At 65.7% G+C, this 53568-nt stretch carries 56 protein-coding genes (2 of these 56 cut by a window edge); 31 read left to right on the top strand and 25 right to left on the bottom strand.

Translation table 11 applies throughout. The features are described from left to right. Nucleotides 1–595, top strand: the 3' portion of a protein-coding gene (locus IB275_RS07210) for a trimeric intracellular cation channel family protein (RefSeq protein WP_138212538.1). Its footprint begins 32 nt before the window's first position; only the last 595 of its 627 coding nucleotides appear in the window; its start codon lies off the left edge, out of view; it ends in the stop codon at nt 593–595. Here the strand turns inward: IB275_RS07210 and IB275_RS07205 are convergent, their stop codons facing one another. Then, nucleotides 596–1144: a hypothetical protein gene (locus IB275_RS07205; RefSeq protein WP_192289586.1), complete on the bottom strand. Its 549-nt coding sequence runs from the start codon at nt 1142–1144 to the stop codon at nt 596–598. A 122-nt stretch (nt 1145–1266) separates the two neighbouring features. Here IB275_RS07205 and IB275_RS07200 point away from each other — a divergent pair, with 122 nt between their 5' ends. From IB275_RS07200 to IB275_RS07185, 4 genes are all read left to right on the top strand, one after another. After that, a complete protein-coding gene (locus IB275_RS07200; RefSeq protein WP_081517731.1) occupies nt 1267–1752 on the top strand; it encodes an LEA/WHy family protein in 486 nt (161 codons plus the stop codon). A gap of 8 nt (nt 1753–1760) precedes the next feature. Next, nucleotides 1761–1961 carry an SEC-C metal-binding domain-containing protein gene (locus tag IB275_RS07195; RefSeq protein ID WP_045209858.1) on the top strand — a complete coding sequence of 67 codons (201 nt, stop codon included), beginning with the start codon at nt 1761–1763 and terminating at the stop codon, nt 1959–1961. Nucleotides 1962–2131: 170 nt separating this feature from the next. Continuing rightward, the gene (locus IB275_RS07190; RefSeq protein WP_192289588.1) at nt 2132–4672 is read left to right on the top strand and encodes a penicillin acylase family protein; all 2541 of its coding nucleotides are present in this window, start codon (nt 2132–2134) and stop codon (nt 4670–4672) included. 197 nt (nt 4673–4869) lie between these two features. Further along, a complete protein-coding gene (locus tag IB275_RS07185; RefSeq protein ID WP_192289590.1) occupies nt 4870–5427 on the top strand; it encodes an AAA family ATPase in 558 nt (185 codons plus the stop codon). Here IB275_RS07185 and IB275_RS07180 read toward each other — a convergent pair. The 4 genes from IB275_RS07180 to apbC form a co-directional block, all read right to left on the bottom strand. Beyond that, a complete protein-coding gene (locus IB275_RS07180; protein WP_081517728.1) occupies nt 5401–5991 on the bottom strand; it encodes a hypothetical protein in 591 nt (196 codons plus the stop codon). The two genes, IB275_RS07185 and IB275_RS07180, sit on opposite strands and share 27 nt — an antisense overlap. Nucleotides 5992–6015: 24 nt before the next feature. Next, a complete protein-coding gene (gene dcd / locus IB275_RS07175) occupies nt 6016–6582 on the bottom strand; it encodes a dCTP deaminase (RefSeq protein WP_017521037.1) in 567 nt (188 codons plus the stop codon). A 96-nt stretch (nt 6583–6678) separates the two neighbouring features. Further along, on the bottom strand, nt 6679–7293 hold the full coding sequence (locus IB275_RS07170; RefSeq protein ID WP_192289592.1) for a hypothetical protein: 615 nt from the start codon (nt 7291–7293) through the stop codon (nt 6679–6681). A gap of 15 nt (nt 7294–7308) precedes the next feature. After that, nucleotides 7309–8400 carry an iron-sulfur cluster carrier protein ApbC gene (gene apbC / locus IB275_RS07165; RefSeq protein WP_192289593.1) on the bottom strand — a complete coding sequence of 364 codons (1092 nt, stop codon included), beginning with the start codon at nt 8398–8400 and terminating at the stop codon, nt 7309–7311. A gap of 217 nt (nt 8401–8617) precedes the next feature. On the opposite strand from apbC, the gene metG reads away from it, so the two are divergent. The 5 genes from metG to IB275_RS07140 are packed head-to-tail and all read left to right on the top strand — an operon-like array spanning nt 8618 to nt 13325. Then, nucleotides 8618–10651, top strand: a complete 2034-nt coding sequence (metG, locus tag IB275_RS07160) for a methionine--tRNA ligase (RefSeq protein ID WP_192289595.1) — start codon at nt 8618–8620, stop codon at nt 10649–10651. Nucleotides 10652–10686: 35 nt separating this feature from the next. Further along, nucleotides 10687–11484, top strand: coding sequence for a DUF4349 domain-containing protein (locus IB275_RS07155; RefSeq protein WP_412547973.1), 798 nt, complete (start codon nt 10687–10689; stop codon nt 11482–11484). Continuing rightward, nucleotides 11481–11801, top strand: a complete 321-nt coding sequence (locus IB275_RS07150) for a hypothetical protein (protein WP_151186187.1) — start codon at nt 11481–11483, stop codon at nt 11799–11801. Before IB275_RS07155 ends, IB275_RS07150 begins: the two co-directional genes overlap by 4 nt. Continuing rightward, nucleotides 11801–12916 (top strand): glutathionylspermidine synthase family protein, encoded by a 1116-nt coding sequence (locus tag IB275_RS07145; RefSeq protein ID WP_192289599.1) that lies wholly within the window; start codon nt 11801–11803, stop codon nt 12914–12916. Before IB275_RS07150 ends, IB275_RS07145 begins: the two co-directional genes overlap by 1 nt. Nucleotides 12917–12926: 10 nt before the next feature. Continuing rightward, nucleotides 12927–13325, top strand: coding sequence for a DUF350 domain-containing protein (locus IB275_RS07140; RefSeq protein ID WP_192289601.1), 399 nt, complete (start codon nt 12927–12929; stop codon nt 13323–13325). Here the strand turns inward: IB275_RS07140 and IB275_RS07135 are convergent. Then, on the bottom strand, nt 13319–13849 hold the full coding sequence (locus IB275_RS07135) for a hypothetical protein (RefSeq protein ID WP_192289604.1): 531 nt from the start codon (nt 13847–13849) through the stop codon (nt 13319–13321). The genes IB275_RS07140 and IB275_RS07135 overlap by 7 nt on opposite strands. Before the next feature lie 208 nt (nt 13850–14057). On the opposite strand from IB275_RS07135, the gene rsxA reads away from it, so the two are divergent. The 8 genes from rsxA to IB275_RS07095 all read left to right on the top strand — a co-directional run bounded on the left by rsxA (nt 14058) and on the right by IB275_RS07095 (nt 20814). Further along, nucleotides 14058–14642, top strand: a complete 585-nt coding sequence (rsxA, locus tag IB275_RS07130) for an electron transport complex subunit RsxA (RefSeq protein WP_192289605.1) — start codon at nt 14058–14060, stop codon at nt 14640–14642. Next, nucleotides 14639–15193 carry an electron transport complex subunit RsxB gene (rsxB, locus tag IB275_RS07125; protein WP_192289607.1) on the top strand — a complete coding sequence of 185 codons (555 nt, stop codon included), beginning with the start codon at nt 14639–14641 and terminating at the stop codon, nt 15191–15193. The genes rsxA and rsxB overlap by 4 nt, the downstream gene beginning before the upstream one ends. Then, nucleotides 15190–17511: an electron transport complex subunit RsxC gene (gene rsxC, locus IB275_RS07120; RefSeq protein WP_192289609.1), complete on the top strand. Its 2322-nt coding sequence runs from the start codon at nt 15190–15192 to the stop codon at nt 17509–17511. Before rsxB ends, rsxC begins: the two co-directional genes overlap by 4 nt. Next, the gene (locus IB275_RS07115; protein ID WP_192289611.1) at nt 17511–18551 is read left to right on the top strand and encodes an RnfABCDGE type electron transport complex subunit D; all 1041 of its coding nucleotides are present in this window, start codon (nt 17511–17513) and stop codon (nt 18549–18551) included. The genes rsxC and IB275_RS07115 overlap by 1 nt, the downstream gene beginning before the upstream one ends. Further along, nucleotides 18548–19183, top strand: a complete 636-nt coding sequence (rsxG, locus tag IB275_RS07110) for an electron transport complex subunit RsxG (RefSeq protein ID WP_192289613.1) — start codon at nt 18548–18550, stop codon at nt 19181–19183. Before IB275_RS07115 ends, rsxG begins: the two co-directional genes overlap by 4 nt. Continuing rightward, the gene (locus IB275_RS07105) at nt 19176–19889 is read left to right on the top strand and encodes an electron transport complex subunit E (protein WP_192289615.1); all 714 of its coding nucleotides are present in this window, start codon (nt 19176–19178) and stop codon (nt 19887–19889) included. The genes rsxG and IB275_RS07105 overlap by 8 nt, the downstream gene beginning before the upstream one ends. Next, nucleotides 19886–20524, top strand: a complete 639-nt coding sequence (gene nth / locus IB275_RS07100) for an endonuclease III (protein ID WP_192289617.1) — start codon at nt 19886–19888, stop codon at nt 20522–20524. Before IB275_RS07105 ends, nth begins: the two co-directional genes overlap by 4 nt. Nucleotides 20525–20631: 107 nt before the next feature. Continuing rightward, the gene (locus IB275_RS07095) at nt 20632–20814 is read left to right on the top strand and encodes a PA3496 family putative envelope integrity protein (RefSeq protein ID WP_138212521.1); all 183 of its coding nucleotides are present in this window, start codon (nt 20632–20634) and stop codon (nt 20812–20814) included. A 77-nt stretch (nt 20815–20891) separates the two neighbouring features. Here IB275_RS07095 and ppnN read toward each other — a convergent pair whose 3' ends face one another. From ppnN to IB275_RS07075, 4 genes are all read right to left on the bottom strand, one after another. Then, the gene (gene ppnN / locus IB275_RS07090; RefSeq protein ID WP_192289619.1) at nt 20892–22283 is read right to left on the bottom strand and encodes a nucleotide 5'-monophosphate nucleosidase PpnN; all 1392 of its coding nucleotides are present in this window, start codon (nt 22281–22283) and stop codon (nt 20892–20894) included. Between the two features lie 299 nt (nt 22284–22582). Further along, complete coding sequence (gene gloA / locus IB275_RS07085; protein ID WP_045209838.1) at nt 22583–22975, bottom strand: lactoylglutathione lyase; 393 nt, start codon at nt 22973–22975, stop codon at nt 22583–22585. 95 nt (nt 22976–23070) lie between these two features. Continuing rightward, on the bottom strand, nt 23071–24288 hold the full coding sequence (locus IB275_RS07080; RefSeq protein ID WP_151186177.1) for an argininosuccinate synthase: 1218 nt from the start codon (nt 24286–24288) through the stop codon (nt 23071–23073). Nucleotides 24289–24420: 132 nt separating this feature from the next. Continuing rightward, entirely contained in the window at nt 24421–25419 is a 999-nt protein-coding gene (locus IB275_RS07075) for a flagellar protein MotY (protein ID WP_285886419.1), read from the bottom strand. A 138-nt stretch (nt 25420–25557) separates the two neighbouring features. On the opposite strand from IB275_RS07075, the gene pyrC reads away from it, so the two are divergent. Together pyrC and rnt are read left to right on the top strand one after the other, a co-directional pair. Then, nucleotides 25558–26604, top strand: coding sequence for a dihydroorotase (gene pyrC / locus IB275_RS07070; protein WP_192289623.1), 1047 nt, complete (start codon nt 25558–25560; stop codon nt 26602–26604). Then, on the top strand, nt 26601–27281 hold the full coding sequence (gene rnt, locus IB275_RS07065; RefSeq protein ID WP_037011317.1) for a ribonuclease T: 681 nt from the start codon (nt 26601–26603) through the stop codon (nt 27279–27281). The genes pyrC and rnt overlap by 4 nt, the downstream gene beginning before the upstream one ends. Before the next feature lie 60 nt (nt 27282–27341). On the opposite strand, the gene IB275_RS07060 is transcribed toward rnt, so the two are convergent. Continuing rightward, on the bottom strand, nt 27342–27944 hold the full coding sequence (locus tag IB275_RS07060) for a peroxiredoxin (RefSeq protein WP_081517709.1): 603 nt from the start codon (nt 27942–27944) through the stop codon (nt 27342–27344). Nucleotides 27945–28212: 268 nt separating this feature from the next. Between IB275_RS07060 and IB275_RS07055 the strand changes: the two genes are divergently transcribed. Beyond that, nucleotides 28213–28428, top strand: a complete 216-nt coding sequence (locus tag IB275_RS07055; RefSeq protein WP_081517708.1) for a bacterioferritin-associated ferredoxin — start codon at nt 28213–28215, stop codon at nt 28426–28428. Between the two features lie 220 nt (nt 28429–28648). Beyond that, on the top strand, nt 28649–29125 hold the full coding sequence (bfrB, locus tag IB275_RS07050) for a bacterioferritin BfrB (RefSeq protein ID WP_017521012.1): 477 nt from the start codon (nt 28649–28651) through the stop codon (nt 29123–29125). 47 nt (nt 29126–29172) lie between these two features. Here the strand turns inward: bfrB and IB275_RS07045 are convergent, their stop codons facing one another. The 3 genes from IB275_RS07045 to IB275_RS07035 form a co-directional block, all read right to left on the bottom strand. Beyond that, nucleotides 29173–30336, bottom strand: a complete 1164-nt coding sequence (locus IB275_RS07045; RefSeq protein WP_192289625.1) for an MFS transporter — start codon at nt 30334–30336, stop codon at nt 29173–29175. 64 nt (nt 30337–30400) lie between these two features. Further along, nucleotides 30401–30727: a Grx4 family monothiol glutaredoxin gene (grxD, locus tag IB275_RS07040; RefSeq protein ID WP_017521010.1), complete on the bottom strand. Its 327-nt coding sequence runs from the start codon at nt 30725–30727 to the stop codon at nt 30401–30403. A gap of 132 nt (nt 30728–30859) precedes the next feature. After that, nucleotides 30860–32953: a molybdopterin oxidoreductase family protein gene (locus tag IB275_RS07035; RefSeq protein ID WP_192289627.1), complete on the bottom strand. Its 2094-nt coding sequence runs from the start codon at nt 32951–32953 to the stop codon at nt 30860–30862. A gap of 314 nt (nt 32954–33267) precedes the next feature. Between IB275_RS07035 and argF the strand changes: the two genes are divergently transcribed. Together argF and IB275_RS07025 are read left to right on the top strand one after the other, a co-directional pair. After that, nucleotides 33268–34185: an ornithine carbamoyltransferase gene (gene argF, locus IB275_RS07030; protein WP_192289629.1), complete on the top strand. Its 918-nt coding sequence runs from the start codon at nt 33268–33270 to the stop codon at nt 34183–34185. A 16-nt stretch (nt 34186–34201) separates the two neighbouring features. Further along, nucleotides 34202–35263: an ABC transporter ATP-binding protein gene (locus IB275_RS07025; RefSeq protein ID WP_192289631.1), complete on the top strand. Its 1062-nt coding sequence runs from the start codon at nt 34202–34204 to the stop codon at nt 35261–35263. Here IB275_RS07025 and IB275_RS07020 read toward each other — a convergent pair. From IB275_RS07020 to ybaK, 3 genes are all read right to left on the bottom strand, one after another. Beyond that, on the bottom strand, nt 35260–36216 hold the full coding sequence (locus IB275_RS07020; RefSeq protein WP_192289633.1) for an electron transfer flavoprotein subunit alpha/FixB family protein: 957 nt from the start codon (nt 36214–36216) through the stop codon (nt 35260–35262). The two genes, IB275_RS07025 and IB275_RS07020, sit on opposite strands and share 4 nt — an antisense overlap. Nucleotides 36217–36311: 95 nt before the next feature. Next, nucleotides 36312–37097, bottom strand: coding sequence for a PhzF family phenazine biosynthesis protein (locus IB275_RS07015; RefSeq protein ID WP_192289635.1), 786 nt, complete (start codon nt 37095–37097; stop codon nt 36312–36314). 324 nt (nt 37098–37421) lie between these two features. After that, entirely contained in the window at nt 37422–37892 is a 471-nt protein-coding gene (gene ybaK / locus IB275_RS07010; RefSeq protein WP_192289637.1) for a Cys-tRNA(Pro) deacylase, read from the bottom strand. A 171-nt stretch (nt 37893–38063) separates the two neighbouring features. On the opposite strand from ybaK, the gene glpK reads away from it, so the two are divergent. From glpK to glpD, 3 genes are all read left to right on the top strand, one after another. After that, entirely contained in the window at nt 38064–39578 is a 1515-nt protein-coding gene (gene glpK / locus IB275_RS07005) for a glycerol kinase GlpK (protein ID WP_192289639.1), read from the top strand. Between the two features lie 154 nt (nt 39579–39732). Further along, nucleotides 39733–40488, top strand: coding sequence for a DeoR/GlpR family transcriptional regulator (locus tag IB275_RS07000; RefSeq protein WP_192289641.1), 756 nt, complete (start codon nt 39733–39735; stop codon nt 40486–40488). Nucleotides 40489–40635: 147 nt separating this feature from the next. Next, entirely contained in the window at nt 40636–42177 is a 1542-nt protein-coding gene (glpD, locus tag IB275_RS06995; RefSeq protein ID WP_192289643.1) for a glycerol-3-phosphate dehydrogenase, read from the top strand. 12 nt (nt 42178–42189) lie between these two features. Here glpD and IB275_RS06990 read toward each other — a convergent pair whose 3' ends face one another. Genes IB275_RS06990 through glnH form a run of 5 tightly spaced genes read right to left on the bottom strand, consistent with a single transcriptional unit; the run spans nt 42190 to nt 46292 of the window. Continuing rightward, nucleotides 42190–43092, bottom strand: a complete 903-nt coding sequence (locus IB275_RS06990) for a MurR/RpiR family transcriptional regulator (RefSeq protein ID WP_081517697.1) — start codon at nt 43090–43092, stop codon at nt 42190–42192. Beyond that, the gene (locus tag IB275_RS06985; protein ID WP_192289645.1) at nt 43089–44147 is read right to left on the bottom strand and encodes a C45 family autoproteolytic acyltransferase/hydrolase; all 1059 of its coding nucleotides are present in this window, start codon (nt 44145–44147) and stop codon (nt 43089–43091) included. The genes IB275_RS06990 and IB275_RS06985 overlap by 4 nt, the downstream gene beginning before the upstream one ends. Nucleotides 44148–44156: 9 nt before the next feature. Continuing rightward, nucleotides 44157–44879, bottom strand: coding sequence for a glutamine ABC transporter ATP-binding protein GlnQ (gene glnQ, locus IB275_RS06980; RefSeq protein WP_081517696.1), 723 nt, complete (start codon nt 44877–44879; stop codon nt 44157–44159). Next, the gene (glnP, locus tag IB275_RS06975; RefSeq protein WP_081517695.1) at nt 44876–45532 is read right to left on the bottom strand and encodes a glutamine ABC transporter permease GlnP; all 657 of its coding nucleotides are present in this window, start codon (nt 45530–45532) and stop codon (nt 44876–44878) included. The genes glnQ and glnP overlap by 4 nt, the downstream gene beginning before the upstream one ends. A 16-nt stretch (nt 45533–45548) precedes the next feature. Beyond that, entirely contained in the window at nt 45549–46292 is a 744-nt protein-coding gene (gene glnH, locus IB275_RS06970) for a glutamine ABC transporter substrate-binding protein GlnH (RefSeq protein WP_192289647.1), read from the bottom strand. 355 nt (nt 46293–46647) lie between these two features. On the opposite strand from glnH, the gene IB275_RS06965 reads away from it, so the two are divergent. Continuing rightward, the gene (locus IB275_RS06965; protein WP_192289649.1) at nt 46648–47976 is read left to right on the top strand and encodes an aspartate aminotransferase family protein; all 1329 of its coding nucleotides are present in this window, start codon (nt 46648–46650) and stop codon (nt 47974–47976) included. Between the two features lie 10 nt (nt 47977–47986). After that, nucleotides 47987–48550, top strand: coding sequence for a carboxymuconolactone decarboxylase family protein (locus IB275_RS06960; protein WP_192289651.1), 564 nt, complete (start codon nt 47987–47989; stop codon nt 48548–48550). 9 nt (nt 48551–48559) lie between these two features. Here the strand turns inward: IB275_RS06960 and IB275_RS06955 are convergent, their stop codons facing one another. Further along, the gene (locus IB275_RS06955; protein WP_138212505.1) at nt 48560–49570 is read right to left on the bottom strand and encodes an alpha/beta fold hydrolase; all 1011 of its coding nucleotides are present in this window, start codon (nt 49568–49570) and stop codon (nt 48560–48562) included. A gap of 194 nt (nt 49571–49764) precedes the next feature. Between IB275_RS06955 and IB275_RS06950 the strand changes: the two genes are divergently transcribed. Both IB275_RS06950 and metR read left to right on the top strand, forming a co-directional pair. Beyond that, nucleotides 49765–50208, top strand: a complete 444-nt coding sequence (locus IB275_RS06950; protein ID WP_192289652.1) for a CopD family copper resistance protein — start codon at nt 49765–49767, stop codon at nt 50206–50208. A 141-nt stretch (nt 50209–50349) separates the two neighbouring features. Next, nucleotides 50350–51270, top strand: a complete 921-nt coding sequence (gene metR / locus IB275_RS06945) for a transcriptional regulator MetR (protein WP_081517689.1) — start codon at nt 50350–50352, stop codon at nt 51268–51270. Between the two features lie 341 nt (nt 51271–51611). On the opposite strand, the gene IB275_RS06940 is transcribed toward metR, so the two are convergent. Next, on the bottom strand, nt 51612–52256 hold the full coding sequence (locus tag IB275_RS06940; RefSeq protein ID WP_192289653.1) for a glutathione S-transferase family protein: 645 nt from the start codon (nt 52254–52256) through the stop codon (nt 51612–51614). 57 nt (nt 52257–52313) lie between these two features. Continuing rightward, a protein-coding gene (locus tag IB275_RS06935) for an APC family permease (protein WP_054911245.1) crosses the window boundary here: on the bottom strand, nt 52314–53568 show its 3' portion. 68 nt of this gene lie beyond the right edge of the window; the window shows 1255 of its 1323 coding nt (coding positions 69–1323); its start codon lies off the right edge, out of view; its stop codon occupies nt 52314–52316.

Raw genomic sequence — 53568 nt, 5'->3', positions numbered from 1 at the left:
CACCGCCGAAGCCATGACCGGCGCGCTGTCCGCCGGCCGGCGGAGCATGGACCTGTTCGGCGTGGTGCTGGTGGCCTGCGTCACCGCCCTGGGTGGCGGTTCGGTACGCGACATGTTGTTGGGCCATTACCCGCTGACCTGGGTGCGCCATCCGGAGTACCTGGCACTGACGGCTGGCGCCGCGCTGTTCACCGTGTTCATCGCTCCGTTGATGCGCCACCTGCGCTCGATGTTCCTCGCGCTGGACGCCGTGGGCCTGGTGGCCTTTACCCTGATCGGTTGCCAGGTCAGCCTGGAGATGGGCCACAGCCTGCTGATCGCCGCCGTGAGCGGGGTGATCACCGGGGTGTTCGGCGGCATCCTGCGGGACATCTTCTGCAACGACGTGCCGCTGATCTTCCGCCGCGAGCTGTACGCCAGCGTGTCCTTCGCCAGCGCCTGGTGCTACCTGATCTGCCTGCAGATCGACCTGCCCAAGGAACAGGCCATGCTGATCACCCTGTTCTCCGGCTTCCTGTTCCGCATGCTGGCGATACGCTTCCGCTGGGAAATGCCCAAGTTCGTCTACAAGGACGACCCGCACCAGGGCGACTGATCAGTCCTGCAGCTTGAGGTGGCTGGTATCCGGCGCAGGCCCAGCAGGCTCGGGCCTGGCTTGGCCCATGTCGCTGCCCACCGGGGCGACGCTGAACTGGCTGAGGTCCACGCGCGGCGCCTGGGCGTCGGGCTTCTCGTCCTGCAGATCGGTGCCCACCGGAGCCAGGCCGAAGTCCGGCGCATCCACATCGGCGAAAGCGGCCATGTACTCGTCACGTGGCGCCACCTTCAGGCGCCCCTGCGACGCTGCCGGCTGTACCGGTGCGCTGACAGGCTCGGCGGGTGGCGGCGGGGCCAGCTCGATTTCCTCGATCTGCGCGTCCATGTCGACCACTTCGACGACAGCGCCGGCGCGCTCGATCACACTGCGGTACTTTTCCGCGGCCTCGGCATCGAGGTTGTTCTTGATCACCATGCGGCGACCGGAGAACAGCAGTTCGATGCGCTGTGCATCGGCCTGGAACAGCCTGGCCAGGTTGGCTTTCACCGTCTCGAGCTGAGCACCCGGGACAGTCTGTCCCGAAAAGGCAATCTCATAGCGGCTCATCTTCACTCTCCTGTGTTAACCCGCCGGTTACATTCGGCCAGTATGGTGCAGCTTCTTTTAACGTAACAACAACTTGCGGCCGAGCAGGTGCTTGGTACACTGGGGCGTCTTGAGGGGTAGACATGAATTATCAGGCGCAAATGATAAGAATTTTCAGCCTGTTCTGGCTGTTCAGCCTCGTTTCGGGCTGCGGCTGGATGTCAGGCAACTTCGAGCAACCCGACGTGAAGCTGCAGAAAGTCGACGTCGTGAAAGCTCGTTTGCTGGAGCAGGAATTCGTCCTGCATTTCCGCATCGACAACCCGAACGACTTCAGCCTTCCGGTTCGCGGCCTGGCCTACAAGGTCAAGCTGAACGATATCGACCTGGCCGAAGGCGAGTCGAATAACTGGTTCACAGTGCCCGCCAACGGCCACGAAACCTTCGAAGTGCCGGTGACCACCAACCTGTGGCGGCACATGAAGTACATCGTCAAGCTGCTGGAAGACCCGGACAAGCCGATCCGCTATCGCCTCGACGGTGAAGTGAAGACCGGCCTGCTCTTCGGACAGAGCGTGCACATCGCCCGCAATGGCGAGATAATTCCCGGCGATTTCATCCCCGAGTGAGCGTCACCATGAGCCAGGAACCCCACGTACACGGTCCGAACTGCAACCACGACCACGATCATGACCACCACCATGATCACGGCCACGTGCATGGCCCGCACTGCAACCACAGCCAGGAGCCGGCGCGTAACCCGCTCAAGGACGTGGGCCGCAACGATCCTTGCCCCTGCGGCAGCGGCAGCAAGTACAAGAAGTGCCACGGCGCCTGACCCAGGCCCCGAGCACTGCGAAGAAGGCCCGCCCAGCGCGGGCCTTCTGCTGTCCGGCCCAACTATTCGTCGGCTGCTGAAAATCCCGTCGCGCGCGGCTTGCGCAGCTATCCTCGGCTCACTAACGTAGCGCCTTTTCCGCGACCTTCTTCGTGCAGGAGCACATCCTCATGGCCCCGCGAGCCTTCCGCCGGCTTCCCAGCTTCGGCCTTGCCGCCACCCTCAGCGCCGCTGTCAGCCTCACCGGCTGCCAGGGCTGGCTCAACGACCGCTATGCAGGCAGCCTGCCACCGAGCTACGGCGTGCAGCCAATCAAGGGCCTTGCGGACAACGTGTCGATCCGCCGCAACAGCCTGGGAATGCCGCTGATCGAGACCAGCACCTTCCACGATGCGCTGTTCACCCTGGGCTACGTGCATGCCAGCGACCGCATCAGCCAGATGGTCGGCCTGCGCCTGATGGCCCAGGGACGCCTGTCGGAGATGGTCGGCCCCGGCGCCCTGGAGACCGACCGTTTCATGCGCACGGTCAACCTGAAGAAGGCCGCCGATGCGCTCTACGCCGGTTCCTCGCCACGCCTGAAGCGCTTCTTCGAGACCTACGCGCGCGGCGTCAACGCCTACCTGTACCGCTACCGCGACAAGCTGCCGATGGACCTGGCCGAGTCCGGCTACCGTCCCGAGTACTGGAAGGCCGAAGACTCCGCACTGGTCTTCAGCCTGCTGAACTTCGGGCTGGCGGTGAACCTGCAGGAGGAGATCGCCTCCCTGGTGCTCGCGCAGAAGGTCGGCGCCGACAAGCTGCCCTGGCTGACGCCGATCTACCCGGACGAAGCGCTGCCCTTCGAGGAAGCCGAGAAGCTCAAGGGCCTGCGCCTGGACGGCAGGATCGCCGGCCTCGACGCTCTCGACCGCGCCGCCGGGCAAGTCGCCTCGCTGCAGATGATGGGCGTCGCCGCCTCCAACAACTGGGCCATCGCCCCGCAGCGCACACGCAGCGGCAAGAGCATCCTGGCCAACGACACTCACCTGCCGCTGTCCATGCCTTCGGTGTGGAACTACGTGCAGATCCGCTCGCCCAAGTACAACGCCGCGGGCGTCTCCATCGCCGGCGTGCCGGGCGTGGTTGCCGGCTTCAACGGCAAGCTGGCCTGGGGCATGACCATGGTCATGGGCGACAACCAGGACCTGTTCCTCGAACAGGTGAAGCGCCAGGGCAGCAAGCTCTACTACCTCGCCGATGGCCAGTGGAAGCCCGCCATCGAGCGCAACGAGACCTTCTTCATCAAGGGCCGGAGCCCGGTCCGCGAAGTCATCTACGAGACCCGCCACGGCCCGCTGCTCAACAGCGCGCTGGGCGAGCGCAAGCACGACCTGCAACCGCTGCCGCTGTCCAGCGGCTACGGCATCGCCTACCAGAGCATCCAGGGTGAGACCGACCGCACGCTCGACGCCTTCTTCGATCTTTCCCGCGCGAAGAACGTCGAACAGGCCTTCGACGCCACCCGCGACGTGCGCGCAATGGCACTGAACATCGTGTTCGCCGACGAAAAACACATCGGCTGGCAGGTTACCGGTCGCTTCCCCAACCGCAAGGAAGGCCGCGGCCTGCTGCCCTCCCCCGGCTGGGATGGCCGCTACGACTGGGACGGCTATGCCGACCCGATCCTGCACCCGTCCGACCAGGACCCGGCGCAGGGCTGGCTGGGTACCGCCAACCACCGCAGCGTGCAGCCGGGCTACGGTGCGCAGCTGTCCAGTTCCTGGTACTACCCGGAGCGCTACGAGCGCATCGCCCAGCTCGCCGGCGGCAGCAAGAGCCACGACTACCGCAGCATGATCGCCATGCAGTACGACCAGACCACGCCGTTCGCCGGCAAGCTGCAGTCGATGCTGGATGCACCGGGCATGGCGCAGCCGCTGAAGAAAGCCATCGACGCCCTGCCCGCCGACCAGCGCGCCCGCGCCCGCGAAGCGCTGGACCGGATCATGGCCTTCGACGGCAAGCTCTCGGCCACCTCCGGTGACGCCGCGCTCTACGAAGCCTTCCTGCAGGAAAGCACCAAACAGATATTCCTCGACGAACTGGGACCGGAAGACAGCCCGTCCTGGAAGGCCTTCGTCGAGACTGCCAATCTCTCCTACTCGGCCCAGGCCGACCACCTGCTGGGCCGCGACGACAGCCCGTTCTGGGATGACACCCGCACCCCGCAGAAGGAAGACAAGCCGGCGATCCTCGCCCGCAGCCTGGCCGCCGCCACCGCCTTCTGCGAGCAGAAGCTGGGCAGCGACCGCCACGCCTGGCAGTGGGGCAAGCTGCATACCTACGAGTGGGTCAGCGACAGCACCAAGATGGCGCCCAACCTGAGCGCCGGCGACCGCGCCAGCCTGGGCGCGATCAAGGGCTACCTGGACCGCGGCCCCTACCCGGCCGGCGGCGACCACAGCACGCTGAACGTCTCGGCCTACCACTGGGGCCAGGACTTCAATACCTGGCTGATCCCGGCCATGCGCCTCGTCGTCGACTTCGGCCAGAGCGAGCCGATGATCGGCCTCAACAGCAGCGGCCAGTCCGGCAACCCGGCCAGCCCGCACTACGCCGATGGCATCGACGCCTGGCTGAAGGGCAACTACATGAGCTTCCCCTTCCAGTCGCAGAACCTGGAGAAGGTCTACGGCGTGAAACGCCTGACGCTGGTGCCGGAGAAGTGATGATCTGAAAAATATTTCCGGGGACCGGGAACTTGGCTCCCGCCCCGGAATCAGATTTGTCGACTTACTCCATGATCATATTCAGGCACCCTCTGGGTGCCTTTCTTTTTTCCCCGCTCCGCTTCCGCTGCACCTCCCTTCGCAACACCCTTCCCCGGCCGGAACTCCCTCGCATCTTTCCCACAGGAGTCATCGCCATGTCCGAATCGCTCATCGTCATCACCGGCGGCCCCGGTGCCGGCAAGAGCACGCTGCTCGACCATCTGCACCAGCATCACGGCCTGAACGCCGTCGAGGAAGGCGGGCGGGCGATCATCCGCGAACAACTGGCCCGTGGCGGCGATGCACTGCCATGGGCAAACCGGGAGGCCTTCTGCCGGGAAATGTTCGAACACGCGCTGACGACCCGCAAGCGAGCGCTCGATACGGGGGGACTGTGGCTGTTCGATCGCGGCCTGCCGGACGTGCTGGGGTACGCGCGGCTCTGCGGCCTGCCGATTCCCGAAGCACTGGAAATCGCCACATGGGAACAGCGCTACGGGCAAACCGTGTTCCTGGCGCCCGCGTGGGAAGCCATCTACCGCAACGACGCCGAACGCCGGCAGGACTTCATCGAAGCGCGGCGAACCGCGGCGATGATGGCCCAGGTGTACGAAGCGCTGGGGTATCGCGTCGTGCAGTTGCCGCTCGCGAGCCTGGAGGAACGAGCGGCCTTCGTGCTGGAAGTCCTAGGGACGGCTCATCACGCCCATTGAGGCAGCGGCAGCAGGCGGTTCGGGGATACTTACACTGAGGGAAACCACAACCTGACGGCTCTCGCCCTGGATGCCGTAGTCGTCGGAGTTGCCATAGCCCAGCCAGACTTCGCTGTTGCCACTCATGCGGACATCGGACAGCTCGTCACCGTCACCTTCGTGGCCATTGAGCCAGCCGGAAGCGGCACCGCGCTCCTGTCCCAGATGCAGCGTGCCATCCACGGCGAAGGTCAGCGGGTCCTTGCCCGGCTCGACCTGATCCAGCCAACCGAGGAACAGCGAAGGAGTGAATCGGCTGTGCAGCCAGCAGCGAACCTGCGTGAGGCGCTGGTTCTTGAACACCAGGAGCGTGGCGTTGCCGTAGAGCAGGCCCTGCTCGCCGCCGCGCATGGGCAGGCGCGCCGTGGGCTCGCCCAGGCGTTCGACGAACTGGTTCAGGGGAGCGCTGGACGGCAGACCGAGCACTTCGCCACCGGGAGTGACGTTGAGTTCGGCTGCCGCCAGATGGCCGCTGGCGCCCAGCAACAGGGCGCAAAGCAGGCCCCGCAATCCTTGCGAGGTCATGTCCGTTTTCTCTCTGAGTGGCGATCAGGCCTTGGGCAGGGTGACGCCGGTCTGGCCCTGGTACTTGCCGCCGCGATCGCGGTAGGACACTTCGCAGGCTTCGTCCGACTGCAGGAACAGCATCTGCGCCACGCCTTCGTGCGCGTAGATCTTCGCCGGCAGGTTGGTGGTGTTGGAGAACTCCAGGGTCACGTGGCCTTCCCACTCGGGTTCCAGCGGTGTCACGTTGACGATGATGCCGCAGCGCGCGTAGGTGCTCTTGCCCAGGCAGATGGTCAGCACGTCGCGCGGGATGCGGAAGTACTCGACGGTGCGGGCCAGGGCGAAGGAGTTCGGCGGGATGATGCAGACGTCGCTGTTGATGTCGACGAAGCTCTTCTCGTCGAAGTTCTTCGGATCGACCACGGCCGAGTGGATGTTGGTGAACACCTTGAACTCGGCGGCGCAGCGTACGTCGTAGCCATAGCTGGAAACACCGTAGGAAATCACCCGGCTGTCATCGGCACCGCGAATCTGGCGCTCGACGAACGGCTCGATCATGCCGTGTTCCTGAGCCATGCGGCGAATCCACTTGTCCGATTTGATGCTCATGGCGGGTGTCCTGTGCGGCGGTTGAAAAAAGAAGGCGAATCTTACCGGGGCCGACCCTTCAGGGCAAAGGGCCGGCGGTCACACGCCGGCCTTCGCTCAGGGAAGCCAGGTTGTGCGAAGTTTCCGCTGATCCACCGAGTAGCGCAGCCAGTCTTCGGCATAGCCGTCGGCGCAATCGCACTCGGCTCCGGGCACAGCCTCGCGCACCAGGCGCAGGTCGACGCCTTGCGGCGACTGGCGCAGCACCAGGCTGGCGGTTTTCAGCAGGCCTTCCACCGCACCGGGATCGCCCAGTCGCTTATCCACCACCTGCAGGGTGGCGAGGTCCAGCAGCAGCGCGTCCACTACCGGCAGGCCGGGACGGTTGTCGCGCACGAGGAGGAGCAGGCCCAGACCGTTGCCCATGTCCAGCAGTGGCACCGGGTCGCAGGCGCTCGTCGGGCTGCCGAGCAGGCCGGTGGCATGGTAGAGGGCTGGCGGCAGTGGCAGGGTCAGGCTGGAGCCGTCAGGGCGGCGCGCCTGCACGGCCATATCGTCCTCGAAGGCATCGCCTGAGGCCGAACGAAAGTCCAGGGTCACCGGCTGGCCGCCGATCACACACTGTGCCTGCCAGTTGGCGGAGTCCTCGTCGGCGCCCCAGGCCACTGAGCCGACGAGGCCCAGGCACGCCGCCAGCAGCCAGCCGGCGGCGCGTTTCGCATCCTTGCGCATGGCAGTCCCTGCGTATCAGTCGTCGCTGATGGAGATGTTCGGCATGTCCGGCGCGGCCTTCTCGCTCAGGGCGATGCGGGCGCCGACGCAGCGGGCCATTTCCTGGTAGATCATCGCCAACTGGCTTTCCGGGTCGGCAATCACGGTGGGCTTGCCGCCGTCGGCCTGCATGCGGATGGCCATGGACAGCGGCAGCGACGCCAGCAGCTCCACGCCGTACTGTGCGGCCAGCTTCTCGCCGCCGCCTTCACCGAACAGGTGCTCGGCGTGGCCGCAGTTGGAGCAGATGTGCACGGCCATGTTCTCGACCACGCCCAGCACCGGGATGTTGACCTTGCGGAACATCTCCACGCCTTTCTTCGCGTCGAGCAGGGCCAGATCCTGCGGGGTGGTGACGATCACCGAACCGGCCACCGGGACTTTCTGCGCCAGGGTCAGCTGGATGTCGCCGGTACCCGGCGGCATGTCGATGACCAGGTAATCCAGGTCGTTCCAGGCGGTCTGGGTAATCAGTTGCAGCAGCGCGCCGGAAACCATCGGGCCGCGCCACACCACCGGGGTGTTGTCGTCGGTGAGGAAGGCCATCGACATGACTTCCACGCCGTGGGCTTCCAGCGGGATGAACCACTTCTGGTCGCGGATCTTCGGCCGGGTGCCTTCGGGGATACCGAACATGATGCCCTGGCTCGGGCCATAGATGTCGGCGTCGAGGATGCCGACCTTGGCACCTTCGCGGGCCAGCGCCAGCGCGAGGTTCGCGGCGGTGGTGGACTTGCCCACGCCGCCCTTGCCGGAGGCCACGGCGATGATGTTCTTCACGTTGCTCATGCCCGGCACTTGCGCCTGAGCCTTGTGCGCGGCGATGTGGGTTTCCACCTTGACCTGGGCCGAGTCGACGCCGTCCAGCGCTTCCAGGGCCATCTGCACGGTCTGCGCCAGGCCGTTCTTGAACAGGCCGGCGGCGTAGCCCAGCTCCAGGGTCAGCGAAATGCGCCCGCCCTGGATGTCCAGCTCGCGGAGGTAGCCGGCGTCCAGCAGGTTCTGGCCGGTGTGAGGGTCGTTGATCTGGCGGAGAAGATTTTCCACCGTGGCTCGGTTGGCGCCCATGGGTACTCCCGATGAAAGACTGAGCAGAATAGGCGGGCATTCTAACAGCAGCGACAAGCTTCGGGCTGCAGGCTTCAGGAGCGGCGCATCGCATCACCTCGCTCCTGCCTGCAGCCTGCAGCCCGCGACCTGCCGCCTGTAGCCCGTTCTGGCCTGCCACAGGTCGCTTCCTATATAGTTGCTGATTCCCTCGTTTTAACCGGAACGGCCGATCATCATGTCCGAAGCCCGCAAGATCCTCGTCACCAGCGCCCTGCCCTACGCCAATGGTTCGATCCACCTGGGTCACATGCTGGAGTACATCCAGACCGACATCTGGGTGCGCTTCCAGAAGATGCGTGGCAACCAGGCGGTGTACGTGTGCGCGGACGATGCCCACGGCTCGGCCATCATGCTGCGCGCCGAGCGCGAAGGCATCACCTCCGAGCAGCTGATCGACGGCGTGCGCGCCGAGCATATGGCCGACTTCGCCGACTTCCAGGTGAACTTCGACAACTACCACTCGACCCACTCGGAAGAGAACCGCGAGCTGTCCTCGGCCATCTACCTGAAGCTGCGCGACGCCGGCCACATCGCCACCCGTCCGGTGACCCAGTACTTCGACCCGGAAAAGCAGATGTTCCTGGCCGACCGCTTCATCAAGGGCACCTGCCCGAAATGCGGCACCGCCGACCAGTACGGGGACAACTGCGAAGTCTGCGGCGCGACCTACGCCCCGACCGAGCTGAAGGACCCGAAATCGGCGATCTCCGGCGCCACCCCGGTGCTCAAGGAATCGCTGCACTACTTCTTCAAGCTGCCTGACTTCCAGGACATGCTGCAGCAGTGGACCCGCAGCGGCACCCTGCAGGACTCGGTGGCCAACAAGCTCGCCGAGTGGTTGGACTCCGGCCTGCAGGAGTGGGACATCTCCCGTGACGCGCCTTACTTCGGCTTCGAGATCCCCGACGCGCCGGGCAAGTACTTCTATGTCTGGCTGGACGCGCCGATCGGCTACATGGCCAGCTTCAAGAACCTCTGCGCACGCCGCCCGGAACTGGACTTCGACGCCTACTGGAAAGAAGGCTCCGAAGCCGAGCTGTACCACTTCATCGGCAAGGACATCGTCAATTTCCACGCGCTGTTCTGGCCGGCCATGCTCCAGGGCGCCGGCTACCGCAAGCCGACCGCGGTCAACGTGCATGGCTACCTGACCGTCAACGGCCAGAAGATGTCCAAGTCGCGCGGCACCTTCGTCAAAGCGCGCACCTACCTGGACCACCTGGACCCGGAATACCTGCGCTACTACTACGCCTCCAAGCTGGGCCGCGGCGTGGACGACCTCGACCTGAACCTCGAGGACTTCGTGCAGAAGGTCAACTCCGACCTGGTCGGCAAGGTGGTCAACATCGCCAGCCGTTGCGCCGGCTTCATCCACAAGGGCAACAACGGCCTGCTGGTGGACGCCAATCCGGCTCCGGAGCTGGTCGAGGCCTTCCGCAATGCCGCGCCGAGCATCGCCGCGGCCTATGAAGCCCGTGACTTCGGCCGCGCCATGCGCGAGATCATGGCCCTGGCCGACCAGGCCAACGCCTGGATCGCCGACAAGGCGCCGTGGTCGCTGAACAAGCAGGAAGGCAAGCAGGACGAGGTCCAGGCCATCTGCGCCCTGGGCGTGAACCTGTTCCGTCAGCTGGTGATCTTCCTCAAGCCCGTGCTGCCGAAGCTGGCCGAAGCCGCCGAAGCCTTCCTCAACGTCGCCCCGCTGCAGTGGGCCGACCACGAGCAACTGCTGGCCAACCACCCGCTGAACCCGTTCAACCCGCTGATGACCCGTATCGAGCCCGCGAAAATCGAAGCCATGATCGAAGCCTCCAAGGAAGACCTCGCCGCCGCCAACAAACCCACTGGTAATGGCGAACTGACCAAGGACCCGCTGGCCGCGGAGATCAACTTCGACGCCTTCGCCGCCGTCGACCTGCGCATCGCGCTGATCGAAAAGTGCGAGTTCGTCGAGGGCGCCGACAAGCTGCTGCGCCTGTCCCTGGACATCGGCGACGAGAAGCGCAACGTGTTCTCCGGCATCAAGAGCGCCTACCCGGACCCGAGCAAACTTGAAGGCCGCCTGACCCTGTACGTAGCCAACCTGGCCCCGCGCAAGATGAAGTTCGGCATCTCCGAAGGCATGGTCCTGGCTGCCGGCCCCGGCGGTGAAGAGATCTACCTGCTGAGCCCGGACAGCGGCGCCAAGCCCGGCCAGCGCGTCAAGTAAGACGACTCATCACGGCAAGGAGGCCATCGATGAAACTGCACCACTGGGCAGCACTCGTCCTGAGCGCCGCCCTCGCCGGCTGCGGTGCTCCATCGGAGCACGGCGCCGGTTCCGGCGCCGCTTTCCAGGGGGAAGCGGCGAAAGCCGGCACCTTCCTCGCCTATGAACACCAGGTCGGCATCCGCCTGGCCAGCGAGCGCATCGACGCGCAACTGGCCGCCGCCCGCGACGCCTGCAGCCAGGACCGCTTCGGCCAGTGCGAGCTGATCGCCATCGAGCAGAGTGGCGACAGCCAGATGCGCAACGCGCACCTCGTCGTGCGCATCGTCCCCGAAGGCGTGGAAAAACTCGTCGCCCTCGCAGCCGAAGGCGGGCAACTGCAGAGCCGCAGCACCCGCGCCGAAGACCTCGCCCAGGCCGTCAGCGACAACCAGCAACTGCGTGGCCGGCTGGAGCGCGAGTACCAGACTCTGCAGGGTTTCCAGGGCCGCAAGGACATGAGCGTCAGCGACCTGCTGGCCCTGGCCAAGGCCACCGCAGAGGTCGAACAGCAACTGCAGGCCGCCAGCCAGGACGCCGCCCAGCAGCAACGGCGCATCTCCACCAACCTGCTCACCCTGGACTTCTCCAGCGAATACCAGCCCAGCGGCCGCTGGTCGCGCATCGGCAAGGCCTTCGGCAACTCGCTGGACGAACTCACCGACGGCACCGTCAACGCCATCCAGGTAGCCGCGTTCGGCCTGCCGCTGCTGGTCGTGCTGTTCATAGCCGGCCTGATCCTGCGCTGGCTGTGGCGAAAACTCGGAACCCGGCGCGCCACTCACCCAGCATGAAGAAATCCAACATCGTCTTCACCACCCTGCTCACCGGCGGGGTGCTCTATAGCGTGCTGCACCACAACCCGGTGTACCGCGACCTCTACGCCAACCGCGAGGATTGCCTGAAGGACTGGGGCGCGACGCCCAATGCCTGCGAGCCGGAGTCCACCAGCAGCAGTGGCGGCGGCAGCAGCTCCGGGCGCTATCGCGGGCCGAGCTACGAGGACGGCTCGCGACCGAGGACCGCGCAGACCTATCAGGTGCAATCGCGCCAGTTGGTCACCCGCGGCGGCTTCGGCCACTCCGGAGCGCGCTTCTCCGGGGGTGGCTGATGCGTCGCCTGGCCATGACGCCGCGCACCGACTGGCGCGAGCGCTGCGAGGCGGTCGGCTTCACTTTCCACAGCATCGACGGCCTGTACTGGGACGAATCGGTGGCCTACGAATTCAGCCTCGAACAGATCGAGACACTGGAGGCCGCCAGCGAAGACCTGCACCAGCGCTATCTGGAATGCGTGGAATGGGTGATCCGCACCGGCCACTTCGAACCCTTCCAGCTACCGCCGGGCGCCCGCGAGGACATCATCCGTTCCTGGAACCGCCAGGACCCGAGCCTTTACGGCCGCTTCGATTTCGCCTGGGACGGCGACGGCCAGCCGAAGATGCTCGAGTACAACGCCGACACCCCCACCGGCCTGCTGGAAGCCAGCGTGGTGCAGTGGCAGTGGCTGAACGATGTGAACCCGGCCGCCGACCAGTTCAACTCGCTGCACGAGAAGCTGATCGCGCGCTGGAAGACCATCGCGCCGGACGGCCTGCTGCACTTCACCGCCATCGACGGTCATGAAGAAGACACCGGCAATGCCCTCTACCTGCTCGACACTGCGCACCAGGCCGGATTGTCCACGCGCTACCTGCCGCTGGAGTTCATCGGCCACCACGCGGGGCGCGGCACCTTCATCGACCAGTACGAGCAGGACATCCGCCACTGTTTCAAGCTCTACCCCTGGGAATGGCTGCTGCAGGACAGTTTCGCCGAGCACCTGGAGCGCAGTGACATCCGCTTCCTGGAGCCGGCGTGGAAGCTACTGATGTCGAGCAAGGCCATGCTGCCGATCCTCTGGAAGCTCAACCCGCAGCATCCCAACCTGCTGCCCGCCAGCTACCGCCAGGACATCTCCGGCGCCTACGTACGCAAACCGCTGTATTCGCGTGAGGGCCAGAACATCCGCATCGTCGCCGGCGACCTGCAGCTGGAAAGCGACGGCCCCCACGCCGACGCGCCCTGCATCTACCAGGGCTATGCGCCGCTGGCCAACCACGACGGCAATTATGCCGTGCTGGGCTGCTGGGTGATCAATGGCAAGGCCGCCGGCCTGGGCATCCGCGAGGACGCCAGCGCCATTACCCGCGACAGCAGCCGCTTCGTTCCCCACTATTTCGTCTGAAGGATCCGCCATGAACCTGCTGCAGACCCTGCCCAACTTCCTCGCCTACTTCGCCTCGGCCATCGGCCTGTTCGGGCTGTTTACCAGCCTCTACATCCGCCTGACGCCCTATGCGGAAATCCAGTTGATCCGCCAGGGCAACATCAGCGCCGCCGTGGCCCTGGTCGGCACCCTGCTGGGCTTTGCCCTGCCGCTGGCCAGCGCCATCGCCCACAGCGTCAGCCTGATCGACATGCTGATCTGGGGCGTGATCGCCATGCTGGTGCAGGTGCTGGTGTTCCTCGGCCTGTCACGCCTGGTGCCGGAACTCAAGGGCGGCATCGAAAGCAACACCCTGGCCCACGGCGTATTCCTCGGCGGCGCCTCGCTGTGCATCGGGCTGCTCAACGCCGCCTGCATGACCTACTGAGCGTCTTCGCAGTCCACGTCGCCGCCACCCAGGTGCTCGAAGCCTTCCAGGTAGAGACACGAAGCATCCGACGCACAGTCCTGCAGAGAGGCGTTGCTCAGGTTGTCCCGTGAAGTAGGGTCTTCCAGGTTCACCTGCGGGAAGATGTCGGCCACCTCCTCCGCCGTCATGATCCTGTCGAAAGTGACGTTGACCGATTGCAGGCGGCCGTATTCCCAGTCCAGGTCCACCGCCGCGATGCGCGGATCGAGCTGATGCACCAGCGCCTCGGGCAACTGCGGGCCGGCGTAGCTGAGATCGGTGTCGTGGCAGGCATCGCCCCAGTTGCTCAGCTTCTTGCTGGCGGCGCAGCTGAACTGCGCGTCGACCTTGCCGGTGCGCTGTTCCATCTGGCAAGCGAAGTCGGCCACGCCCATGCGCGGCCAGCCGACCAGATCGGCCGTGGTGAAAGGCGCGGCCGCAGCCAGGGCACTGGAGAACAACAGGCAAAGGGCGGTGAAGCGTCCGGACAGGGGGTTGCGCATCGCGACTTCCGTGAGGGGAACCGATCGGGTTCGGCAGCCGCCGATATTCCTCCCGCCGCCCCTGGCACCGCAACTGATTTCGGGGAGGTACAATTGCCTACTTCGCACCTTGTATTCGAGCCATGTCCTCTCGCCGCCATCAACCCGCTGACCATCGGTCTCCGAGCATGATCCGCCTTTCCTTGCGCCCGGCTGCGAGTGCCCGGCCGTGACCGAACTCGCCCTGATCCTGGTCAGCGCCATCCTGGTCAACAACTTCGTTCTGGTGCAGTTCCTCGGCATCTGCCCGTTCATGGGTGTGTCGCGCAAGATCGAGACGGCGCTCGCGCTGGCCCTGGCGACCACCTTCGTCCTCACGCTTGCCTCGGCGTTGAGCTACATCCTGCAGCGCTACGTGCTGCAACCGCTGGACCTGGAATTCCTGCGCACGATCGGCTTCATCCTGGTGATCGCCGTCGTCGTGCAGTTCACCGAACTGCTGGTGAAGAAGACCAGCCCGTTGCTGGCCCGCACATTGGGCATCTTCCTGCCGCTGATCACCACCAACTGCATCGTGCTCGGCGTCGCGCTACTGAACGCTCGCAAGACCGAGTTCGGCTTCCTGCAATCGACCTTCCAGGGCTTCGGCGCCGGGCTGGGCTTCACTCTGGTGCTAGTGCTGTTCGCCGCCCTGCGCGAGCGCATCGCCCTCGCCGACGTGCCCAAGCCGTTCAAGGGTGCAGCCATCGGCATGATCACCGCCGGGCTGATGTCCCTGGCGTTCATGGGCTTCAGCGGGTTGCTCAAGCCATGATCGCGGCGCTGCTGATCATCGTGATGTGCCTCGGCGGCGCCGTGGCGCTGCGCCTGGCCGCAGCGCGGGTGAAAGTCGCCGACGAATCCATCGCCGGGCAGATCAACGATCTGCTGCCGCAGACCCAGTGCGGCCAGTGCGGCTACGCCGGCTGCAAGCCCTACGCCCAGGCCATCGCCGGGGGTGACGCGATCAACAAGTGCCCGCCCGGCGGCGCCGCGACCATCGCCGCCCTCGCCGAGTTGCTGGACATAGAGCCGCTGCCGCTGGACGCCGCCGAAGAGACGCCGCTGCGCGTGGCCTACATCCGCGAGGCCGAGTGCATCGGCTGCACCAAGTGCATCCGCGCCTGCCCGGTAGACGCCATCGTCGGCGCGGCCAAGCTGATGCACACGGTGATAGTCGACGAATGCACCGGCTGCGACCTGTGCCTGGAACCTTGCCCGGTGGACTGCATCGAGATGCGCGACCTGCCGCTGCGCGTCGTCGACTGGAAATGGCCGTTGCCGCAGGGCCGGCTGATCCAGACCGACCGGGAGCAGGCGGCATGAACGCTCAGGTCTGGGACTTCCCCGGCGGCCTGACGCTGCCAGCCAACAAGCAGCAGTCCACCGCCATGCCAATTCAGCGGCCACCGCTGCCGCGCCGTCTGGTACTGCCGCTGCAGCAACACATCGGCGGGCCCGCCGTGCCCTGCGTTGAAGTCGGCCAGCGCGTGCTCAAGGGCCAACTGATCGCCGAGGCCGGTAGCGCCATCAGCGCCGCACTGCATGCGCCGACTTCCGGCACGGTGGTCGGGATCGGCGAGCAGCCCTACCCGCACAGCTCCGGCCTGTCGGCGCGGGCCATCGTCATCGACAGTGATGGCCTGGACGAGTGGACGACGCTGAATCCCGAGTCCGAGTATGCGTCCTTCTCCGGGGTCGAACTGCTGCAGCGCCTCCGCCAGGCCGGCATCGCCGGTCTCGGTGGCGCCGGCTTCCCCACCGCCGCCAAGCTGGCCTCGCGCGCCCAGGACGACCTGCATACGCTGATCATCAACGGCGCCGAGTGCGAGCCCTACATCAGCGCCGACGACCTGCTGATGCGCGAGCGCGCCGTCGAACTGGTCGAAGGCATCGACGTGCTGATGCACATCCTCCAGCCGCAGCAAGTGCTGCTCGGCATCGAGGATGACAAGCCCGAGGCCATCGCCATTTTGCAGGCCACCATTGGTGAGCGGCCGATCCGCCTGCAACCGGTCCCGACCCGCTACCCCTCCGGCGGCGAGCGCCAGTTGATCCAGGTGCTGACCGGCTGCGAGGTGCCGTCCGGCGGGCTGCCGGCGGATATCGGCATGCTCTGCGTAAACGTCGGCACCGCCGTCGCCGTGGCCGACGCCGTGCTGCGCGGGCGGCCGCTGATCTCGCGTATCACCACCCTGACCGGCGCCGCCCTCGCGCGCCCGTGCAACGTCGAAGCGCTGCTCGGCACGCCCGTGGGCGAGCTGCTGGCGCTCGCCGGCCTCGACCACGCCAAGCTCGACCGCCTGTTGCTCGGCGGCCCGCTGATGGGCGACAGCCTGACGTCGCTGGACGTGCCGCTGATCAAGACCACCAACTGCCTGCTGGCCGCCACGCGCGAAGAACTGCCGGCACCCGCACAGGCCATGCCCTGTATCCGCTGCGGCGACTGCGCGCAGGTCTGCCCCGCCAGCCTGCTGCCGCAGCAGCTGTACTTCTTTGCCGAAGACCACGACCAGTTGAGGGCACACAACCTGTTCGACTGCATCGAGTGCGGTGCCTGCGCCTACGTCTGCCCGTCGAGCATTCCGCTGGTACAGTACTACCGCGCCGCCAAGGGCGAGATCCGCGAACTGGAACGGCGCCAGCTCAAGGCCGAGCAGTCGCGCCTGCGCTTCGAGCAACGCCAGGAGCGCCTGCGCCGTGAGGAAGAACAGCGCGCTGCCGACCGCCTGGCCCGCCAGGAACGTGCGTCACGCGCGCAGGAAGACCCAGCCGAAATCGAGACGCCCAGCGCGCCGGCCGCGCAATCGGTGATCGAGCGGGTGAAGGCCGAAAAGGCCGTGGGCAATGCGCCTGACCAGCTCAAGCGCCTGAAGATCGACGCCAGCATGGCCCAGGTCGCGCTGAACAAGGCCGAGAAGCAACTGGCCACCCATGACACCGAGCAGTTGCGCACCCAGGTTGCCGAGCTGCGTGTCGCCGCCGCTGAGGCGAAAGCCGCACTGGCGGCTGCCGAAACGCAAAGCGCCAGCGCGGAGCCAACGCCCGCTGCCGCACCCGTCGCGGGCGAAGCGGCACTGAAGAAAGCGAAAATCGATGCCGCCATGGCCCGCGCCCAGTTGAAGAAGTCCGAGAAGGCTTTCGGCGAATCACCCAGTGACGAGCAGCGCGCCACCCTCGCCTCCTTGCGCGCGGACGTCGAACGCATCGAGCGCCAACTCAACGAACTGCAGGGGACCGCCATGCCAACCGAACCGAAAACCGAGCAGCCCGTCGACGGCGTACTCGCCCTGCGCCAGGCCAAGCTGGTCTATATCGCCCAGCGCGACGCCCTGCGCGTGGCTGAACGCGAAGGCGTGTCCGCCGAGGCGCTGGACGCGATCCGCCAGACGCTCGCCGCCGCGGAAGCTGCCCTGCACGCCGCCGAAGACGCCAGCGGCAAGGCGCCGCCGGACCTGGTGCGTACCGACAAGCGCCCGATCACCGATGCCCTGCGCGCCGCCAGGACCGAACTGGCCTACGCCCGCGCCGACCTGAAGAAGCTCGAACGCGAAGGTGCTGGCGACTCGGCACTGGCCACTGCCCGTGAGCGCCTGCAAACGGCGGAACGCGCAGTCGCCGATGCCAGCGGTGAGGCGCCTTGATGAAGCTGCCACGCATCAGCTCGCCCCACGCCACAGGCGCCAACCGCACGCAGCGAGTCATGCTGACGCTGCTGGCCGCCTGCGCGCCGGGTGCGCTGGTGTTGATCGGCCTGTACGGCGTCGGCACCCTGTTCAACCTGCTCTGGTGCAGCCTGCTCGCCCTCTCCACCGAGGCGCTCTTGCTCAAGCTGCGCGACCGCCCGGTGATCTTCTTCCTCAAGGACGGCAGCGCGCTGGTCACCGCGATGCTGCTCGCCCTCGCCCTGCCGCCCTACTCGCCCTGGTGGCTGAGCGCGGTCGCCACGGTGTTCGCGCTGATCTTCGGCAAGCACCTGTACGGCGGCCTCGGGCAGAACCCGTTCAACCCGGCGATGGTCGGCTATGCGGTGGTGCTGGTGTCCTTCCCGCAGCAGATGAGCCAGTGGCCGGCGCCGGACAGCGCGCTCGGCTTCGGCGATGGCCTGCGGCAGATATTCGGCTTCGCAAGCCAGGCGCCGGACGCCTGGGTCGGCGCCACGGCGCTGGACGTGGTGCGCAACAACCACAGTCTGACCATGGAGGAACTGCTGGCGCAGTCTCCCGCTTTCGGCCGTATCGGCGGGCGCGGCGTGGAGCTTGTCAACCTGGCCTTCCTCGCCGGTGGGCTGTTCCTGCTCTGGCGCAAGCTGTTCACCTGGCACGCGCCGGTGGGCATGCTCGGCGGCCTGTTCGTCATGAGCCTGCTGTTCTGGAACGGCACCGGCTCCGACTCCCACGGTTCGCCGCTGCTGCACCTGTTCAGCGGCGCAACCATGCTCGGCGCCTTCTTCATCGTCACCGACCCGGTCTCCGGCGCCACCAGCAACCGCGGCCGGCTGCTGTTCGGCATCGGTGTCGGCGTGCTCACCTACGTGATCCGCGCCTGGGGCGGCTACCCCGACGGTCTGGCCTTCGCCGTGCTGCTGATGAACCTCGCCGCGCCGACCCTCGACTACTTCACCCGCCCACGCACTTACGGACACAAGAAGCCCGAACGCGGCTTCAAGGCGGGTGACCGATGAACCGCACCCTGCTGAAGAACGCCCTGGCGCTGGGCCTGCTCGCGGTGCTTGCCGCCGGCGTGGTAGCGATCGTCCATCAGCTCACCGCCCAGCGTATCGACACCGCCCAGCGCGAGGCGCGTGGCCGCACACTGCTGGAGCTGCTGCCCCGGGGCAGCTACGACAACCATCCGCTGGAGACCGAAGTCAGCGCCTTCGACCCCAAGCTGCTGGGCCGCGACGAGCCGGCACCCGCCTACCTCGCCCGGCTCCAGGGGCAGACCACGGCGGTCGTGCTCCAGCCCGTGGCGCAAGATGGCTATGGCGGCTCGATCCAGCTGCTGGTGGGAGTGACCTCACAAGGTCGTCTGCTCGGCGTGCGGGTCTTGGCGCATCACGAGACGCCCGGCCAGGGCGATCGCATCGAACTGGGCAAGAGCGACTGGCTGCACGGCTTCGACGGCCACTCCCTGAGCGACCCGGCCGAGGCCGGCTGGAAAGTGAAGAAGGACGGCGGCCAGTTCGACCAGTTCGCCGGCGCCACCGTCACCCCTCGCGCGGTGGTCAAGGCCACGCACCTGGCGCTGCAGTACTTCGACGCGCACAAGTCCGAGCTGCTGGCCCCTGCGACCTCGGGAGACAAGCATGAGTAATCCCGGCTACCGCGAAATCGCCCTGCAGGGCCTGTGGAAGAACAACCCCGGCCTTGTGCAGTTGCTCGGCCTGTGCCCGCTGCTGGGCACCAGCAGCTCCATGGTCAACGCCCTCGGCCTGGGGCTGGCGACGATCTTCGTGCTGGTCTGCTCCAGCGTCGCCGTATCGCTGATCCGTGGCACGCTGAGCGAGGCCGTGCGCCTGCCGGCCTTCCTGCTGGTCATCGCCACCCTCACCACCTGTGTCGAACTGCTGATGCAGGCGTGGCGGTACGAGCTGTATGAAGTGCTGGGCATCTTCGTGCCGCTGATCACCACCAACTGCGTAATTCTCGGCCGCGCGCAATCCTTCGCCGCGAACAACAACGTGGCGCGCTCGGCCTTCGACGGGCTGATGATGGGGCTGGGCTTCGCCCTGGTCCTGCTGGCCATCGGCACCCTGCGCGAACTGCTTGGCCATGGCACGCTGCTGGCCGGCATGGACCTGCTGTTCGGCCCCGCCGCCACCAGCTGGAAACTACAGGTGCCCGGCTACCAGGGCCTGTTGCTGGCCGTGTTGCCGCCCGGCGCCTTCCTGGTGCTGGGCCTGCTGCTTGCCCTGAAGAACCGTATTGATGAAAGCCTGGCGGACCGCGCCAAGGCGCAGGCGGGCGACGTACCCGCGACCGAGCGCCAACGCGTCCGCGTGACCGGAGTGATCGAATGAATGCCGCCAAGCGCGCGGAGATTTTCCGCCGACTCAAGGAAGACAATCCCAACCCCGAAACCGAGCTGGCCTACAGCACGCCCTTCGAGCTGCTGATCGCGGTGCTGCTCTCCGCCCAGGCCACCGACGTCGGGGTGAACAAGGCCACCGCCAAGCTCTACCCGGTGGCCAATACCCCGGAGGCGATCTACGCCCTGGGCGTGGAAGGCCTGTCGGAGTACATCAAGACCATCGGCCTGTACAACAGCAAGGCGAAGAACACCATCGAGACCTGCCGCATCCTCATCGAGAAGCACGGCAGCCAGGTGCCGGAGAACCGCGAAGACCTGGAGGCCCTGCCGGGCGTGGGCCGCAAGACTGCCAACGTGGTCCTCAACACGGCTTTCCGACAGCCGGCGATGGCGGTGGACACCCATATCTTCCGCGTCTCCAACCGCACAAACATCGCGCCGGGGCGCAACGTACTGGAAGTGGAGCGCAAGTTGCTCAAGTTCGTGCCCAAGGAATACCTGCTGGATGCGCACCACTGGCTGATCCTGCATGGGCGCTACGTCTGCAAGGCGCGCAAGCCACAGTGCGGCAGCTGCCGGATCGAGGACCTGTGCGAGTTCAAACACAAGACGTCGGACGATTGAGCGTTATGGGAAAATTCCTTCAGGCTGATTGAAAAAATCTTTTTTACCGCTTACGCCTTTGTCGATATAAGGGGCGCCAACACACCCCGTGTTGTGGAGTGCACCGAATGGCAAACGACAAAGAAGACCTCGAACTCGAGGACGATGTCAGCACAGACGACAGCGATGACGGCGCCGAATCCTCGGCAGAGGTCGCCAAGACCAACCTGACCAAGCGCCGCATCATCGACAACTACCTGGAAGAGCGTCGCCTGCAGCGCCAACTGTCCGACTACGATTTCGATCTGTAAGCCTTCTCCTAAGCGAAGTACCTGCATGAAAAAGCCCCGCACTCTGGCGGGGCTTTTTGTTTCCTGCTCCTACAGGCTCACACCGCTACACCAGCGCGCTGCACCACCCGGTAGCACGGCTCGTACGCCGCGCCGCCCGGCAACTTCATGCGGTGCTGCTCGACGAAGGCCTGCAACAGTGCATCCAGCGGTTCCATGATGGCCGCGTCGCCGTGGATCTCGTACGGGCCGAACTCCTCGATCATGCGGATGCCGCGGTCCTTCACGTTGCCGGCGACGATGCCGGAGAACGCCCGGCGCAGGTTCGCCGCCAGTTCGTGGGGCGGCACGTCGCGGCCCAGATCCAGGCCGGCCATGTTCTCGTGGCTCGGCTCGAACGGGCGCTGGAAGCCCTCGTCGATCTTCAGCAGCCAGTTGAAGTGGTAGGCGTCATTGCGCTCGCGGCGGAACTGCTTGACCCGCTTCAGGCCGGTGCTCATTTCCCGCGCCACTTCCGCCGGATCGTCGATGATGATGCGGTAGCGCTTCTGCGCCGCCTCGCCCAGCGTTGCACCAACGAAGGCATGCAGCTGTTCGATGTAGGCCGCCGCGCTGCGCGGGCCGGTGAGCACCAGGGGGAACGGCATGTCCTGGTTTTCCGGGTGCATGAGGATGCCCAGCAGGTAGAGGAACTCCTCCGCCGTGCCGACGCCGCCCGGGAACACGATGATGCCGTGGCCGACACGGACGAAGGCTTCGAGGCGCTTCTCGATGTCCGGCAGGATCACCAGTTCGTTGACGATCGGGTTCGGCGCCTCCGCAGCGATGATTCCCGGCTCGGTCAGGCCCAGGTAGCGGCCATCGGTGATGCGCTGCTTGGCGTGACCGATGGTGGCGCCCTTCATCGGGCCCTTCATCACGCCCGGGCCGCAACCGGTGCAGACGTCGAGGCTGCGCAGGCCCAGTTCGTGGCCGACCTTCTTGGTGTACTTGTATTCGTTGGTGCTGATGGAGTGGCCGCCCCAGCACACGACGATCTTCGGCTCCACGCCGGCGTGCAGGGCACGAGCGTTGCGCAGCAGGTGGAAGACGTAATCGGTGATGCCGGCCGAGCTGTCCAGGCCGAAGCGCCGGCTGTTCAGGGCGTTCTGGGTGTAGACGATGTCGCGCAGAGCGCTGAAAAGCATCTCGCGGGTGCTGGCGATCATCTCGCCGTCGACGAAGGCGTCGGCCGGCGCGTTGAACAGTTCCAGGCGCACGCCGCGGTCCTGCTGGTGGATTTCCAGTTCGAAGTCGCGGTAGGCGTCGAGGATGTGCTTGGCGTTGTCGATCTGCGTGCCGGTGTTGAGGATGGCCAGGGCACACTGGCGGAAGAGCTTGTAGGTACTGCCCGAGCCCGCTTCGCTGAGCTGGTGGACTTCACGTTGGGAGAGGGTTTCGAGGCTGCCCTTGGGGCTGACCGAGGCATTGTTTACCGGTCTTGGGGACATGCTGTATTCCTTGACGATGGAAGCCGGGCACCAGAGCGCGCGGCTTTCCGATAAATCGATGCGGCCGTCCATTCGGCCGTCATTGCCGGGGGCGTCGCGGCGGGGATTCTCCGGCCCGCAGCGCGCTCCTTCTGACTGTGACAAGCGAATGGCGGAAACTGCTTCCGCAATCGACGCGTCCGACGTCGATGCCCCTTGAGTATGAACGCTGCGATGACTTTCTGATGACAGCCGGAAAAGAAAAACCCCGCCGGGGAGGGCGGGGTTTCTCGAAGGACGCTTCGACGACAGCCGAAGGATCAGTCCTTGCGCTGCGGGCTCAGCAGCTCGATCTTGTAGCCGTCCGGGTCTTCGACGAAGGCCAGGATGCTGGTGCCGTGCTTCATCGGGCCCGGCTCGCGGGTGATCTTGCCGCCACGGGAGCGGATGTCCTCGCAGGCCTTGTAGACGTCCGCCACTTCCAGGGCGATGTGGCCATAGCCGGTACCCAGCTCGTACTGGTCCACGCCCCAGTTGTAGGTCAGCTCGATGACGCTGTTGTCGTCTTCGTTGCCGTAGCCCACGAAGGCCAGGGTGAACTGGCCGTCCGGATAATCCTTGCGACGCAGCAGGGTCATGCCCAGGACTTCGGTGTAGAAGGCGATGGATTTGTCCATGTCGCCGACGCGCAGCATGGTGTGCAGCAGTCTCATCGGTTCTTTCCTCATCAGGTGCCCGGAGTGCGGGCTTATAAACACAAACCCCGGCTCGTGGCCGGGGTCTGCTTGTCACGGGAGACGCAAGCTTATCAGAACAGCTTGCGGCCCTTGTTCGCGGCGATACGCATGCGCAGCGCGTTGAGCTTGATGAAGCCAGCGGCATCGGCCTGGTTGTAGGCGCCGCCGTCTTCCTCGAAGGTCGCGATGTTGGCATCGAACAGCGAGTCGTCGGACTTGCGGCCGGTGACGATGACATTGCCCTTGTACAGCTTCAGGCGCACGACGCCGTTCACGTGTTCCTGGGAGGCATCGATCATCTGCTGGAGCATTTCGCGCTCCGGGCTCCACCAGTAGCCGGTGTAGATCAGCTTGGCGTAGCGTGGCATCAGCTCGTCTTTGAGGTGAGCGACTTCGCGGTCCAGGGTGATCGACTCGATGGCACGGTGCGCCTTGAGCATGATGGTGCCGCCAGGGGTCTCGTAGCAGCCACGGGACTTCATGCCGACGTAACGGTTCTCGACGATGTCCAGACGGCCGATGCCGTTGGCGCCGCCGATGCGGTTCAGCTCGGTCAGTACCTGGGCCGGAGTCATGTCCTTGCCGTCGATGGCGACGATGTCGCCCTTGCGGTAGGTCAGCTCGATGTAGGTGGCGGTGTCAGGGGCCTTCTCCGGGGAGACAGTCCACTTCCACATGTCCTCTTCGTGCTCGGTCCAGGTGTCTTCCAGCACGCCGCCTTCATAGGAGATGTGCAGCAGGTTGGCATCCATGGAGTACGGCGATTTCTTCTTGCCGTGGCGCTCGATCGGGATGTTGTGCGCTTCGGCGTAGTCCATCAGCTTCTCGCGGGACAGCAGGTCCCACTCGCGCCAGGGAGCGATTACCTTCACGCCCGGCTTGAGCGCGTAGGCGCCCAGCTCGAAACGCACCTGGTCGTTGCCCTTGCCGGTGGCGCCGTGGGAGATGGCGTCAGCGCCGGTGGCGTTGGCGATCTCGATCAGGCGCTTGGCGATCAGCGGACGGGCGATGGAGGTACCCAGCAGGTACTCGCCTTCGTAGACGGTGTTGGCACGGAACATCGGGAAGACGAAGTCGCGGACGAATTCTTCTCGCAGGTCCTCGATGAAGACCTCTTTCACGCCCATCTGCTTGGCCTTGGCGCGGGCCGGTTCGACCTCCTCGCCCTGACCCAGGTCGGCGGTGAAGGTCACCACTTCGCAGTTATAGGTATCCTGCAGCCACTTCAGAATTACCGAGGTGTCCAGGCCACCGGAATACGCCAGGACTACCTTCTTCACGTCCGCCATGCCACTCAACTCCACGGGGGTTGTCACGAAAGGGACCGATTCTACTGTCCGCTCGGAATAATTTACAGAGGGGCGACAGCTTTTGACGACAAAGCGACAAATACTATCGTCGGTGCGACCCGACGCCGCGGGTCAGCCCTTGGGTGTCGCGGGCGGCGTGGCGGGTGGGTTGGCAGCGTTGGCGGCAGGCGCTGCCGGCGCGCCCTGAGCCGGCGCGCTGGCGGTGCTGGGAGCCGGTGCGGCAGGGGCTGGCGGGGCTTCGGCGGGTGCCTGCTCGACGACCGCCTCGCGGGACAGGTTCACCGTTACCCGGCGATTCTTCGCGCGGTTGGCGGCGGAGTTGTTCTTCACCAGCGGGTAGCGCTCACCGTAGAAGCGCACGGTGATCTGCGATTCCGCCACACCATTGGCCTTCAGGTACTCCATCACCGCGATGGCGCGACGGCGCGAGGCCTCGCGGTTGGCCAGGCGGTTGCCACCGTTGTCGGAATGGCCGTCCAGCTCGATGCGATTCACCGTCGGATCGGCCTTCATGTACTGCAGGATGATGTCCAGCTTGGCGCGGCCCAGCGGATCGACCTCGGTGCCGCCGTCCGGGAAGCCGACCTGGCTCTGGCGCACCTGGTCGAAGTTGACCGGGAGCATCTTCGTCGAACAGTCCTGGAACTTCACGTATCCGTCGGCGAAACGCGTTGGCATCAACCGTACCAGCAGGTTCTCGCCGGTGCGCGTGCGGTGGCGAACCTCCGGAGCACGTCCCTCCAGCAGGCCGCCGAGCAGGCGCCCGGCCTGCTGCTGGGTGCTGTTGAAAGGCACCTCGCCCGAGCCCACCTGCACCGCCCCCAGGTTCAGGTCGCCCTGCCCCGGACGCCACGGCGGCGCGGCCGCCAGCAGGGTTGCCGAGCCGCTGCCCAGCCAGCCCGTCTGCGGCTTGAGACGGAAGGTCGGCTGCTCGCCGGCGCGCCAGACGAACTCGCCCAGGCCGAAACCGGCCACGCTCTGCGACAGCCGGCACTCGAACTGGTCACCCTCCACCGTCCATTGCGCACTTTCCATGCGCGTCTGGAAGGTCAGCCCCCAGGCCGGGAGGCTGGCACAGAGAGCGAGCAGGAGAAGGGAGGGTTGGCGCACGGTGGCTTCCATACAGATAAAGAGGCGTCCCAGATTCTATCGGTCGACCTCGGCAAAACTTGATAGCGAGTGCCGGCGGCGGCCTTTTCCGGTAGCATTTCACCCTCTTCCCGCTGCAACCGCACCCCTGGAATCCGCATGTCCGACCGCCTGACACTCCTGCGCCCCGACGACTGGCACATCCACCTGCGCGACGGCGCCGCACTCGCGCAAACCGTCGGCGACGCCGCCCGCACCTTCGGCCGCGCCATCATCATGCCGAACCTGGTCCCGCCGGTACGCAACGCCGCCGAAGCCGACGCCTACCGCCAGCGTATACTGGCCGCCCGTCCCGCCGGCAGCCGCTTCGAGCCGCTGATGGTGCTGTACCTCACCGACCGCACCAGCGCCGAGGAAGTCCGCGCTGCCAAGGCGTCCGGCTTCGTGCACGCCGCCAAGCTGTATCCGGCCGGCGCCACCACCAACTCCGATTCCGGCGTCACCAGCGTCGACAACATCTTCCACGTGCTCGAAGCCATGGCCGAAGTCGGCCTGCCGCTGCTGGTACACGGCGAAGTGACCCGCGCCGAGGTCGACGTGTTCGACCGTGAGAAGCGCTTCATCGACGAACACCTGACCCGCGTGGTCGAGCGTTTCCCGACCCTCAAGGTGGTCTTCGAGCACATCACCACCGGCGACGCCGCCGCCTTCGTCAAGGCCGCCCCGGCCAACGTCGGCGCCACCATCACCGCACACCACCTGCTGTACAACCGCAACCACATGCTGGTTGGCGGCATCCGCCCGCACTTCTATTGCCTGCCGATCCTCAAGCGCAACACCCATCAGGAAGCCCTGCTGGATGCCGCCACCAGCGGCAGCCCGAAGTTCTTCCTCGGCACCGACTCGGCCCCCCACGCGCGCCACGCCAAGGAAGCCGCCTGCGGTTGCGCCGGCTGCTACACCGCCTACGCCGCCATCGAGCTGTACGCCGAAGCCTTCGAACAGCGCAATGCGCTGGACAAGCTGGAAGGTTTCGCCAGCTTCCACGGCCCGGATTTCTACGGCCTGCCGCGCAACAGCGACCGCATCACCCTGGTCCGCGAAGAGTGGGAAGCCCCGGCGGCCCTGCCGTTCGGCGATTTCGACGTCGTCCCGCTGCGCGCGGGTGAAAAACTGCGCTGGCGCCTGCTGGAGACCGAGGCATGAGTGACGAGAACGAAATCTTCGAAGAAGAACTCGACGGTTCCTTCCCGCCCGGCCCGCGCCACCCGATGGCGCGCCGCTTCCGTGGCTACCTGCCGGTCGTGGTAGACGTCGAGACCGGTGGCTTCAACGCTGGCACCGACGCCCTGCTGGAAATCGCTGCCGTCACCATCGGCATGGACGAAAGCGGCTACCTGTTCCCCGAGCACACCTACTTCTTCCGTGTGGAGCCCTTCGAAGGCGCCAACATCGAGCAGGCGGCGCTGGAGTTCACCGGCATCAAGCTGGACCACCCGCTGCGCATGGCCGTGCCGGAAGAACAGGCGCTGACTGAAATCTTCCGCGGCATCCGCAAGTCGCTGAAGTCCAATGGCTGCAAGCGGGCGATCCTGGTCGGCCACAACAGCAGCTTCGACCTGGGCTTCCTCAATGCGGCGGTGAACCGCAGCGGCGTGAAACGCAATCCGTTCCACCCGTTCTCCAGCTTCGACACCGCTACCCTCGCCGGCCTCGCCTACGGCCAGACCGTCCTGGCCAAGGCCTGCCAGACCGCCGGCATCGAGTTCGACAACCGCGAGGCCCACTCGGCGCGCTACGACACCGAGAAGACTGCCGAGCTGTTCTGCGGCATCGTCAACCGCTGGAAGGAATTCGGCGGCTGGATGGAAGACGATCACTGATCGCGCCTTCCTGAATAAAAAAGCCCCGCAATCGCGGGGCTTTTTTATTCACCAGCAGCCTTACAGCTTGCCGGCGTTCTCGGCCAGGTAGGCGGCAACGCCTTCGGGCGAGGCGGTCATGCCCTTGTCGCCCTTCTTCCAGTTGGCCGGGCAGACTTCGCCGTGCTCCTCGGTGAACTGCAGGGCGTCGACCAGACGCAGCAGCTCATCCATGTTGCGGCCCAGCGGCAGGTCGTTGACGATCTGCGAACGCACCACGCCGTTCTGGTCGATCAGGAAGGCACCACGGAAAGCCACGCCGCCTTCGGATTCGACGTCATAGGCCTTGGCGATCTCGTGTGTGATGTCGGCGGCCAGGGTGTACTTGACCGGGCCGATGCCGCCCTTGTCCACCGGGGTGTTGCGCCAGGCGTTGTGGGTGAAGTGGGAATCGATGGAAACGCCGATCACTTCGACGTTGCGCGCCTGGAAGTCGGGGATGCGGTGGTCCAGGGCGATCAGCTCGGATGGGCACACGAAGGTGAAATCCAGCGGGTAGAAGAACACCAGGCCGTACTTGCCCTTGATGGCTTCGGACAGCACGAAGCTGTCGACGATCTCGCCGGTGCCCAGCACGGCGGCCACGTTGAAATCGGGAGCTTTCTTACCTACGAGTACGCTCATTCCTTGTCTCCGGAAATGGTGAGGCGCTTGGGAGCGAAAAGCCCGCTGCCTGGTCGAAACTGCCGAGCTTGAGGGGTTGCCGCTCCAGTGGGGCAGCCATCATACACCTGGCGCGCAACGCCTTCATCCATGCGGCTTTCGCGGCTGATTCACTGACCTCACGACCATTTATCGGAGACCACGAAAGGGGTTCGTGGTAAATTTTGACAATCATTCTCATTATTATTAGTATCGCTTCCAACAACCCCACAGCGACTGTAGTGCAACCATGTACGTCTGCCTCTGCAACGGTGTTACCGATACTCAGATCCGCGATGCGATCTACGACGGCGCCTGCAACTATCGTGAAGTGCGCGAGTGCACCGGCGTCGGCACTCAATGTGGCAAGTGCGCCTGCCTGGCCAAACAGGTGGTTCGCGATACCCTCGGCGAGCTGCAAAGCGCCCAGGCGATGAACTACAACCTGGCCTACGCGGCGGGTTGAGAAAAAAGACCGCTGATCGATTCAGCCAAAATTCCAAAGAAACCGGGCTCTGGCCCGGTTTTTTTATGCCCGTAATTCAGTGGTTTAGCGCCAAGTTGCGGAATGAAAACATTCGCATTCATATTCCTTTTTATAACAAATTCAAGGACTTATGTTTGACAGATGGTTATAAGGGCGCGAGAATTTCAATCTCTCCCACTCCACACGGCAGGACCCCGGCATGAAAGGCGACAAGAAAGTCATCCAGCATCTGAACAAGATCCTCGGCAACGAGCTGATCGCCATCAACCAGTACTTCCTGCACTCGCGCATGTGGAACGACTGGGGCCTGAAGCGCCTCGGCGCGCACGAGTACCACGAGTCCATCGATGAGATGAAGCACGCCGACAAGCTCATCGAACGCATCCTGTTCCTCGAAGGCCTGCCCAACCTGCAGGACCTGGGCAAGCTGCTGATCGGCGAGAACACCCAGGAAATGCTGCAGTGCGACCTGAACCTGGAACTCAAGGCCTGCAAGGACCTGCGCGACGCCATCGTGCATTGCGAAAGCGTGCATGACTACGTCAGCCGCGACCTGCTCAAGGACATCCTCGAGTCCGAGGAAGAGCACATCGACTACCTGGAAACCCAGCTGGGCCTGATTCAGAAAGTCGGTCTGGAAAACTACCTGCAGTCGCACATGCACGAAGACGACTGATAGAAAAAAGGCACCGGCGCTGTTGTGGACGCCGGTGCCCTCTCCTTCTAGACGTTCGCCTTTGGCGGACGGCGCACCAGTGACGCCTTCAGCACCAACCCTGCGCACAGCCCCACCACCACCAGCAACGACAGGCGCAGGCCCACGTGCTCGGCGAGGAAGCCGATCAGCGGCGGGCCCATCAGCAAGCCGCCATAGCCGAACGACGCTACCGCCGCCACGCCGCGCGAAGGCTCGACGCCCGGCCGGTTGCCCGCCGCGCCGATCAGGATCGGCACCACTACCGACAGTCCCGCGCCCACCAGGGCGAATCCGGCAATCGCGCCGGCAACCCACGGACTGAACAGCGCCAGGAACATGCCCGCGATGGCCAGCAGCGCCAGGTTGCGCACCAGCGCCTCGTCGGCGAAGCGCACTCGCAGGCGATCGCCGAACAGCCGGCCCAGCACCATGGTCGCGGAGAATGCCGCGAAGCCCAGCGCTGCCAGGCGTTCGGACGCGCCCAGCACCTGGTGCAGCAGCAAGGCGCCCCAGTCGGCGACCGCTCCTTCGGAAACGAACGCGCAGAGGGTCAGCAAGCCCAGACCGATCAAGGCCGGTGGCGGCAGGCGCCAGCCACGTTGGGCTGGCGCCTCCTCCTCCATAGGTTCCGGACGTCCCTCGAACAAATGGCGGGCGAAGAACGGCAGGATCGCCACGGCGACCAGTGCCAGCAGGCTGAAGTGCCAGATCGGCGCGAGGTCGGCGAAGGCTGCCGCGCCGACAGCACCGACCAGCCCACCCAGGCTGTACATGCCATGCAAACTGGAGATGCACGGGCGGCCGAGACGCCGCTCGACTTCCACCGCCTGGGTGTTCATCGCCACGTCCATGGTCGCAAAGGTCAGGCCGACGGCGAGGAAGCCCGCCGCCAGTACCCAGACATCCTGCGCCAGCCCGAGCAAGGGGAAGGTCGCCATCAGCGCCAACCCGGAAATCACGGTGATCGCCCGGCTGCCATAGCGCCGCACCAGCGCGCCGGCGAAGGCGAACGCCAGCAGCGCGCCGAAGCCAGCGCCCAGAAGCGCCTGGCCCAGTTGCTGCTCGTCGACCCCGGTCATGCTCTTGAGGGCCGGCACCCGCCCCATCACGCTGCCATGGACCATCCCGCCCATGGCGAAGCAGTATCCGCACGCCCAGCGCGCGGCGTTGGCCCGCGTCTGTTCAGTCATCTTTTATTTCTTCCCAAAAACAAAGCCCCGCCAAGGCGGGGCTTTGTGCGACAGCACGAAAGACTCAGGCGTTGGCCTTGCTCACGGCGTCCTTGATCAGCGGTTGCAGCTCACCCTTCTCGAACATCTCGGCCAGGATGTCGCTGCCGCCGACCAGTTCACCACCGACCCACAGTTGCGGGAAGGTCGGCCAGTTGGCGTACTTGGGCAGGTTGGCGCGGATTTCCGGGTTCTGCAGGATGTCGACATAGGCGAATTTCTCGCCGCAAGCCATCAGCACCTGCGCGGCGCGGGACGAGAAACCGCACTGGGGAGCGTTCGGCGAACCCTTCATGTACAGCAGAACAGGGTTGCTGGAGATCTGCTCTTTGATGGTATCGATGATATCCATGAACTTCCTCGGCTTAACTATCAGACACTGACCCGGCAGTCGCCTCTGGGGGCACAGGCCGGCACGGTACCGCGCATTGTACTGCAAAGCCGAGTGCAACGCTCGGCTTTGCAGGTGACGTGCGTCAGCTTGTCAGGCCGCCTCGACCTCCACCGGCACGCCGTTGAGCGCAGTGTTGCCGGAGAGTGCATCCAGGTGGCGCTCGTCGGTCAGGTCGTTGGCGCTGGCACCGCCCTGCTCGCGCGCGATGGCCAGTTGCACTCCCGGTCGCCCGTGGCCCCAGCCGTGGGGCAGGCTGACCACGCCGGCCATGACTTCATCGCTGGAAGCCACTTCGATCTCGATGCTGCCGACCCGCGAGCGCACCCGTACCTTCTGCCCGTCCACCAGCCCGCGCGACGCCAGGTCCTGCGGGTGCATCAGCAATTGGTGGCGCGGCTTGCCCTTCACCAGGCGGTGATAGTTGTGCATCCACGAGTTGTTGCTGCGCACGTGGCGGCGGCCGATCAGCAGCAGTTGGTCGATGGCATGCGACTGGCTGTCGGCGAAGCGGCGCAGGTCGTTGAGGAAAATCTCCGGTGCCGCCTCGATGCTGCGGCTGGCGGTCTTCAGGCGCGGCGCCAGGTTCGGCTGCAGCGGCCCCAGGTCCAGCCCGTGCGGGTGCTCGCGCAGCCGCGCCAGGTTGAGTTTGTGCTCGCTGGCGTCGCCGTAGGGACCAAAGCGCAAGCCCATTTCAATCATCTGCTCCGGCGCCATGGTCGGCTTCAGCTCAGCTCCCTGGCGCGCAGCGTAGGCCTTGGCCAGGCCGACGAAGATTTCCCAGTCGTGCAGCGCCCCTTCGGGCTTGGGCAGTATCGCCTCGTTGAAGCGGGTGACGTTGCGCACTGCGAAGACATTGAAGGTGGTGTCGTAGTGATCGTGCTCCAGCGGCGCGGTGGGCGGCAGGATCAGGTCGGCGTAGCGGGTCGTCTCGTTGATGTACAGATCGACGCTGAGCATGAACTCCAGGCCATCCAGCGCCTGCTCCAGGCGACGGCCATTGGGCGTGGACAGCACCGGGTTGCCGGCCACCGTCACCAGCGCGCGCACCTGCCCCTCCCCTTCGGTGAGCATTTCCTCGGCCAGCGCCGCCACCGGCAGCTCGCCGCCGTATTCCGGCAGGCCGGACACGCGGCTCTGCCAGCGATTGAAAGCGCCGCCCGCAGTGGTCGCCACCAGGTCCACCGCCGGCGTGGTGCACAGGGTGCCGCCGACGCGGTCGAGGTTGCCGGTGACCAGGTTGATCAGTTGCACCAGCCACTGGCACAGGCTGCCGAAGACTTGCGTCGAAACACCCATGCGCCCGTAGCAGACCGCCTTATCGGCGGCGGCGAAAGCCCGCGCCAGCTGGCGGATATCCTCGGCCGGCACACCGCAGCGCGCGGCCATGGCTTCGACCTTGAACGGCGCCAGCGCTTCGCGTACCGCCTCCAGACCATTCACCGGCAAGGCGGTTGCGCGGGTCAGTCCTTCGCTGAGCAGCGTGTCGAGGATGCCCAGCAGCAAGGCTGCATCCTCGCCGGGACGGACGAACAGATGCTGGTCCGCCAGCGCCGCCGTCTCGGTGCGGCGCGGGTCGACCACCACCAGCTTGCCACCGCGCGCCTTCAGCGCCTTCAGGCGTTTCTCCACGTCCGGGACGGTCATGATGCTGCCGTTGGAGGCCAGCGGGTTGCCGCCCAGGATCAGCATGAAGTCGGTGTGGTCGATGTCGGGAATCGGGATCAGCAGGCCATGGCCGAACATCTGCTGGCTGACCAGATGATGCGGTAGCTGGTCCACCGAGGTCGCCGAATAGCGGTTGCGGGTCTTCAGCTGGCCGAGGAAGTAGTTGCTGTGGGTCATCAGCCCGTAGTTGTGCACACTGGGATTGCCCTGGTACACGGCCACGGCGTCGTTGCCATGGCGTAAACGAATCTCGGCGAGACGCGTGGCGACCAGCTCGAAAGCCTCGTCCCAGCCGATCGGCTGCCACTCGTTGCCGACGCGGCGCACGGGCTGGCGCAGGCGGTCCGGGTCGTTCTGGATGTCCTGCAGCGCCACCGCCTTGGGGCAGACGTGGCCGCGGCTGAAGCTGTCCAGGGCATCGCCCTTGATCGAGAGGATGCGCTCGTCCTCGGTCTCGATGGTCAGGCCGCAGATGGCCTCGCACAGGTGGCACGCACGGTGATGGAGGGTCTTGCTCATGGCTCGCCTCGTTATTGTTGTCGCCGGCGCCTCATGGGGCCGGTCGCGGGGTCGAAAGCACTATGAATCCTGGCCTGGCGAAGCACCACCAGCTTCCGTCGGGTGAATCGCGGGGCATCAGGAACGACCATGTTGAAGCCCCACCCGACGGGCCTTCCGGGGGAAACTTGCGTAGATCCGTCATTTCCTTATAGGATCGCGCCTTCCCCCATTTTCCGCTCCATGCGGTCCCGCCGCAGGTTCAGCCCGTTTTTTCTCACGAAAGCCGGTCGGTACCTCGGCCTGATTCTGAGAATAAGTAGTAGGTACGAACCATGAGCGCACGTCACTTCCTCTCGATGCTGGATTACACGACCGAAGAACTGCTCGGTCTGATCCGCCGCGCCACCGAGCTGAAGGACCTGCGAGACCGAGGCGTGCTCTACGAACCGTTGAAGAACCGCGTGCTGGGCATGATTTTCGAGAAGGCCTCGACCCGTACGCGGATTTCCTTCGAAGCCGGCATGATCCAGCTCGGCGGCCAGGCCATCTTCCTCTCCCCGCGCGACACCCAGTTGGGCCGTGGCGAGCCGATCGCCGACGCCGCACGGGTGATGTCGCGAATGGTCGATGCGGTGATGATCCGCACCTTCGCCCACAGCAACCTGATCGAGTTCGCCGAAAACTCCCGAGTGCCGGTGATCAATGGCCTGTCGGACGACCTGCATCCCTGCCAGTTGCTGGCCGACATGCAGACCTTCTTCGAGCACCGCGGCAGCGTCGCCGGCAAGACCGCGGCCTGGATCGGCGACGGCAACAACATGTGCAACAGCTACATCGAGGCGGCGATCCGCTTCGACTTCCAGCTGAACGTGGCCTGCCCGGAGGGTTACGAGCCGAATGCCGCGTTGATGGCGCTGGCTGGCGATCGCGTGAAGATCTTCCGCGACCCGCGCAAGGCGGTGGCCGGTGCGCACCTGGTAAGCACCGACGTCTGGGCCTCCATGGGCCAGGAAGACGAAGCGGCCGCGCGCCTGCGCCTGTTCCAGCCATATCAGGTAACACGTGCGCTGCTCGACGGCGCGGCGGCGGATGTACTATTCATGCACTGCCTGCCGGCCCACCGTGGCGAAGAGATCAGCGAAGACCTGCTGGACGACGCACGCTCCGTGGCCTGGGACCAGGCGGAAAACCGTCTCCACGCCCAAAAGGCGCTGCTCGAACTGTTGGTCGAGCACGCCCACTACGCCTGAATCCGTTCCGAGTCCGATGACCCAACCGCTGCTGCTCAACCTCGAAGATCTTTCCTGTGGCTATGAACAGCAGCGTGTGGTGCAAGGCGTCAGCCTGCACCTGAACGCCGGCGACATCGGCTGCCTGCTCGGCCCCTCGGGCTGCGGCAAGACCACCACCCTGCGCGCCATCGCCGGTTTCGAGCCGGTGCAGGCCGGCCGCATCGAACTGGCCGGCGAAGTGATTTCCCGACCCGGCTTCACCCTGTCGCCGGAGAAGCGCCGGATCGGCATGGTGTTCCAGGACTACGCACTGTTCCCGCACCTATCGGTGGCGGACAACATCGCCTTCGGCATCCGCAAGCATCCCGAGCGCGAGCGCATCGTCGGCGAATTGCTGGAGCTGGTGAAGCTAGACGGCCTCGGCCAGCGCTTCCCTCACGAGCTCTCCGGCGGCCAGCAGCAACGCGTGGCCCTGGCCCGAGCGCTGGCGCCGCAACCGCAACTGCTGCTGCTCGACGAACCCTTCTCCAACCTCGATGTAGAACTGCGCCGCCAGCTCAGCCACGAGGTGCGTGACATCCTCAAGGCACGCGGCACCAGCGCAGTCCTGGTCACCCACGACCAGGAAGAGGCCTTCGCCGTCAGCGACCACGTCGGCGTGTTCCGCCATGGCGTGCTGGAGCAGTGGGACACCCCGTTCAACCTCTACCACGAACCGCAGACGCCCTTCGTCGCCAGCTTCGTCGGCCAGGGCTATTTCATTCGCGGACAGATGTGCGGGAGCGATGCGGTGCAGACCGAACTGGGCCTGTTGCGCGGCAACCGTGCCTACAGCCTGCCGGACGGCAGCGCGGTGGATGTGCTGCTGCGCCCGGACGACCTGGTGCCGGCCGCCGATGGCGCACTGAAGGCGCGGATCGTCGGCAAGTCGTTCCTCGGCGCGGCGACGCTCTATCGTCTGCAACTGCCCACCGGCACCCAGCTGGAATCGCTATTCCCCAGCCACTCCGACCATCAACCGGGCGACGAAGTGGCCATCGGCGTAGCCGCCGAGCACCTGGTGCTGTTCCCGGCACAGGGCAGCGTGGCGCTCTAGCCGAGCGCGCTGTCTAACTCGAGCATCAACGCCGGCAGTACCTCGAACAGGTCGCCCTGCAGACCGTAGTCGGCGATCTCGAAGATCGGTGCGTCCGGATCGAGGTTGATCGCGGCGATGGCCTTGGCGTCCTTCATTCCCGCCACGTGCTGCACCGCACCGGATATCCCTACCGCCAGGTAAAGCTCCGGCGCGACGATGCGCCCGGACTGGCCGATCTGCAGCTCCGCCGGTGCGAGACCTGCGTCCACCGCCGCCAGCGAAGCGCCCACGGCGCCGTGCAGGCGATCCGCCAGGGGATAGAGCGCCGCGAAGCCTTCCTCGGTCTGCAGCCCGCGCCCGCCAGCGACTATTACTCGCGCCGCTTCCAGTGCCGGGCGTTCGAACTCCGGATGCTCCTCACCCTGCCAGGACGAAAGCGCGAGATCGCCCGCCCCGTTGCATCTTTCCAGCTCGGCGTCGCCGCCTTCAGCGGAAACCGGGTCGAAGGCCGTTGGCCGGATACCCAGCACCTTCACCGGACCTGCGCAGAGCACCGTAGCAATGGCATTGCCGGCGTAGATCGGGCGCCGGAAGGTCTCGTCGTCAATTACCGCGATGACATCGGAAACCGCATCGACGTCCAGCAGCGCGGCAATACGCGGCAGGCAATCACGGCCCATGGCGGTGGCAGGCGCGAGAATATGGCTGTAACCGGGAGCGAGCTGCACGACCAGTGCGGAGAGGTTTTCCGCCAGCAGGTGGTCGTAGGTAGGATCGTCCACCAGCACGACGCGCGCGACACTATCGATGCCGCGAGCCTGCTCCGCCAGTTGGGCCAGGCCGCTGCCGGCCAGCAGCAGATGCACGTCACCGCCGATCTGCCGCGCAGCCGCCAGGGCATTCAGAGTAGCCGGGGCGAGAACGGCGGAGCCGGTGTGGGTGTGGTAGTCAGCGATGACCAGGGTTGTCATGGGAGTGCCTGCGAAGCTGCGAACCGCGCCAGAGGGGCGCGGCTTTCAGTGAAGGCCAGCCTACGCCGGGGAGGCGAAATCCCCCCGGTCACAGATCAAACAACCAGCAGACGACCGCTGGCCACCAGACGTGCGTAACCGGCGATGCTCACGCGGTCGTCCTCCAGGCGGCACCACAATTCGCCGCCGCGCTCGGAGCACTGGAAGGCGCGCATCTGCAGCTTGTTCAGGCGGCCCGACCAGTAGGGGATCAGGCTGCAGTGGGCGGCGCCGGTCACCGGGTCTTCGTTGAGGCCGATGGCCGGGGCGAAAAAGCGCGAGACGAAGTCGTAGTCATCGCTGCGCGCAGTGACGATCACCCCCAGGTACGGCAGACGCGCCAGGGCAGCGAAGTCGGGTTTGCAGTCGCGCACGGCCTGCTCGGATTCCAGCAGCGCCAGCAGGTGCGAGGCGTTGCTCAGGGCGTCCACCACGTCCACGCCCAGTGCGCTGGCCAGTTCCACGGTGGCGCCGGTTTCGCTCGGCGGCTGCGCCGGGAAGTTCAGCGCCAGGCGGCCGTCCTCGCGGGTCACGCGCAGCGGGCCGGACAGCGAATTGAGTTCCAGCACCTCGCCCGGCTCCTCGAACACCTCGAACAGCACATGGGCGCTGGCCAGGGTAGCGTGGCCGCACAGGGGGACTTCGGCGGTCGGGGTGAACCAGCGGATGCGCCAGCCCTCGGGTTCCTTCACCAGGAAGGCGGTCTCCGAGAGGTTGTGCTCGGCGGCGATCTTCTGCATCAGCTCGTCGTTCAGCCAAGCATCGAGGCGGTAGACCATGGCCGGGTTGCCGGCGAAAGGACGGTCGGTGAAGGCGTCCACCTGATGGAAGTCGAGCAGCATGGCGATCTCCTTGTAAGTGATGGCCGAGCATGACAGAAGCCGGCGGGCGGCGAACCGTACAGTGGGGACCACACAGTCCCCAACTTGCAGTAGTGCACCATGCGTGCGATCGCGGGCACGGCGCGCTCCATACCTGAAATCTCGTGCCGGGGCCTGCCCTCTCCCCCGCCCTCTCCCTGAAGGGAGAGGGAGCTATCCGTGCCGGCTGATGCCGCAGTTTCAGCCGGCGTCCATCCAGTCCCCTCTCCCTTCAGGGAGAGGGTTAGGGAGAGGGAGAACCCAGGCATGAACTTTCAGAGAAAACAGTTGCTCCTACCCAAAAGCTCAGGGCCGCCCGATCGGCGCGAACTTCGCCGAGGTCAGCCCGGCCAGGGTCTCGGCGCTCAGCTCCACTTCCAGGCCGCGCCGGCCGGCGCTGACATGGATGGTCGGGAAGCCCAGGGCGGATTCGTCGATGAAGGTGCGCAGGCGCTTCTTCTGCCCCAGCGGGCTGATGCCGCCCACCAGGTAACCGGTGGCGCGCTGCGCGGCATTGGGGTCGGCCATGTCGGCCTTCTTCACGCCCGCCGCGTGGGCCAGCGCCTTGAGATCCAGGCTCCCCACCACCGGAACCACCGCCACCAGCAGTTCGCCCTTCTCGCTTGCCGCCAGCAGCGTCTTGAAGACCCGCGCCGGATCGAGGTTGAGCTTCTCGGCGGCCTCCAGGCCGTAGGACGGCGCCTTGGGGTCGTGCTCGTAGCTCAGCACGTGGTGTTCGGCGCGGTTCTTCTTCAGCAGGTCGATGGCGGGGGTCATGATCGGCGGGCTTCTCGCAGGCGGCTTTCCAGCGCATAACAGTAAGCCAAGGTGTGGCGTACTGCACGGTGTTCGCTTCACCGACGGGGATGAATCCCGTATGTTCACCGCCAATCCCTACCCGGCCCTGCCGCCGGGGTTGCCGAACGGAATCCGCACAAGGCCGCTGCCATGACCGACCTTACGAACAAGAAATACGTCGTCGCCCTCGACCAGGGCACCACCAGCTCGCGCGCCATCATCTTCGACCACGACGCCAACGTGGTCAGCACGGCCCAGCGCGAGTTCGCGCAGATCTACCCGCAGCCGGGCTGGGTCGAACACGACCCGATGGAAATCTGGGCGACCCAGAGTTCGACCCTGGTGGAAGCCCTCGCCCAGGCCAGCATCAGCGTCGCCGAAGTGGCCGCCATCGGCATCACCAACCAGCGCGAAACCACCCTGGTGTGGGACAAGGCCACCGGCCGGCCGATCCACAACGCCATCGTCTGGCAGTGCCGACGTAGCGCGGCGATCTGCGAGCAGCTCAAGCGCGACGGCCTGGAACAGCACATCCGCGACACTACCGGGCTGGTCATCGATCCCTACTTCTCCGGTACCAAGCTGAAGTGGATTCTCGACAACGTTGAAGGCGCCCGTGAACGCGCGCAACGCGGCGAGTTGCTGTTCGGCACGGTCGACAGCTGGCTCATCTGGAAGCTCACCGAAGGCGAGGTGCATGTCACCGACTACACCAACGCCTCGCGCACCCTGATGTTCGATATCCACAAGCGCGACTGGGACGAACGCCTGCTGACCGCGCTGGACGTACCGCGCGCGATGCTGCCGCAGGTGCGCCCGTCCTCCGAGGTGTACGGCCACGCCAAGGTCGGCGGCCTGGGTGTGCACCGTACGCCGATTGCCGGGATCGCCGGCGACCAGCAGGCCGCGCTGTTCGGCCAGATGTGCGTGGAGCCGGGCCAGGCGAAGAACACTTACGGCACCGGCTGCTTCCTGCTGATGAATACCGGCGCCAACGCGGTGAAATCCACCCACGGCCTGCTCACCACCATCGCCTGCGGACCGCGCGGCGAAGTGGCCTATGCGCTGGAAGGCGCGGTGTTCAACGGCGGCTCCACCGTGCAGTGGCTGCGCGACGAACTGAAGGTGATCAACGACGCCCATGACTCCGAGTACTTCGCCACCAAGGTGAAGGACAGCAATGGCGTCTACCTGGTCCCTGCCTTCACCGGCCTCGGCGCGCCCTACTGGGACCCGTACGCCCGTGGCGCGCTATTCGGCCTGACCCGTGGGGTGAAGGCCGACCACCTGATCCGCGCCACCCTGGAATCCATCGCCTACCAGACCCGCGACGTGCTCGACGCCATGCAGCAGGACGCCGGCGAACCGCTGCGCGCCCTGCGCGTGGATGGCGGCGCGGTGGCCAACAACTTCCTCATGCAGTTCCAGGCCGACATCCTCGGCACCCCGGTGGAGCGCCCGCAGATGCGCGAGACCACTGCCCTCGGCGCTGCGGTGCTGGCGGGTCTGGCCTGCGGTTTCTGGGGAAGCCTGGCGGAGCTGAAGAACAAGGCGGTGATCGAGCGGGTGTTCCAGCCGGCCTGTGACGAAGCAGAGCGCACGCGGTTGTATGCAGGATGGAAGAAGGCCGTGGAGCGCACGCGCGGCTGGGCTGCGGAAGACTGAAAGTCGGATGCCATTTCTACCCTCACCCCAGCCCCCTCCCTCCGGGAGAGGGCTGGGGCGAGGGAAAGCCGCCCGCACCGAACTCAACTGGCATGACAGCAAGGTCCCCACTGCGGCATCCTTGCCCCTTCGCCCGTCCGCACGAGCACAGCGCATGAACCTGCCACCCCGACAGCAAAGCATCCTCGACCTGGTCCGCGAACGCGGCTACCTGAGCATCGAGGAACTCGCCCAGCAGTTCGCCGTGACCCCGCAGACCATCCGCCGCGACATCAACCAGCTCGCCGAACAGAACCTGCTGCGCCGCTACCACGGCGGCGCAGCCTGGGACTCGAGCATCGAGAACACCGCCTACAACACCCGCGCCGACCAGATGCGCGACGAGAAGCAGCGCATCGCCGACGCCATCGCCGCGCACATCCCGGACAACGCCTCGCTGTTCATCAACATCGGCACCACCACCGAGGCCATCGCCCGCTCCCTGCTCGGCCACCAGAACCTCAAGGTCATCACCAACAACCTGCACGTCGCCAGCATCCTCGCCGGCAAGGACGACTTCGAAGTGCTGATCGCCGGCGGCACCGTGCGCGGCGACGGCGGCGTGGTCGGGCAGGCGGCAGTGGACTTCATCGAGCAGTTCCGCGTCGACTTCGCCGTGGTCGGCATCAGCGGTATCGACGAGGACGGCAGCCTGCTGGACTTCGACTACCAGGAAGTGCGCGTCTCCCGCGCCATCATCGACAACGCCCGTCAGGTGTTCCTCGCCGCCGACTCCAGCAAGTTCGGGCGCAACGCCGTGGTGCGCCTGGGGCCGATCTCCCTGGTCAGCCGGGTGTTCACCGACAGCCCGCCGCCCGCCGCCGTGGCGCGCCTGCTGCACCAGCACAAGGTCCAGCTCGAACTGGTCTGAGCCGCGCTCACCGCCTTCACTTTCGAACATTCAGACGAATGCCTGCGCGAATTCGCGCTGAAGGCTGGTCATATTTCATTCACTGAACTAGGATATTTTCGAAAACGAACATCACAAGATTCACTTTCAATCCCCAAGGCGGCCCCCATGATCCCAACCAGCAAGCGCCACGCGCCCCTGGCCGAAGTCTATGACCTGGCCGTCGTCGGTGGCGGCATCAATGGCGCGGGGATCGCGGCGGACGCTGCCGGGCGCGGGTTGTCGGTGTTCCTTTGCGAACAGCACGACCTCGCCGCCCACACCTCCTCCGCCAGCAGCAAGCTGGTCCACGGCGGCCTGCGCTACCTGGAACACTACGAATTCCGCCTGGTCCGCGAAGCCCTCGCCGAACGCGAAGTGCTGCTGGCCAAGGCACCGCACATCGTCCACCCGCTGCGTTTCGTGCTGCCGCACCGCCCTCACCTGCGCCCTGCCTGGATGATCCGCGCCGGCCTGTTCCTCTATGACCACCTGGGCAAGCGCGAGAAACTGCCGGCCTCCCGAGGCCTGCGTTTCGGCCAGGACAGCCCGCTGAAGGCCGAAATCACCCGCGGCTTCGAATACTCCGACTGCTCGGTAGACGACGCCCGCCTGGTGGTACTCAATGCCATGGCCGCCCGCGAGAACGGCGCCCATGTGCACCCGCGCACCCGCTGCGTCAGCGCCCGGCGCAGCAAGGGCCTGTGGCACCTGCACCTGGAGCGCCGCGACGGCAGCCTGTACTCGGTGCGCGCCCGCGCGCTGGTCAACGCCGCCGGCCCCTGGGTCGACCGCTTCCTGCGCGAGGAACTGCGCCAGAAACCGCCCTACGGCATCCGTCTGATCCAGGGCAGCCATCTGATCGTGCCGCGCCTGTACGAGGGCGAGCACGCGTACATCCTGCAGAACGAGGACCGGCGCATCGTCTTCGCCATCCCCTACCTGCGCCAGTTCACCCTGATCGGTACCACCGACCGCGAATACCAGGGCGACCCGGCGAAGATCAGCATCAGCGAAGAAGAGACCGACTACCTGCTTAACGTGGTCAACGCGCACTTCAAGCACCAGTTGGGCCGCCAGGACATCCTGCGCAGCTTCTCCGGCGTGCGCCCGCTGTGCGACGACGAGTCCGACGACCCTTCGGCCGTGACCCGCGACTACACCCTGGCGCTGGACAACACCCCCGGTGAAGCGCCGCTGCTGTCGGTGTTCGGCGGCAAGCTGACGACCTACCGCAAGCTCGCCGAGGCCGCGCTGGAGCAACTGGCGCCGCACTTCGCCGGCGTGATGAAAGCCAGCTGGACCGCCAGCGCCCCGCTGCCCGGCGGTGAAGCCATGACCTGCGTGGACGACCTGGCCATCCAGCTCATGGACCGCCTGCGCCAGCTCGACCCAGCCCTCGCCCGGCGCTGGGCCAGCACCTACGGCAGCCGCATCTGGAAACTGCTGGACGGCGCGCACAACCTCAGCGAACTGGGTGAACACCTGGGCGCCGGGCTCTATGCGCGGGAAGTGGAATACCTGGTCCACGAGGAGTGGGCGCGCGACGCCGATGACATCCTCTGGCGCCGCACCAAGCTCGGCCTGTTCCTCAATGCCCGGCAGCGCGAGCGCCTGGAGCAGTTCCTCAGCAGCGAAAGCCCGCTGGAGCCCAGTACCCAGGTTGCCTGAGGCAGCGTCGCCTCAGAGCGACGCGTTCAGCTCGCTGATCAGTTCTTCGCGCTGGCGCAGTGACTCCAGCGCGCTTTCGCCCAGTCGCCCCGCCACCTCGCTCAACAAGCCCTGCGCCAACAGCATGAACGCGCACATGCTGTTGCTGTAGAAGAGGCTGTGGTTGGGCACATAGAAGCTGTGCCGCGCCACCTTCGCCAATGGCGAGCTGGAGGAATCGGTCAGAGCCACGACCTCGATGCCATGGCGCGCGGCGACTTCCGCCGTGGCCAGCACGCTGGGCGTGTAGGGAAAGCAGCTGGCGACCACCAGCACATCGCCGGCATCCAGTTGAGCCAACGCATCGGCTACGCCCTGGCGGCTGGCATCCAGCGCTGCCACGTCCTGGCGCAGCATGCCCAGGCCGTAAGACATGAACAGGGCCAGCGAAGTGAACTGGCGCATGCCATGGATTCGCACGCGACGCGCGCTGGCGAGAAGCTCCACCACGCGTGAGAACACTTCCGGCTCCACCTGCTCGATCAGGCTGGCGATGTTGGTGCTTTCCTGCCGGCCCAGCCGGGTCAGGCGCGACAATGTGGTGTCGGCGGGAGTCAGCAGCAGGCGCGAGGCCTGGTCGCTGTAGAAATTCTTGCCCTCGGTCAGCTCGCGGCGGAACAGGTCCTGGAACTTGCTGAAACCGCCATAGCCCAGGCGCTGGGCCAGGCGCGACAAGGTCGAGGCATTCACCCCGAGCTGCTCCGCCAGCTCGCTGATGGAGGACACCGCGGTGCGCTGCGGCGCCTCGATCAAGGCAGCCAGCACCCGCCGCGAACTGCCGCCCAGGGAGATGCCCGACTCACCGCGCTCGATAGCCTCCAGCAGCTGCTTGAGGGCTCCCAGGTTATCGGGCAGTGCGGCGGGCGCTTGGGTCATCGGGCAGGTCCGTTGGCGGAAGGAGGACGGGTACTGCCGGCGCTTTCCACGTGCTGGACGTCCGGCTGGCAGTAGACGCGCCATTCTACCGAGTTCGCGCCGATGAGAAACACGGCGGTGCCCAGGGTGTTCTCATCGTCCGGGTCGTCCGCCGCGCGACGGTAGATCGGTAGCTCGGGATCAGCGCCATCGCGCAGGATAGCCAGCGCGCGGGCCTCGTCGAGCAGACCGCCGCCCTCCCCCAGCAACCCGTCGACACGGCACTGGCGGCTGCCGGAACTGCCGGTGATGCGCTGGCCGGCGGCGTGCAGCCCGGCATCCAGCAAATGGTTGGAGTGCCCGCCGGGACGCCGCACCTTGCGCACCACCACGCCGGCCGAGCAGGCTTCGACGCTCAGCAGATGAGCCGAGCCGACCTGCCCGAGGGCATGGTGGAAGGCACCGGCGCGGCCTGCGCGGGAGAGCACGTCGACCGCCTCATCCAGGCTGGCGCAATCCAGCACCGCACGGGCCAGTACCTGACGCGGCAGGCCGGTCGGGATGCGGGTCGGGCGGATGTTGTTCACCGTACTGACCAGCCCGGCAGCATTCACTGCGAAGGTGTGGCCGGGAATGGAGCCGGGGTAAACGAAGCTGGTGAAAGCCATGCCTTGCTCCGGCGTGGCCTGCAGCAGGCCGCAGGCACCCTCGAGGGAGGGCAGGCCGTCTTCGTTGTGGGCGATCAGCCAGCCGTCGGCGGTCGGCCCGAACACCGTGGTGCAGCCATCCACGCTCTGCGGGCTCACGAAGTCGCCGCGGCAATTCCACAGGAAGACTTCCTCGACCGGCAGTTCCAGTCCATCGGCCAGGCCGCGGATTTCCTCCCAGATACGCGGGAAGTCGGCCTCGACCTGCGCCTGCATGGCTTTCGCCACGCCCGCTCCGGCCAGGGCCGCGAGGCTCCGCCACAGTGGCAGCGGGCGAAGGCGCTGATGCACCGCATCGCGGCCGAAGCGGCCCAGCCCCAGGCCGATGTCATACGGGCTGCCGCCCAGTTTCAGGGGTTGCAGGATCATCGGCGCACCTCAGGCGACATGTTGCAGGAACTCCCGCAGGCGCGGGCTGGTGGGGTTGCCGATCAGGCTGGCGGGGTCGCCGTCCTCGGTGATGCGGCCCTGGTCGATGAAGATCAGCCGCGAGGCGACCTTGCGGGCGAAGTCGATCTCGTGGGTGACGATGACCATGGTCATGCCCTCCTCCGCCAGGTCCTTCATCACCTGCAGCACTTCATGGCGCAGCTCGGGGTCGAGCGCCGAGGTGGGCTCGTCGAACAGCATCAGCTTGGGCTTCACCGCCAGCGCGCGGGCGATGGCCACGCGCTGCTGCTGGCCGCCGGACAACTCCGACGGATAGTGCCCGGCGCGCTCGGAGAGCCCCACCTTCGCCAGCAGCGTACGCGCCAGCGCCTCGGCGTCCGCCTTCTTCGCCCCGCGCACGCGGATCGGCCCGAAGGCGACGTTTTCCAGCGCGGTCATCTGCGGGAACAGGTGGAACTGCTGGAACACCATCCCCGCCTCCTGGCGGATCAGGCGCTCGTCCACCTTCGGGTCGTTGACCTCCATGCCATCGACGAACAACTGGCCGTCGGTGATCACTTCGAGCTTGTTGATGCAGCGCAGCAGCGTCGATTTGCCGGAGCCGGAAGGGCCGATGATGACGACCACCTCGCCGCTGCCGATCTTCAGGTTGATGTCGTGGAGCACCTTGGTCTCGCCAAAGTGCTTGGCGACCTGCTTGAACTCGATCATAGGATCTTCAGCCTCGATTCCATGCGCCGCAGCACGTAACTCAACACCAGGGTGATAACCAGGTAGATCACCGCCACCGCCGACCAGATTTCCATCGCGCGGAAGTTGCCGGCGATCACCTCCTGCCCCTGGCGGGTCAGTTCGGCGACGCCGATGACGATGAACAGCGAGGTGTCCTTGATGCTCACGATCCACTGGTTGCCCAGCGCCGGGATCATCCGCCGGAAGGCCAGCGGAGCGATCACGTAGCGCAGCGTATCGCGCCCGGAAAGCCCCAGCGCCAGCCCCGCCTCACGGAAGCCCTTGTTCACCGAGAGCAGCGCACCGCGGGTAATCTCGGCGATGTAGGCGCCGGAGTTGATCATGATGGTGACCACCGCTGCGCTGAACGGATCGATGCGCACCGGGATCATCAGCGGCAGAGCGAAGTAGATGAACATCACCTGGACCATGATCGGCGTGCCACGGATCAGCTCGACGAACACCAGCGCCGCACGACTGCCGATGAAGCCGCCGTAGGCGCGGCCGACACCGGCCACCAGGCCGATCACCGCGCCGCCGATCAGACCGAGAATGGATATCCACAGGGTCAGCCGGGCGCCCTCGAGCAGCACCGGCAACGCGTCCCAGATGGCGGACCATTGAAAATGCATGGATGCCTACCTCGTCTTATTTCGGGTCGGTGCCGAACCACTTGCGGTAGATCTGCGCATAGGTGCCGTCCTCACGCAGCTTCTTCAGCGCCGCGTTCACCGGCTCGCGCAGCTCGCTGCCCTTGGGGAAACCGATGCCGTACTGCTGCGCCATCATCTGCTCGCCCACGGCCTTCACCTGCCCGTCGCCGGCGGTCTTGATGTAGTAGAGGACGTTGGGAGTGTCGTGCATCGCGGCATCGACGCGGCCGGTGCGCAGCTCCAGGTAGGCGTTGTCGACGTTGGGGAACTGGCGCAGGTCGCCGGCCTTCAGATTGGCCTTGGCGTAGTCCGCCGAGGAGGTGCCGCTCTTCACCGCCAGGCTCTTGCCGGCAATGTCGGCAGAGCTCTTGATGCTGTCGTTATCGGCCTTGACCATCAGCAGGAAGCCGCTGTCGTAGTAGCCGTCGGAGAAGTCGATGACCTGCTTGCGGTCTTCCTTGATGGTGATGCCGGCCAGGGCCGCATCGACGTTGCGGGTCTGCAGCGCGGGGATGATGCCGTTGAAGTCCATCGGCTTGAGCTGGTAGCTCACGCCCATCTCCTTGGCGATGGCTGCCCAGAGATCGATGTCGAAGCCGACGTACTGGTCGCCCTGTTTGAACTCGAAGGGAACGAAGGCGGTATCGGTGGCGATCAGCAGCTCCTTGTCGGCAGCCATCGACTGGCTGGCGGCGAACAGGGAGAGAGCGGCGAACGAGGCTTGCAGCAGCTTTTTCATGCAGGACTTCCTCTTGCGGGACGGCGGGATGCGCCATGCCCTGGGGCTGGCGCGCATTAGCGGCAGTTCGATGCAACGGGCCTGGGCCCGGACTTTATTGTTTTGAGCGGCTAACCCCCGTCAGGGGCTGCATGCACTTGCGTGCTTTTGTGCAAAATAAACATGCATTAAATTTATTTGCAAGTATTTTTCCCACCCCAAAACACCTCACGCCCCGCCTGATGCACCCGGAAAATCGAAGAAAAGCACCGCAGGACGCGCATTAGCCAAATGTAGAGCAATACCATTCTTCGCAAGAAAAATTTGCCAAGAACGAAAATGCATTTAATATTTGCGCAAACCCCAGGAGGTCACCATGAGCCACGTCCTGCACCGCAGCCTCATCCAGTCCTACCCCACGGCCGTTCGCGGCGACGGCGCCTACCTGATCGACAGCGAGGGCCGTCGCTACCTCGACGCCAGCGGCGGAGCCGCGGTGTCCTGCCTGGGGCACAGCGACGCCGAAGTGATCGAAGCGGTACGCCGGCAGATCGGCACCCTGGCCTACGCCCATACCTCCTTCTTCACCAGCGAGCCAATGGAAGAACTGGCCGACTTCCTGATCGCCCGCGCCCCGGCCGGGATGCGCTCGGTGTACTTCGTTTCCGGCGGTTCGGAAGCGGTAGAGGCGGCGCTCAAGCTGGCCCGCCAGTACTTCGTGGAGATCGGCCAGCCACAGCGCACACACCTGATCGCCCGCCGCCAGAGCTACCACGGCAACACCCTCGGCGCCCTGGCGGCCGGCGGCAACGCCTGGCGGCGCCAGCAGTTCCAGCCGCTGCTGATCGATGTCAGCCACGTCAGCCCCTGCTACGCCTATCGCGACCAGGCCGAAGGCGAAACGCCGGAAGCCTACGGCGAACGCCTGGCACGGGAACTGGAAACGGAAATCCTCAACCTCGGTCCGGACAAGGTCATGGCCTTCGTCGCCGAGCCGGTGGTGGGCGCCACGCTGGGCGCGGTGACCGCCGTGCCGGGCTACTTCAGGCGCGTGCGGGAAATCTGCGACCGCTATGGCGTGCTGCTGATCCTCGACGAAGTAATGTGCGGCATGGGCCGTACCGGCAGCCTGTTCGCCGCCGAACAGGAAGGCATCAGCGCCGACCTGATCACCATCGCCAAGGGCCTGGGTGCCGGCTACCAGCCCATTGGCGCCACCCTGGTCAGCCAGCGTATCCACGACGCCATCGCCAACGGCTCGGGCTTCTTCCAGCACGGCCACACCTATATCGGCCATGCCACCGCCTGCGCCGCCGCCCTGGCCGTGCAGAAGACCATCGAACAGCGCAACCTGCTGCCACGCGTGCGGGAGCTGGGCGAACAGCTGCAGCAACGCCTGCGCAGCGCCCTTGGCGAGCATCCCAACGTCGGTGACATTCGCGGTCGCGGGCTATTCCAGGGAGTGGAACTGGTGGCCGAGCGCGCCGGCAAGACGCCCTTCCCCGCCGAAGCGAAACTGCACGCACGGATCAAGAAGGCCGCCATGCAGGAAGGCCTGATGTGCTACCCCATGGGCGGCACGCTGGATGGCCGCCGCGGCGACCACATCCTGCTGGCCCCACCCTTCATCCTCGAAGAAGCGCAGCTGGATGAACTGACTGAAAAGCTGCAGCGTGCCATCGTCAAGGCCATCGGCAGCCTCTGAAGGACCTCGCATGAAAATCGACTCACGCCTGACCCCGCTGTCCGACGCCAACATGGACGACGACCAGCGCCGCGTATTGCAGGAGATCCTCAGCGGTCCGCGCGGCAATCTGGACGGCCCGTTCCTGGCCTGGGTGCACAGTCCCGGACTGGCGGACAACGCCCAGAAGCTCGGCGCCTTCTGCCGCTACGGCACACGCCTGGAACTGCGGCTGAGCGAACTGGCGATCCTGGTCACCGCGGCCTGGTGGCAATCCCAGGCGGAATGGCAGATCCACGAACCCATCGCGCGCCAGGCCGGCCTCAGCGACGAAGTGATCGAGGCCTTGCGGCAGAATCGGACACCGGACTTCCAGCGCGAAGACGAACGCCTGATCCATCGCCTGGGCCGCTCGCTGTACGAAACCCGACGCATCGACCAGACGCTGTACGAAGAAGCCACGGCCAGCTTCGGTGAGGCCGGGCTGGTGGAGCTGGTGGGAATCTTCGGCTACTACGCTCTGGTGGCCATGACGCTCAACGCGTTCTCGGTGCGGCGCGAAACCGAGGCGCCACTGCCGTTCAGCGAACCCTGAGGCAGGCGATCAGAGTTGTGCGACGTGACCGCCGCCCTGATGTTCGCGCAGGTAAGGCAGCACAGCGCCCAGCAGCGGTTCCTTGAAGTCTTCCTGGAAGCGGTGCGCCATGCCGGGAATCAGCTTGAGTACCGAACCGCGGATGTGCGCCGCCACGTGTACGCCGTGCATTACGGGCAGTAGCGGGTCGGCGGTGCCGTGGACCACCAGGGTCGGTACGTTCAGGCGATTGAGCAGCTCCACCCGGCTCGGCTCGGCGAGGATCGCCAGCATCTGCCGCTGCACGCCTTCCGGGTTGAAGGCACGATCGTAGGAACGCGCCGCCTGCTGCAGCAACTGTTGACGATCATCGCGCACTTCCGGGCTGCCAAGGGCCGCCAGCAAATCCGCCTGCTGCTCGATGGCCTGTTCGCGACTGGCCGCTTCGCGCCGGGCGAGCAGGCGCAGCAATGACTCGCTGGGAGCCGGCAGGCCTTCTGCGCCGGAACTGGTCATTACCAGCGTCAGGCTGATCACCCGGTCGGGCGCCATGTCGGCCACGTGCTGGGCAATCATCCCGCCCATGCTCGCGCCCAGCACATGGGCGCGCTCGACATGCAGCGCGTCCAGCAGGTGCAGCGCGTCGCCGGCCATGTCGGTCAGGCTGTAGGGCGCACTCACGGGCAGGCCGAGGCGATAGCGAATGACTTCGTAGGTCAGGTTGCCGCTGGGCACAGGAACGCGCCAGGAAGACAGCCCGACATCGCGGTTGTCGTAGCGGATCACCCGGAAACCTTGCTGGCAGAGCGCCTCGACCACTTCGTCCGGCCAGTGGATCAACTGGCCGCCCAGGCCCATGACCAGCAGCAGCGTCGGGTCCTGCGGACGACCGATGCTCTGGTACGCCAGGCGCACGTCACCCAGGTCGACCAGTTCGGTCGGCACCCGCGCATCGCAGCGATCGGCGGCAACCGCCCGATCGGCAAAAGAAAGAGAGGACAGGCCGCAGCAAAGTGCGACTGCCAGCAGGAAAGCACGCATGAGTGAAAATCCGGAACGCAAAACCCCAGTTGAGCGCGATTCTGATGAATTTCCGTCGCTCGCTCTGCCACAGGTCCGTGACAGTTTGATGAAAGGCGCTGAGCGGTCACCGACGGACCTTCCCATGATCCGGATCAAGGGAGGTCGCCCCTTGCACTGGCGAAGATAGGAAACCCCCGCTCGGAAGTTTCCTCATGGCCTACCCCATCCTGCTGGTGCTGCACCTGTTCGCCGCGATCATGTTCGTCGGCACGGTGTTCTTCGAAGTGCTGATCCTGGAAAGCGTCCACCGCCATGTCCCGGCACGGGCGATGAAAATGGTCGAGGGTGCGCTGGGCCGTCGCCTGCGCCGGGTGATGCCCTGGGTGATCCTGACCCTGTTCGGCAGCGGTCTGGGCATGCTGCACCTGCGTTACGCACCGCTGCTGGTCGCCCCGCTGGCATCGCCCTTCGCTACGCTGCTCAGCTTCAAGCTGCTGCTGGCCACCAGCGTTCTGGGCCATTTCCTCTTCGCCATGTACTCCTTCCGAGTCGGGCGCATGACCGGCCAGCGCTCCCGGCGCATCCATTACAGCGTGTTCGCCCACGTGGTGCTGATCGTGCTGCTGGCCAAGGGCATGTTCTACCTGAGCTGGTGACTCCCGTCCGGCGGCTCCAGCCCGGTAAGGCGGGCTGGCGAATGCGTGCTGGTGAAGTGCCAGTCACCGGCTTATCATGAGAGCAGCTCAATTGTTCTGCCGTTTTATCAAGATTTCCTCATAGTGAGGCGAGGCCGCGCCATGCTTGAACTCCGTCACCTGAAAACCCTGCATGCCCTGCGCGAAGCCGACAGCCTGGTGGAGGCCGCCGAGCGTCTGCACCTGACGCAGTCCGCCCTGTCCCACCAGTTCAAGGAACTGGAGGAGCGCCTCGGCCTGTCCCTGTTCATCCGCAAGACCAAGCCGGTGCGTTTCACCAGCGCCGGCCTGCGCCTGCTGCAGCTGGCCGACGCCGTGCTGCCGCAGCTGCGCGGCGCCGAGCGTGACCTGGCGCGCCTGGCCGGCGGTACCGCCGGCCGTCTGCACATGGCCATCGAGTGCCACAGCTGCTTCCAGTGGCTGATGCCGACCATCGACCAGTTCCGCGACGCCTGGCCGGAAGTGGAGCTGGACCTCGCCTCCGGATTCTCCTTCGCGCCGCTGCCGGCGCTGGCCCGCGGCGACCTGGACCTGGTGGTGACTTCCGACCCGGTGGACATCGCCGGCATCACCTACGTGCCACTGTTTACCTACGAGGCACTGCTGGCGGTGGACAACCACCATGCGCTGGCCGGCAAGTCGTTCATCGTCCCGGAAGACCTGGCCAACCTGACGCTGATTACCTACCCCATCGAGCGCGACCGCCTGGACATCTTCACCCGCTTCCTCGAACCCGCCGACGTCGAACCGGCGCAGGTACGCACCTCGGAGCTGACGGTGATGATGATGCAGCTGGTGGCGTCCGGACGCGGCGTCTGCAGCCTGCCCAACTGGGCGCTGCATGAGTACAGTTCGCGGGGCTACGTGACCGCCAAGCGCCTGGGGGAAAAAGGCCTGTACTGCACCCTGTTCGCCGCCATTCGTGCCGACATGCTGGATGCACCGTTCATGCGCGATTTCCTGCTGACCGCGAAGGACACGTCCTTCGCCACCCTGGAAGGCGTCAGCGCGGCAAAGAACTGACGCGGACTCTCCGATCGCTCACGCTCTCAGCGGCCCCCCCTGTGAGCGTTCAAGGCTGCCTGACGAAAATCGTTTCCCCAGAAAAAAGGCCCATCCTTGCGGATGGGCCATCGGGGGACATAACCGATCAACACCTATGGTTCTTATGGTTCCAGCGGCGCCGTGTGATGGGGTTACGCGGCGTTGGGGCAATCATTGACCGGCGCGCTTCGACGGAAAATAAGGCCACACGGAAAAAAGAACTTTCCCACACTACCTGAGACCGATTCCGCAGATCGCACCAGGACCGCCACGACTGGCCGAAACCCTTCTATGCCCCTGGACCGGCCCTTTACCGGATATCAGGGCGCTTTCGCTTCCGCCACGCGGGTGTGTTCTTCCGCCCACTGCACATCCCGTTCCCACACGCGCTTGAAGGCCGGGCGCGACGTCACCAGCTCCACATAGCGCTCGAACACCGGCAGCTTGGGCACCACACCGAAGCCGATGGTCCAGCGCAGGGCCGCACCCCAGAGGACGTCGGCGGCGGTCATGCGGTTGCCCAGCAGGTAGGGGCCGGTTTCCAGCTGCTCGGCGAGGGCGCGCATCACGCTGTCGTAATCGCCGTAGGGACTCATGGCCTGCGGGGCGGCATCGCGTTTCAGGGCACGGTCGACAATGGCCGGCTCGAAGCTGGAGCCATAGAACACCAGCCAGCGCAGGTAGGGGCCGCGCAAGGGGTCGTCGAGGGCAGGAGCGAGATTCGCCCGGGGGAACAGGTCGGCGAGGTAGATGAAGATGGCGCCCTGCTCGGTGACCAGCGACTCGCCGAGGCGGATCGCCGGGACCTTGCCCAACGGGTTGAGCGCCAGGAACTCCGGCTTGCGCTGCTCGCCGGCCTTCATGTTGATCAGTTCGAGGTCGTACTCGGCGCCCAGTTCCTCCAGCAGCACCAGGGTGCCGCTGGAGCGTGTCTGGGGCGAATGGTAGAGGGTGAGGCGGGGCATGGCGGGATCTCCTCGGGCATCACGGCTCGGAGTCCCCAGCATAGCCCCGCGCGGGGCTCACGCCTCCTCGAAATGCATCTCCGGCGGTTGCTGGCGGAAGCCGCTGGTAATCACCGCCAGGTAGATCACGCCGAGCACCAGCCAGGTCGCGCCGAGCCAGATGGCCAGGTGATCGAGGCTGACCATCAGCCACAGGTCGGCGAGCAGGCCGATCAGCGGGAACAGCAGGAACAGCACCAGCTCGCGCAGGCCGCGGCGCTCGGCGTTCAGGTAATAGTGGAAGATCACCGAGAGGTTCACCAGGCTGAAGGCGAGGAAGGCGCCGAAGTTGATGAACGAGGTGGAGGTGGTGACGTCCATGTGCAGCGCCAGCAGGGCCACCACGCCGCACAGCACGATGCTGTTCACCGGGGTTTCGAAACGCTTGCTGATGCGGCCGAAGAACGGGCGCGGCAGCACGCCGTCGCGGCCCATGGCGAACAGCAGGCGCGAGGCGCTGGCCTGGGCCGACAGGCCGGAGGTGAACTGGCCGACGATCAGGCCGATCAGGAAGAAGCTGACGAACAGGTCGCCGCCGATGTTGCGGGCGATTTCGTAGGCGGCGGAATCGGCGTTCTGGAACTCCACCGACGGGTGCGCCAGCTGTACGAAGTAGCTGGCGGCGATGAAGATGCCGCCACCGATCAGGGTGATCAGCAGGATGGCGCGCGGAATGGTCTTGCGCGGCTCGTGGGTTTCTTCGGTCAGGGTGCTGACCGCGTCGAAGCCCAGGAAGGAGTAGCAGGCGATGGCCGCGCCACCCATGATCAGCGGCAGCTGGGTGCCTTCCTTGAGGAAGGGTTCCAGGGTCCACAGCGGACGGCTGCCATCACCGGTGATGTAGTGGATGGCCAGGCCGACGAAGGCGATCAGCACGAGGAACTGCACCAGCATCAGCACGCCGTTGATGTTCTTCGCCAGGCGCAGGCCGACCACGTTGATCGCGGTGGTTACGCCGATGAAGGCCAGCACCCACAGGGCCTGGGGCACGGCTGGGAACGCGGAATGCAGGTAGGCCGCGCCGATCAGCCAGATGGCCATGGGCAGGAACAGGTAATCCAGCAGCACCGCCCAGCCGGCGAGGAAGCCGAGCTTGGGGCTGATCGACTTGCGCACATAGGTATAGGCGGAGCCGGCCACCGGGAAGGCGGCGGCCATGCGCCCGTAGCTGAGCGCGGTGAAGAGCATGGCCACGGAGGCGACGAGGTAGGCCGAGGGGACTACGCCGCGGGTGACGTCGGCGAGAATGCCGAAGGTGCCGAGGACGATGATC

Source organism: Pseudomonas sp. PDM21 (assembly GCF_014852505.2).
In the GTDB taxonomy this organism is placed as follows: domain Bacteria; phylum Pseudomonadota; class Gammaproteobacteria; order Pseudomonadales; family Pseudomonadaceae; genus Pseudomonas.
This window is presented reverse-complemented; position numbering and strand designations above follow the sequence as displayed.

Excerpts from the sequence above, each read along its gene's own strand:
- IB275_RS07205 (WP_192289586.1), bottom strand. The coding sequence starts at position 1,144 with ATGAGCCGCTATGAGATTGCCTTTTCGGGACAGACTGTCCCGGGTGCT.
- IB275_RS07200 (WP_081517731.1), top strand. The coding sequence starts at position 1,267 with ATGAATTATCAGGCGCAAATGATAAGAATTTTCAGCCTGTTCTGGCTG.
- IB275_RS07195 (WP_045209858.1), top strand. The coding sequence starts at position 1,761 with ATGAGCCAGGAACCCCACGTACACGGTCCGAACTGCAACCACGACCAC.
- IB275_RS07190 (WP_192289588.1), top strand. The coding sequence starts at position 2,132 with ATGGCCCCGCGAGCCTTCCGCCGGCTTCCCAGCTTCGGCCTTGCCGCC.
- IB275_RS07185 (WP_192289590.1), top strand. The coding sequence starts at position 4,870 with ATGTCCGAATCGCTCATCGTCATCACCGGCGGCCCCGGTGCCGGCAAG.
- IB275_RS07180 (WP_081517728.1), bottom strand. The coding sequence starts at position 5,991 with ATGACCTCGCAAGGATTGCGGGGCCTGCTTTGCGCCCTGTTGCTGGGC.
- dcd (WP_017521037.1), bottom strand. The coding sequence starts at position 6,582 with ATGAGCATCAAATCGGACAAGTGGATTCGCCGCATGGCTCAGGAACAC.
- IB275_RS07170 (WP_192289592.1), bottom strand. The coding sequence starts at position 7,293 with ATGCGCAAGGATGCGAAACGCGCCGCCGGCTGGCTGCTGGCGGCGTGC.
- apbC (WP_192289593.1), bottom strand. The coding sequence starts at position 8,400 with ATGGGCGCCAACCGAGCCACGGTGGAAAATCTTCTCCGCCAGATCAAC.
- metG (WP_192289595.1), top strand. The coding sequence starts at position 8,618 with ATGTCCGAAGCCCGCAAGATCCTCGTCACCAGCGCCCTGCCCTACGCC.
- IB275_RS07150 (WP_151186187.1), top strand. The coding sequence starts at position 11,481 with ATGAAGAAATCCAACATCGTCTTCACCACCCTGCTCACCGGCGGGGTG.
- IB275_RS07145 (WP_192289599.1), top strand. The coding sequence starts at position 11,801 with ATGCGTCGCCTGGCCATGACGCCGCGCACCGACTGGCGCGAGCGCTGC.
- IB275_RS07140 (WP_192289601.1), top strand. The coding sequence starts at position 12,927 with ATGAACCTGCTGCAGACCCTGCCCAACTTCCTCGCCTACTTCGCCTCG.
- IB275_RS07135 (WP_192289604.1), bottom strand. The coding sequence starts at position 13,849 with ATGCGCAACCCCCTGTCCGGACGCTTCACCGCCCTTTGCCTGTTGTTC.
- rsxB (WP_192289607.1), top strand. The coding sequence starts at position 14,639 with ATGATCGCGGCGCTGCTGATCATCGTGATGTGCCTCGGCGGCGCCGTG.
- rsxC (WP_192289609.1), top strand. The coding sequence starts at position 15,190 with ATGAACGCTCAGGTCTGGGACTTCCCCGGCGGCCTGACGCTGCCAGCC.
- IB275_RS07115 (WP_192289611.1), top strand. The coding sequence starts at position 17,511 with ATGAAGCTGCCACGCATCAGCTCGCCCCACGCCACAGGCGCCAACCGC.
- rsxG (WP_192289613.1), top strand. The coding sequence starts at position 18,548 with ATGAACCGCACCCTGCTGAAGAACGCCCTGGCGCTGGGCCTGCTCGCG.
- IB275_RS07105 (WP_192289615.1), top strand. The coding sequence starts at position 19,176 with ATGAGTAATCCCGGCTACCGCGAAATCGCCCTGCAGGGCCTGTGGAAG.
- nth (WP_192289617.1), top strand. The coding sequence starts at position 19,886 with ATGAATGCCGCCAAGCGCGCGGAGATTTTCCGCCGACTCAAGGAAGAC.
- IB275_RS07095 (WP_138212521.1), top strand. The coding sequence starts at position 20,632 with ATGGCAAACGACAAAGAAGACCTCGAACTCGAGGACGATGTCAGCACA.
- ppnN (WP_192289619.1), bottom strand. The coding sequence starts at position 22,283 with ATGTCCCCAAGACCGGTAAACAATGCCTCGGTCAGCCCCAAGGGCAGC.
- gloA (WP_045209838.1), bottom strand. The coding sequence starts at position 22,975 with ATGAGACTGCTGCACACCATGCTGCGCGTCGGCGACATGGACAAATCC.
- IB275_RS07080 (WP_151186177.1), bottom strand. The coding sequence starts at position 24,288 with ATGGCGGACGTGAAGAAGGTAGTCCTGGCGTATTCCGGTGGCCTGGAC.
- pyrC (WP_192289623.1), top strand. The coding sequence starts at position 25,558 with ATGTCCGACCGCCTGACACTCCTGCGCCCCGACGACTGGCACATCCAC.
- rnt (WP_037011317.1), top strand. The coding sequence starts at position 26,601 with ATGAGTGACGAGAACGAAATCTTCGAAGAAGAACTCGACGGTTCCTTC.
- IB275_RS07060 (WP_081517709.1), bottom strand. The coding sequence starts at position 27,944 with ATGAGCGTACTCGTAGGTAAGAAAGCTCCCGATTTCAACGTGGCCGCC.
- IB275_RS07055 (WP_081517708.1), top strand. The coding sequence starts at position 28,213 with ATGTACGTCTGCCTCTGCAACGGTGTTACCGATACTCAGATCCGCGAT.
- bfrB (WP_017521012.1), top strand. The coding sequence starts at position 28,649 with ATGAAAGGCGACAAGAAAGTCATCCAGCATCTGAACAAGATCCTCGGC.
- IB275_RS07045 (WP_192289625.1), bottom strand. The coding sequence starts at position 30,336 with ATGACTGAACAGACGCGGGCCAACGCCGCGCGCTGGGCGTGCGGATAC.
- grxD (WP_017521010.1), bottom strand. The coding sequence starts at position 30,727 with ATGGATATCATCGATACCATCAAAGAGCAGATCTCCAGCAACCCTGTT.
- IB275_RS07035 (WP_192289627.1), bottom strand. The coding sequence starts at position 32,953 with ATGAGCAAGACCCTCCATCACCGTGCGTGCCACCTGTGCGAGGCCATC.
- argF (WP_192289629.1), top strand. The coding sequence starts at position 33,268 with ATGAGCGCACGTCACTTCCTCTCGATGCTGGATTACACGACCGAAGAA.
- IB275_RS07025 (WP_192289631.1), top strand. The coding sequence starts at position 34,202 with ATGACCCAACCGCTGCTGCTCAACCTCGAAGATCTTTCCTGTGGCTAT.
- IB275_RS07020 (WP_192289633.1), bottom strand. The coding sequence starts at position 36,216 with ATGACAACCCTGGTCATCGCTGACTACCACACCCACACCGGCTCCGCC.
- IB275_RS07015 (WP_192289635.1), bottom strand. The coding sequence starts at position 37,097 with ATGCTGCTCGACTTCCATCAGGTGGACGCCTTCACCGACCGTCCTTTC.
- ybaK (WP_192289637.1), bottom strand. The coding sequence starts at position 37,892 with ATGACCCCCGCCATCGACCTGCTGAAGAAGAACCGCGCCGAACACCAC.
- glpK (WP_192289639.1), top strand. The coding sequence starts at position 38,064 with ATGACCGACCTTACGAACAAGAAATACGTCGTCGCCCTCGACCAGGGC.
- IB275_RS07000 (WP_192289641.1), top strand. The coding sequence starts at position 39,733 with ATGAACCTGCCACCCCGACAGCAAAGCATCCTCGACCTGGTCCGCGAA.
- glpD (WP_192289643.1), top strand. The coding sequence starts at position 40,636 with ATGATCCCAACCAGCAAGCGCCACGCGCCCCTGGCCGAAGTCTATGAC.
- IB275_RS06990 (WP_081517697.1), bottom strand. The coding sequence starts at position 43,092 with ATGACCCAAGCGCCCGCCGCACTGCCCGATAACCTGGGAGCCCTCAAG.
- IB275_RS06985 (WP_192289645.1), bottom strand. The coding sequence starts at position 44,147 with ATGATCCTGCAACCCCTGAAACTGGGCGGCAGCCCGTATGACATCGGC.
- glnQ (WP_081517696.1), bottom strand. The coding sequence starts at position 44,879 with ATGATCGAGTTCAAGCAGGTCGCCAAGCACTTTGGCGAGACCAAGGTG.
- glnP (WP_081517695.1), bottom strand. The coding sequence starts at position 45,532 with ATGCATTTTCAATGGTCCGCCATCTGGGACGCGTTGCCGGTGCTGCTC.
- glnH (WP_192289647.1), bottom strand. The coding sequence starts at position 46,292 with ATGAAAAAGCTGCTGCAAGCCTCGTTCGCCGCTCTCTCCCTGTTCGCC.
- IB275_RS06965 (WP_192289649.1), top strand. The coding sequence starts at position 46,648 with ATGAGCCACGTCCTGCACCGCAGCCTCATCCAGTCCTACCCCACGGCC.
- IB275_RS06960 (WP_192289651.1), top strand. The coding sequence starts at position 47,987 with ATGAAAATCGACTCACGCCTGACCCCGCTGTCCGACGCCAACATGGAC.
- IB275_RS06955 (WP_138212505.1), bottom strand. The coding sequence starts at position 49,570 with ATGCGTGCTTTCCTGCTGGCAGTCGCACTTTGCTGCGGCCTGTCCTCT.
- IB275_RS06950 (WP_192289652.1), top strand. The coding sequence starts at position 49,765 with ATGGCCTACCCCATCCTGCTGGTGCTGCACCTGTTCGCCGCGATCATG.
- metR (WP_081517689.1), top strand. The coding sequence starts at position 50,350 with ATGCTTGAACTCCGTCACCTGAAAACCCTGCATGCCCTGCGCGAAGCC.
- IB275_RS06940 (WP_192289653.1), bottom strand. The coding sequence starts at position 52,256 with ATGCCCCGCCTCACCCTCTACCATTCGCCCCAGACACGCTCCAGCGGC.